55 protein-coding genes, 1 tRNA gene and 1 pseudogene (2 of these 57 running past the window's edge) are annotated in these 54,957 nt (G+C 65.2%); 32 read left to right on the top strand and 25 right to left on the bottom strand.

Annotated features, from left to right (window positions below):
* On the top strand, window positions 1–49 hold the 3' portion of the coding sequence (gene rnhA / locus QA649_RS40225) for a ribonuclease HI (protein WP_283021984.1). 416 nt of this gene lie to the left of the window's left edge; the window shows 49 of its 465 coding nt (coding positions 417–465); the start codon falls outside the window, past its left edge; it ends in the stop codon at window positions 47–49.
* 229 nt (window positions 50–278) lie between these two features.
* On the opposite strand, the gene QA649_RS40220 is transcribed toward rnhA, so the two are convergent.
* From QA649_RS40220 to QA649_RS40195, 6 genes are all read right to left on the bottom strand, one after another.
* Window positions 279–764 carry a peroxiredoxin gene (locus tag QA649_RS40220; protein WP_260386695.1) on the bottom strand — a complete coding sequence of 162 codons (486 nt, stop codon included), beginning with the start codon at window positions 762–764 and terminating at the stop codon, window positions 279–281.
* Between the two features lie 108 nt (window positions 765–872).
* Entirely contained in the window at window positions 873–1,427 is a 555-nt protein-coding gene (locus QA649_RS40215) for a DUF924 family protein (RefSeq protein WP_283021983.1), read from the bottom strand.
* Between the two features lie 16 nt (window positions 1,428–1,443).
* A complete protein-coding gene (locus tag QA649_RS40210; RefSeq protein WP_283021982.1) occupies window positions 1,444–3,129 on the bottom strand; it encodes a long-chain fatty acid--CoA ligase in 1,686 nt (561 codons plus the stop codon).
* Between the two features lie 194 nt (window positions 3,130–3,323).
* Window positions 3,324–4,781, bottom strand: coding sequence for a D-alanyl-D-alanine carboxypeptidase family protein (locus tag QA649_RS40205; protein ID WP_283021981.1), 1,458 nt, complete (start codon window positions 4,779–4,781; stop codon window positions 3,324–3,326).
* 190 nt (window positions 4,782–4,971) lie between these two features.
* Window positions 4,972–6,768 carry a glucan ABC transporter ATP-binding protein/ permease gene (locus QA649_RS40200; RefSeq protein ID WP_283021980.1) on the bottom strand — a complete coding sequence of 599 codons (1,797 nt, stop codon included), beginning with the start codon at window positions 6,766–6,768 and terminating at the stop codon, window positions 4,972–4,974.
* Between the two features lie 84 nt (window positions 6,769–6,852).
* The gene (locus QA649_RS40195) at window positions 6,853–7,902 is read right to left on the bottom strand and encodes an ABC transporter substrate-binding protein (protein ID WP_283021979.1); all 1,050 of its coding nucleotides are present in this window, start codon (window positions 7,900–7,902) and stop codon (window positions 6,853–6,855) included.
* A 226-nt stretch (window positions 7,903–8,128) separates the two neighbouring features.
* On the opposite strand from QA649_RS40195, the gene QA649_RS40190 reads away from it, so the two are divergent.
* The 7 genes from QA649_RS40190 (at window position 8,129) to QA649_RS40160 (ending at window position 13,734) form a co-directional block, all read left to right on the top strand.
* Window positions 8,129–8,497, top strand: a complete 369-nt coding sequence (locus tag QA649_RS40190; RefSeq protein ID WP_283021978.1) for a hypothetical protein — start codon at window positions 8,129–8,131, stop codon at window positions 8,495–8,497.
* Between the two features lie 130 nt (window positions 8,498–8,627).
* A complete protein-coding gene (gene hisE, locus QA649_RS40185; RefSeq protein ID WP_283021977.1) occupies window positions 8,628–9,032 on the top strand; it encodes a phosphoribosyl-ATP diphosphatase in 405 nt (134 codons plus the stop codon).
* A 35-nt stretch (window positions 9,033–9,067) separates the two neighbouring features.
* Window positions 9,068–9,670 carry a YqaA family protein gene (locus tag QA649_RS40180; protein WP_018646464.1) on the top strand — a complete coding sequence of 201 codons (603 nt, stop codon included), beginning with the start codon at window positions 9,068–9,070 and terminating at the stop codon, window positions 9,668–9,670.
* A 38-nt stretch (window positions 9,671–9,708) separates the two neighbouring features.
* Window positions 9,709–10,248 carry a hypothetical protein gene (locus QA649_RS40175; protein ID WP_283021976.1) on the top strand — a complete coding sequence of 180 codons (540 nt, stop codon included), beginning with the start codon at window positions 9,709–9,711 and terminating at the stop codon, window positions 10,246–10,248.
* 35 nt (window positions 10,249–10,283) lie between these two features.
* Window positions 10,284–11,684, top strand: a complete 1,401-nt coding sequence (locus QA649_RS40170; protein WP_283021975.1) for an aspartate ammonia-lyase — start codon at window positions 10,284–10,286, stop codon at window positions 11,682–11,684.
* 296 nt (window positions 11,685–11,980) lie between these two features.
* Complete coding sequence (locus QA649_RS40165; RefSeq protein WP_283021974.1) at window positions 11,981–12,949, top strand: nitronate monooxygenase family protein; 969 nt, start codon at window positions 11,981–11,983, stop codon at window positions 12,947–12,949.
* Between the two features lie 11 nt (window positions 12,950–12,960).
* Window positions 12,961–13,734: a thioesterase family protein gene (locus QA649_RS40160; protein ID WP_283021973.1), complete on the top strand. Its 774-nt coding sequence runs from the start codon at window positions 12,961–12,963 to the stop codon at window positions 13,732–13,734.
* Between the two features lie 263 nt (window positions 13,735–13,997).
* Here QA649_RS40160 and QA649_RS43030 read toward each other — a convergent pair.
* A pseudogene (locus QA649_RS43030) lies at window positions 13,998–14,263 on the bottom strand (hypothetical protein); the annotation flags it as partial.
* A 91-nt stretch (window positions 14,264–14,354) separates the two neighbouring features.
* Between QA649_RS43030 and QA649_RS40155 the strand changes: the two are divergent.
* The 4 genes from QA649_RS40155 (at window position 14,355) to QA649_RS40140 (ending at window position 17,476) form a co-directional block, all read left to right on the top strand.
* Entirely contained in the window at window positions 14,355–15,320 is a 966-nt protein-coding gene (locus QA649_RS40155; protein ID WP_283021972.1) for a nitronate monooxygenase, read from the top strand.
* Between the two features lie 296 nt (window positions 15,321–15,616).
* Complete coding sequence (locus tag QA649_RS40150) at window positions 15,617–15,865, top strand: hypothetical protein (RefSeq protein WP_018646471.1); 249 nt, start codon at window positions 15,617–15,619, stop codon at window positions 15,863–15,865.
* 133 nt (window positions 15,866–15,998) lie between these two features.
* Complete coding sequence (locus QA649_RS40145) at window positions 15,999–16,712, top strand: hypothetical protein (RefSeq protein ID WP_283021971.1); 714 nt, start codon at window positions 15,999–16,001, stop codon at window positions 16,710–16,712.
* Between the two features lie 89 nt (window positions 16,713–16,801).
* Window positions 16,802–17,476 carry a hypothetical protein gene (locus QA649_RS40140; RefSeq protein ID WP_283021970.1) on the top strand — a complete coding sequence of 225 codons (675 nt, stop codon included), beginning with the start codon at window positions 16,802–16,804 and terminating at the stop codon, window positions 17,474–17,476.
* Here QA649_RS40140 and QA649_RS40135 read toward each other — a convergent pair.
* Both QA649_RS40135 and QA649_RS40130 read right to left on the bottom strand, forming a co-directional pair.
* Window positions 17,473–19,053 (bottom strand): GMC family oxidoreductase N-terminal domain-containing protein, encoded by a 1,581-nt coding sequence (locus QA649_RS40135; RefSeq protein ID WP_283021969.1) that lies wholly within the window; start codon window positions 19,051–19,053, stop codon window positions 17,473–17,475. The two genes, QA649_RS40140 and QA649_RS40135, sit on opposite strands and share 4 nt — an antisense overlap.
* Before the next feature lie 180 nt (window positions 19,054–19,233).
* On the bottom strand, window positions 19,234–19,458 hold the full coding sequence (locus QA649_RS40130; protein WP_283021968.1) for a cysteine rich repeat-containing protein: 225 nt from the start codon (window positions 19,456–19,458) through the stop codon (window positions 19,234–19,236).
* Window positions 19,459–19,691: 233 nt separating this feature from the next.
* Here QA649_RS40130 and QA649_RS40125 point away from each other — a divergent pair, with 233 nt between their 5' ends.
* The gene (locus QA649_RS40125) at window positions 19,692–19,982 is read left to right on the top strand and encodes a hypothetical protein (RefSeq protein WP_026312537.1); all 291 of its coding nucleotides are present in this window, start codon (window positions 19,692–19,694) and stop codon (window positions 19,980–19,982) included.
* A 137-nt stretch (window positions 19,983–20,119) separates the two neighbouring features.
* Here QA649_RS40125 and QA649_RS40120 read toward each other — a convergent pair whose 3' ends face one another.
* The 4 genes from QA649_RS40120 to QA649_RS40105 all read right to left on the bottom strand — a co-directional run bounded on the left by QA649_RS40120 (window position 20,120) and on the right by QA649_RS40105 (window position 26,036).
* Window positions 20,120–22,042: an ATP-binding protein gene (locus tag QA649_RS40120; RefSeq protein ID WP_283021967.1), complete on the bottom strand. Its 1,923-nt coding sequence runs from the start codon at window positions 22,040–22,042 to the stop codon at window positions 20,120–20,122.
* Window positions 22,039–22,722: a response regulator transcription factor gene (locus QA649_RS40115; RefSeq protein WP_283026206.1), complete on the bottom strand. Its 684-nt coding sequence runs from the start codon at window positions 22,720–22,722 to the stop codon at window positions 22,039–22,041. Before QA649_RS40115 ends, QA649_RS40120 begins: the two co-directional genes overlap by 4 nt.
* 120 nt (window positions 22,723–22,842) lie before the next feature.
* The gene (locus tag QA649_RS40110; protein ID WP_283021966.1) at window positions 22,843–25,566 is read right to left on the bottom strand and encodes a DUF2235 domain-containing protein; all 2,724 of its coding nucleotides are present in this window, start codon (window positions 25,564–25,566) and stop codon (window positions 22,843–22,845) included.
* A gap of 236 nt (window positions 25,567–25,802) precedes the next feature.
* Window positions 25,803–26,036, bottom strand: coding sequence for a hypothetical protein (locus QA649_RS40105; RefSeq protein ID WP_283021965.1), 234 nt, complete (start codon window positions 26,034–26,036; stop codon window positions 25,803–25,805).
* A 146-nt stretch (window positions 26,037–26,182) separates the two neighbouring features.
* Here QA649_RS40105 and QA649_RS40100 point away from each other — a divergent pair, with 146 nt between their 5' ends.
* Window positions 26,183–26,641: an SRPBCC domain-containing protein gene (locus QA649_RS40100; protein WP_283021964.1), complete on the top strand. Its 459-nt coding sequence runs from the start codon at window positions 26,183–26,185 to the stop codon at window positions 26,639–26,641.
* A 16-nt stretch (window positions 26,642–26,657) separates the two neighbouring features.
* Here QA649_RS40100 and QA649_RS40095 read toward each other — a convergent pair whose 3' ends face one another.
* Together QA649_RS40095 and QA649_RS40090 are read right to left on the bottom strand one after the other, a co-directional pair.
* A complete protein-coding gene (locus tag QA649_RS40095) occupies window positions 26,658–26,960 on the bottom strand; it encodes a hypothetical protein (RefSeq protein ID WP_283021963.1) in 303 nt (100 codons plus the stop codon).
* A gap of 191 nt (window positions 26,961–27,151) precedes the next feature.
* Window positions 27,152–27,236, bottom strand: a tRNA-Leu gene (locus QA649_RS40090).
* A 159-nt stretch (window positions 27,237–27,395) separates the two neighbouring features.
* Here QA649_RS40090 and QA649_RS40085 point away from each other — a divergent pair.
* Entirely contained in the window at window positions 27,396–27,938 is a 543-nt protein-coding gene (locus tag QA649_RS40085; RefSeq protein WP_283021962.1) for a disulfide bond formation protein B, read from the top strand.
* 133 nt (window positions 27,939–28,071) lie between these two features.
* On the opposite strand, the gene QA649_RS40080 is transcribed toward QA649_RS40085, so the two are convergent.
* The gene (locus QA649_RS40080) at window positions 28,072–29,157 is read right to left on the bottom strand and encodes an AbrB family transcriptional regulator (RefSeq protein ID WP_283021961.1); all 1,086 of its coding nucleotides are present in this window, start codon (window positions 29,155–29,157) and stop codon (window positions 28,072–28,074) included.
* 102 nt (window positions 29,158–29,259) lie between these two features.
* Entirely contained in the window at window positions 29,260–29,535 is a 276-nt protein-coding gene (locus QA649_RS40075; protein WP_283021960.1) for a PsiF family protein, read from the bottom strand.
* Between the two features lie 213 nt (window positions 29,536–29,748).
* Here QA649_RS40075 and QA649_RS40070 point away from each other — a divergent pair, with 213 nt between their 5' ends.
* Window positions 29,749–30,240, top strand: coding sequence for a hypothetical protein (locus QA649_RS40070; protein ID WP_283021959.1), 492 nt, complete (start codon window positions 29,749–29,751; stop codon window positions 30,238–30,240).
* 65 nt (window positions 30,241–30,305) lie between these two features.
* On the opposite strand, the gene QA649_RS40065 is transcribed toward QA649_RS40070, so the two are convergent.
* The gene (locus QA649_RS40065) at window positions 30,306–30,854 is read right to left on the bottom strand and encodes a TetR/AcrR family transcriptional regulator (protein WP_283021958.1); all 549 of its coding nucleotides are present in this window, start codon (window positions 30,852–30,854) and stop codon (window positions 30,306–30,308) included.
* 111 nt (window positions 30,855–30,965) lie between these two features.
* Between QA649_RS40065 and QA649_RS40060 the strand changes: the two genes are divergently transcribed.
* From QA649_RS40060 to QA649_RS40040, 5 genes are all read left to right on the top strand, one after another.
* Window positions 30,966–31,394, top strand: a complete 429-nt coding sequence (locus tag QA649_RS40060) for an acyl-CoA thioesterase (RefSeq protein ID WP_283021957.1) — start codon at window positions 30,966–30,968, stop codon at window positions 31,392–31,394.
* A 3-nt stretch (window positions 31,395–31,397) separates the two neighbouring features.
* Window positions 31,398–31,874 (top strand): PaaI family thioesterase, encoded by a 477-nt coding sequence (locus QA649_RS40055; RefSeq protein WP_283021956.1) that lies wholly within the window; start codon window positions 31,398–31,400, stop codon window positions 31,872–31,874.
* A 44-nt stretch (window positions 31,875–31,918) separates the two neighbouring features.
* Window positions 31,919–32,302: a CidA/LrgA family protein gene (locus QA649_RS40050; protein WP_283021955.1), complete on the top strand. Its 384-nt coding sequence runs from the start codon at window positions 31,919–31,921 to the stop codon at window positions 32,300–32,302.
* Window positions 32,299–33,021, top strand: a complete 723-nt coding sequence (locus QA649_RS40045; protein ID WP_283021954.1) for an LrgB family protein — start codon at window positions 32,299–32,301, stop codon at window positions 33,019–33,021. The genes QA649_RS40050 and QA649_RS40045 overlap by 4 nt, the downstream gene beginning before the upstream one ends.
* A gap of 88 nt (window positions 33,022–33,109) precedes the next feature.
* Window positions 33,110–33,772, top strand: a complete 663-nt coding sequence (locus tag QA649_RS40040) for a DsbA family protein (protein ID WP_283021953.1) — start codon at window positions 33,110–33,112, stop codon at window positions 33,770–33,772.
* A gap of 79 nt (window positions 33,773–33,851) precedes the next feature.
* Here QA649_RS40040 and QA649_RS40035 read toward each other — a convergent pair whose 3' ends face one another.
* The 3 genes from QA649_RS40035 to QA649_RS40025 form a co-directional block, all read right to left on the bottom strand.
* Complete coding sequence (locus QA649_RS40035; RefSeq protein WP_026312539.1) at window positions 33,852–34,058, bottom strand: hypothetical protein; 207 nt, start codon at window positions 34,056–34,058, stop codon at window positions 33,852–33,854.
* Window positions 34,059–34,141: 83 nt separating this feature from the next.
* Window positions 34,142–35,212, bottom strand: a complete 1,071-nt coding sequence (locus QA649_RS40030) for a phospholipase (RefSeq protein WP_283021952.1) — start codon at window positions 35,210–35,212, stop codon at window positions 34,142–34,144.
* Window positions 35,213–35,233: 21 nt separating this feature from the next.
* Window positions 35,234–36,205: a S1C family serine protease gene (locus tag QA649_RS40025; protein WP_283021951.1), complete on the bottom strand. Its 972-nt coding sequence runs from the start codon at window positions 36,203–36,205 to the stop codon at window positions 35,234–35,236.
* A gap of 288 nt (window positions 36,206–36,493) precedes the next feature.
* Between QA649_RS40025 and QA649_RS40020 the strand changes: the two genes are divergently transcribed.
* From QA649_RS40020 to QA649_RS39980, 9 genes are all read left to right on the top strand, one after another.
* Window positions 36,494–37,912, top strand: coding sequence for a M20 family metallopeptidase (locus QA649_RS40020; RefSeq protein ID WP_283021950.1), 1,419 nt, complete (start codon window positions 36,494–36,496; stop codon window positions 37,910–37,912).
* Window positions 37,913–38,174: 262 nt separating this feature from the next.
* A complete protein-coding gene (locus QA649_RS40015; protein ID WP_283021949.1) occupies window positions 38,175–39,965 on the top strand; it encodes a peptide ABC transporter substrate-binding protein in 1,791 nt (596 codons plus the stop codon).
* Window positions 39,966–39,995: 30 nt separating this feature from the next.
* On the top strand, window positions 39,996–40,955 hold the full coding sequence (locus QA649_RS40010) for an ABC transporter permease (protein ID WP_018646498.1): 960 nt from the start codon (window positions 39,996–39,998) through the stop codon (window positions 40,953–40,955).
* The gene (locus QA649_RS40005; RefSeq protein ID WP_018646499.1) at window positions 40,921–41,838 is read left to right on the top strand and encodes an ABC transporter permease; all 918 of its coding nucleotides are present in this window, start codon (window positions 40,921–40,923) and stop codon (window positions 41,836–41,838) included. Before QA649_RS40010 ends, QA649_RS40005 begins: the two co-directional genes overlap by 35 nt.
* Entirely contained in the window at window positions 41,838–42,833 is a 996-nt protein-coding gene (locus tag QA649_RS40000) for an ABC transporter ATP-binding protein (protein ID WP_018646500.1), read from the top strand. Before QA649_RS40005 ends, QA649_RS40000 begins: the two co-directional genes overlap by 1 nt.
* Entirely contained in the window at window positions 42,830–43,798 is a 969-nt protein-coding gene (locus QA649_RS39995; protein ID WP_018646501.1) for a dipeptide ABC transporter ATP-binding protein, read from the top strand. The genes QA649_RS40000 and QA649_RS39995 overlap by 4 nt, the downstream gene beginning before the upstream one ends.
* Window positions 43,799–44,019: 221 nt before the next feature.
* Window positions 44,020–45,156 carry a C4-dicarboxylate ABC transporter gene (locus QA649_RS39990; protein ID WP_283021948.1) on the top strand — a complete coding sequence of 379 codons (1,137 nt, stop codon included), beginning with the start codon at window positions 44,020–44,022 and terminating at the stop codon, window positions 45,154–45,156.
* Between the two features lie 204 nt (window positions 45,157–45,360).
* Complete coding sequence (locus QA649_RS39985) at window positions 45,361–46,029, top strand: TRAP transporter small permease subunit (protein WP_283021947.1); 669 nt, start codon at window positions 45,361–45,363, stop codon at window positions 46,027–46,029.
* Complete coding sequence (locus tag QA649_RS39980; protein WP_283026205.1) at window positions 46,029–47,927, top strand: TRAP transporter large permease subunit; 1,899 nt, start codon at window positions 46,029–46,031, stop codon at window positions 47,925–47,927. The genes QA649_RS39985 and QA649_RS39980 overlap by 1 nt, the downstream gene beginning before the upstream one ends.
* Before the next feature lie 466 nt (window positions 47,928–48,393).
* Here QA649_RS39980 and QA649_RS39975 read toward each other — a convergent pair whose 3' ends face one another.
* The 3 genes from QA649_RS39975 to QA649_RS39965 form a co-directional block, all read right to left on the bottom strand.
* On the bottom strand, window positions 48,394–48,981 hold the full coding sequence (locus tag QA649_RS39975) for an HAD family phosphatase (RefSeq protein ID WP_349254090.1): 588 nt from the start codon (window positions 48,979–48,981) through the stop codon (window positions 48,394–48,396).
* Between the two features lie 153 nt (window positions 48,982–49,134).
* Window positions 49,135–51,039 carry a diguanylate cyclase gene (locus QA649_RS39970; protein WP_283021945.1) on the bottom strand — a complete coding sequence of 635 codons (1,905 nt, stop codon included), beginning with the start codon at window positions 51,037–51,039 and terminating at the stop codon, window positions 49,135–49,137.
* Between the two features lie 181 nt (window positions 51,040–51,220).
* The gene (locus QA649_RS39965) at window positions 51,221–51,442 is read right to left on the bottom strand and encodes a dodecin (RefSeq protein ID WP_283021944.1); all 222 of its coding nucleotides are present in this window, start codon (window positions 51,440–51,442) and stop codon (window positions 51,221–51,223) included.
* Between the two features lie 172 nt (window positions 51,443–51,614).
* Between QA649_RS39965 and QA649_RS39960 the strand changes: the two genes are divergently transcribed.
* Entirely contained in the window at window positions 51,615–52,496 is an 882-nt protein-coding gene (locus QA649_RS39960; RefSeq protein WP_283021943.1) for a DMT family transporter, read from the top strand.
* On the opposite strand, the gene QA649_RS39955 is transcribed toward QA649_RS39960, so the two are convergent.
* Window positions 52,493–53,809 (bottom strand): glycosyltransferase family 87 protein, encoded by a 1,317-nt coding sequence (locus tag QA649_RS39955; protein ID WP_283021942.1) that lies wholly within the window; start codon window positions 53,807–53,809, stop codon window positions 52,493–52,495. The genes QA649_RS39960 and QA649_RS39955 overlap by 4 nt on opposite strands.
* Before the next feature lie 242 nt (window positions 53,810–54,051).
* Here QA649_RS39955 and QA649_RS39950 point away from each other — a divergent pair, with 242 nt between their 5' ends.
* Window positions 54,052–54,957, top strand: the 5' portion of a protein-coding gene (locus QA649_RS39950) for a glycoside hydrolase family 16 protein (RefSeq protein WP_283021941.1). 96 nt of this gene lie beyond the right edge of the window; the window shows 906 of its 1,002 coding nt (coding positions 1–906); its start codon is at window positions 54,052–54,054; its stop codon lies beyond the right edge, outside the window.

Genomic DNA, 54,957 nt, shown 5'->3' with positions numbered 1-54,957 from the left:
GCGCGACGGGATCGTGAAGGCCAGGCTGCAGCAGCGGGTGGCGGAGTAGGGGGCGGTCGGCTCCACTCTCAACTGTCATCGCCCGCGAAGGCGGGCGATCCAGTACGCTGCGGCGGCTGTGATAAATCTCGACGTCACTGGATGCCCCGCTTTCGCGGGGCATGACAGTTTCGTAGGGTGGGCAAAGCGAAGCGTGCCCACCGCTGCTTCTCAATCGAGGAAAGATGGTGGGCACGGCGCTGGCGCCTTTGCCCACCCTACGGCACTTCCGCCGTGGCTCAGAGCTGTCCCAGCAGCGTATCGCCGCCGGACACCTCGACCTTGCCGGGCATCGCCTCGAGGTTCAACTTCTTCACAACGCCGTCCTCGACCAGCATCGAATAGCGCTTGGAGCGGATGCCGAGGCCGTTGGCGGAGGCATCCAGCTCCATGCCGATCGCCTTGGCGAACTCGGCATTGCCGTCGGCGAGGAAGATCGCCTCGTCACGCTGGTCGGTGTCGCGCTTCCAGGCATTCATGACGAAGGCGTCGTTGACCGAGACGATGGCGATGGTGTCGACGCCCTTGTCCTTCATGGCATAGGCGTTGAGGAAAATGCTCGGCAGATGCATCTTGTGGCAGGTGCCGGTGTAGGCACCGGGCACGGCGAACAGCGCCACCTTCTTGCCCTTGAAGATATCGTCGGTGGTCTTCACCTGCGGGCCGTCCGCCGTCATCACGCGGAATTTCGCCTCGGGCAGCTTGTCGCCAGTCTGGATCGCCATCGTCAGTCTCCCTGAAAATCGGTCCCGCTTTTTAGACCGGGCGGCGGGCCTGCACAATATTGCCGGCGGGGAAAGCGGCGTGGGCCGCGTCCCTTCACCGTGATGTCATCAGCCCGCAAATCCGCCGCCGTCGAGGAAGGCCTGTTCTTCCTCGGTGGTGTCGCGGCCAAGGATGCGGTTGCGGTGGGGGAAGCGGCCGAACCGCTCGATGATGTCGGCGTGCTCCCGGGCGTATTTCTGGTTCTCGGTATTGTCGGTGTTCGCAAACAGCGCGACGCAGTGCAACTGGTCGGGCAGGTGCTCCGAATGCATGAAGGGCATGTAGAGGAATTCGAGCAGGATGGGATCGATCCTGCGGTCGACGCCCCGCGCGATGGCGCGGCGGGCGACATCGCGTGCCAAGGCGTCGCTGGCAAAGGCTTGCCGAGTGCCGCGAAACATGTTGCGGGGAAACTGGTCGAGCAAGATGACGAGCGCGAGCGCGCCGTCGTCGCTGTCTTCCCATGACGAGAGTTCGCCGGCGACGGCCTTCTGCCAGAGCGCGGCAAAACGGTGTCGCACGTCCGCGTCGAAGGCGTCACTGCGCTCGTACCAGCGTTCGTGGCCGGCCTCTCGCCAGAAGGCGAGAACGCCTGCCGGCGTGATGTCGCGGGCGTCGGTCATGAACGGGAGGCGCGCCTTACGCCGCCTCCGCCTTCTTCTCGTCCCGAAGCTGCCGGCGCAGGATCTTGCCGACATTGGTCTTCGGCAGGTCGGTGCGGAATTCGATGTGCTTGGGCACCTTGTAGCCGGTGAGCTGCTCGTGACAGAACTTGATCACGGCTTCGGCGGTGAGGTTCGGGTCCTTCTTCACGACGAACGCCTTCACCGCCTCGCCGGACTTGGAATCGGGGATGCCGATCACGGCGCATTCGAGCACGCCCGGATGGCTCGCGATCACTTCCTCGATCTCGTTCGGATAGACGTTGAAGCCGGAGACCAGGATCATGTCCTTCTTGCGATCGACGATCTTGGTGTAGCCCTTCTCGTCCATCACGCCGATGTCGCCGGTGCGGAAATAGCCGTCCGCGGTCATTACCTTGGCGGTCTCTTCCGGCCTGTTCCAGTAGCCCGACATCACCTGCGGGCCCTTGGCGCAGATCTCGCCGGGCTGGCCGAGCGGGACTTCGTTGCCATCGTCGTCGCGGATCGAGATGTAAGTCGACGGCACGGGAATGCCGATCGATCCCGTGAACTCCGTTGCCGTCGCCGGGTTGCAGGTCAGCGTCGGCGAGGTCTCCGACAGGCCGTAGCCTTCGGCAATGAAGCAGCCGGTGATCGCCTTCCATTGATCGGCCACGGGGCGCTGCACCGCCATGCCGCCGCCGTTGGAGATCTTCAGCTTGGAGAAGTCCAGCTTCTTGAAATCAGGATGGTGCATCAAGCCGTTGTAGAGCGTGTTCACTGCCGGGAAGCTGTTGACCTGGTACTTCGCCAATTCCTTGACGAAGCCCGCGATGTCGCGCGGGTTGGGGATCAGGAGATTGCAGCCGCCGGCGCGCACCGCGAGCAGGTAGCAGGCCGTCAGTGCGAAGATGTGATAGAGCGGCAGCGCGCAGACGATCATCAACTGCTCGACATGCGGCGGCGCGGCTATTGCCGGCTGGAGCCAGGCGTCGTTCTGCAGCACGTTGGCGACGATGTTGCGGTGGACCAGGGTCGCGCCCTTGGAGACGCCGGTCGTGCCGCCGGTATATTGCAGGAAGGCGACGTCGCCCGGCGACAGTTTTGGCTTGTTGAAGGCCAGAGAGCGGCCGGACGACAGCGCGTCGTTGAACGACACCGCGCCCGGCAGCGACCAGGCCGGCACCATCTTCTTGACGCGGCGGACGACGAGATTGACGATCACGCCCTTGAAGCCGAGCAGGTCGCCCATGCTGGCGACGATGACGTGCTTCACTGGCGTCTTCGCGATCACCTGCTCGACGGTGTGAGCAAAATTCTCCAGCACGATGATGGCTTCGGCGCCGGAATCCTTGAGCTGATGTTCGAGCTCACGCGGGGTGTAGAGCGGGTTGACGTTGACGACAGCGAAGCCTGCGCGCAGCACCGCGGCGGTGGCGACCGGATATTGCAGCACGTTCGGCATCATGATGGCGACGCGGGCACCGCGCTGCAGCCCGCGGCCTTGCAAGTAAGCGGCGAGCGCGACCGACATCTGATCGAGGTCGCGATAGCTGATCGACTTGTCCATGCAGATGAACGCCTTGCGGTCGGCGAACTTGGTGAAGCTCTCCTCCAGCAGGTCGACCAGCGATGCGTATTGCGTCGGCTCGATATCAGCAGGCACGCCGGGCGGATATTGCTTGAGCCAGATGCGCTCCATGGAAAACTCCCCTCAATTTACCAGAGCCCGTTGTGTCTCGGGCTTGCCTCGTTGCCGCCAGTATCGAGCCTGCCGGAACGGGTGGCAAGCCGTCGTGGCTTAGGGCAAAGGTCGGAGAGTGGCTACTGGAATCGTCGCAAACCGCTTTGCCGCAGGTGCGAAGCGCGGGCCGCGGTTTTAGCCTCGCGGGGGCGTTAACTGTTGTTGGCCGGCTTGGCCGGAGGCTTGGTTGCGGCCTTGGGCTTGGCGGGCTTCACGGCCTGGTCGCCGCTCGCCGCGGGCTTTGCCGCCGCATCGGGCTTGGCCGCGGCATGCTTGATCCCAGCCGGCTTGGCTGCGGTCTTGCCGTCGCTCTTGGCGTCTTTCTTGGCGTCAGCCGGCTTTGCCGCTGCCGTCTTGGTATCCTTCGGCTTATCGGCGGGCTTGTCGGTTGCGTCAGGCTTCTTGGCGACGCGCGACTTCTTGCCACGCGGCTTTGGCGTGGCCTGCTGGTCGGCATCGGCCGCGACCGCCGCGATCAGGGCGGTGCCAGTGCGGGTCGGACCGGTATAGACCAGCACGGGCTCGGTCGCCGCCGGCGCCGAGGCCATCAGTTCGGAGGCCTTCATCAAAGGCGGCTGGAGGCCGGCCGTAAAGAACGTCACCTGGGCTTCGCCGCCGGTCGCGGAGGCCGATCCTGATGTGCCGCCATTGGCTGCGATCAGCGCGTCGTCGTCGTCGCTTGCCGGCCGCTTGCGATGACCGCCGCACATCTCGTCGCGCAGGTTCGGCGGCGAGGCGTCGACCGGCACCAGCTTGTCGACGGTGCCGAGCGAGGGGCGGAGCCAGGTAAGACCGTCCTGGCTGAAGCCGCGCTCGAGCAGCTGCGCCGCCTTCACCGCGCGGGCGGTGCCGGAGTTCGCACCCAGCACCACCGCGATCAACCGGCGGCCGTTGCGCGTCGCTGACGCCACGAGATTATAGCCGGAGGCGCAGATGAAGCCGGTCTTGAAACCGTCGGCGCCGGGATAGCGGCCGATCAGCTTGTTGAAATTGCCGGTGGTGCGCTTGCCGAAACGGATCGCCGGAATGTGCACGAAATATTCGTATTCCGGCAGATCGCGCAGGAACGAGCGGGCGAGAATGCCGAGGTCGCGGGCCGAGGTGATCTGGCCGTCGGCGGGCAGGCCGTTCGGATTGACGTAGCTCGTCTGCGTCATGCCGAGCCTCTGCGCAGTGTCGTTCATCATCGCGGAGAAGCCGTCGATCGAACCGCCGACGCCTTCGGCGAGCACCACGGCCATGTCGTTCGCCGACTTCACCATCATCATCTTCAGCGCGTTGTCGACGGTGAGCTGTGTTCCCGGACGGAACCCCATCTTCGACGGCGACTGCGAGGCGGCCGTCGGCGACACCGTGAGCAGCGTGTCGAGCGTGAGCCTGCCGTCCTTCACCGCCTTCAGCGTCACATAGGCTGTCATGATCTTGGTGACGGAGGCCGGATACCAGGGAATGGTCGCGTTGTCCGCCTGCAGCACCTTGCCGCTATCGGCCTCGATCAGCAGCAGCGCTTCGGCGCTCGCCGCGCGCGGCGCAAGCAGCGCGGCACATGCGAAGGCCGCAGCGAACAGGTTGAACAGGGACTTGCGAAGCAGCGGGCGAAGGGCGTGCACTATCCGATTCCGGTCCTTGGAGATCCGCCTGATACGGGCGGTTCTCGTGATCTGAGTTTCGGGTTCTGAAATCCGGCGCCGCCGCTTGCGGCGTCGCAAACCTATACCGGCTGGTGCGTCGAGAATAGGGGCTTCGGGTGGGTATTCCGCAAGGAAGTAGGCCGAATTTCGACGGTCCTCTCGGGACTTGCTAGGGGGATTTGGCAGCTGTCGCGGCAGCCTCGGCGGCCGTCACGCTGGCCCGTGCGTTCTCCTGGACCATGAACTGGGCCTTGGCCATCTCGGCAAAATGGCCGCCTTTGGCCACGAGTTCATCGAAAGTTCCGGTTTCGATCACGCGTCCATTCTCGAACACCAGGATCCGCGTGGCGTTGCGGATGGTGGAGAGGCGATGGGCGATCACGAAGGTGGTACGGCCCTTCATCACTTCGTCGAGAGCAGCGTTCACCTTGACCTCGGTGACGGCGTCGAGCGCGGAGGTGGCCTCGTCCAGGATCAGGATCGGCGGATCCTTCAGCAGCGCGCGGGCGATCGAGAGGCGCTGGCGCTCGCCGCCCGAGAGCATGCGGCCGCGCTCGCCGGCATTGGTCGCAAAGCCGCCGCTGCGCTCGATGAAATCGAGCGCCTGCGCGCGCTCGGCGGCCTTGCGCATTTCGGCCTCGGTCGCATCCGGCTTGCCGACGCGCAAATTCTCCTCGATCGAGCGGTTGAACAGCAGTGCTTCCTGGAACACGACGCCGATGTTTCGCCGCAGCGAGGTCAGCGTCACGCCGCGGACGTCCATGCCGTCGATCTTGATGAAGCCGGATTGCGGATCGAAGGCGCGGTGCAAGAGCGCGATCGCGGTGGATTTGCCGGCGCCGGTCGGGCCGACCAGCGCGATCGTCTGCCCGGGCAGTGCGGTGAAGGTGAGGTCCTCGATCGCCGGCCGCTTGCCGTCATAGGAGAAGGTGACGTCGTTGAACTCGACGAGGCCGGACAGCCGGCCGGCATCGATCGCGTCGGGCCGGTCGTGGACGGCGGGCACGGCGTCGAGCACGTTGAAGAACTCACGCAGGCGCGGCGCCTCCATGAAGACGTTGTTGATGAAGCTCACGACCTGCTCGAGCTTCTGGATCAGCATCGTCGCGAAGCTCACGAACATCACGATCTCGCCGACCGAGGTCAGCCCCTGGTCGTGCAGCGCGATGCCGAGGGTGAAGATCGCGAGCACCGTGATGGTGGTCGAGGCGCGCGTGATGACGGTGACGAGCGCCCACCAGGACAGCACCGGCATCTGCGCCGCCAGCAGATCGTCGGCGACGGAGCGCAGCCCCTTCACCTCGGATTCGACACGGACGAAGCTCTGCACCAGCGCGACGTTGCCGAGCGCGTCGGAGGCGCGGGCAGAGAGCTCGCTGTAGTGCTCCTCGACTTCCATCTGCATGCCGAAGGTCTTGCGCACCACGAAGGTCGTCAGCGCGGTGAAGACGATGCAGAGCACGAACAGCAGGATCGCGAGCCGCCAGTTCAGGTACAGCGACAGCGGCAGCAGCACCACGACCGAGAGGATCGCGGCGAAATGCTCGCGGAAGAAGCCGAGCCACAGCCGCCACAGCGCATCGGTGCCGTTGAGCATCACCTTCATCAGCCGGCCCGAATGGGTGCCGGAGTGGAAGGTCAGCGGCAGCTGCAGGATGTGCTCGAAATAGTCGGTCAGCACCGCCTGGCGCTGGCGGTGCGAGAGCCGGTCGGCCTGCAGGGCGACGAGCGCGCTGCAGGCGATGGTGAACAGCCCGAACGCCACCCAGGCGGCCAGGAACGGCCAGGCCGAGCTTGAGCCGGCAACGGTCTTGCCTGAGAGCACGTCGACGATCCGGCCGAACAGCACGGGTTCCGCGAATTGCGAGGCGGCGAGCAGGAGGTTGGCGACCGCGAGCAGCCAGCCCAGCCGTGCCTCCTTGCCGAGTAGCTCGAGAACGCGGGAGTAGAGACGGAGAATGGACATGCGGACTGGCAACTTGGCAGCTAATGGAGTCCGTATTCTAAGCCGGGATCACCCGCGAGATACAGCGGAAGCTTTTGGTTTTGCTCAATTGATGAGCCGGCTCTCGACCGGCGGCAGGAACCGGTCATCGAAGATATCGCCCGCTGCCGGCCGCTTGCGGAATTTGAAGTCCTGGGCGATCTGGTCGATCGAGCGCTGCAGGCGCGCCGGATCGATGCCGCCGAGGCCGTTGCGCTTGACCTCGTCGGTCAGGATGTTGTCGACGAGCACGGTGCGCAGGCGCTCCAGCTCGAGCTCGCGGTCGCCATCCTCGATGCGGCTTGCGGCCTCGTCCGCCGCGCGCGCCGGCTCTTTGACCGTTGCATTGATGCCGCCGATCAGGGCGCGGACGAAACCCTTCACGACGTCCGGCTTCGCCGCGGCGAAGGCGGGATTGGCCACCACGGCAAAGCCATAGGCTTCGCAACCATAGTCGGCATAACGCAGCACGACGAGATCGCCGCCGGGCACGCCGCGGTCGCGCAGGTTCACCGCCGAGAGATGGCTGAAGCCGGCGACGGCATCGACCTGTCCTGCGGACAGGATCGGCTCGCGCACCGCGGCGCTGATCTTGTGAAATTTCACGCGCGAAGCGTTGATGTTGTTCTGCAGCGCCAGCGCCGGCCACAGCCGCATCGACAGATCGCCGTCGGCGACGCCGACGGTCTTGCCGTCGAGGTCGGGCAGGATGTGGATGCCGCGGCTCCTGCGCGCGACGATCGCGTAGGGTGCGCGGTTGAACAGCACGAACACCGCCTTGATCGGCGCCGCATCCTCCTTGTCGCGAAAGCGGATCAGCTCGTTGATGTCGACCAATGCGAGCTCGCTGTCGCCCTTGGCGACACGCGCAAGCGCCTCCGGCGATCCGGGCGCGGTGTTGAACGACACATTGAGATGCTCGGCGCCGAACTTGCCGTCTTTCGCGGCAAGGAAGAATGGCGCCATGCTGGCATCGACGGGACGGTCGAAGGTGAAGTGGATCGCCGTGGAGGGAGCGGCGCTCTCGGCCGCTGTGACCTCGCGCGCAGTCAGCGCGGCGAGCGAGATAGCAAGGGCCAGCAGGCCGCGAAGGACGATCGTCTTGAATCCTGACATCAACTGCGCCGGTCCCGCATTGTTGTGGTTTGTGACGCTCGCAGCGCCGGCCGGCGACGACGGTGCGCGCGCCAACATGAACGGCGGATGAGCAGCGGTTGCGTCACGATCACGCAACCCCGTTCAGCTTGTGTTGGGGTTGGGGAACCCAACATGGGATGCGGGTGTTTGAGAGACATGAGCCTGTCTCAAGGCACCATTCAAGGTCCCAAGGAGGGTCCAGGACATGTTTGACAGATTTTCGAGCCTTACCGGCCGTAAAGCCGTCCTCGCGACGGCTGCCGTGCTGGCGCTGACCGCGGTCGCTCCGACGGCCTCCTACGCAGGCGGCCGCCACTGGCATGGCGGTGGTGGCGGCGCTGCGGCCGCCGCGGCTTTCGCAGCCATTGGCACCGGTCTCGCCATCGCTGCGACCCGCGACGCGTATGCCTATGACTACGGTCCGGGCTACGGCTATTACGGCGGTCCCGCCTATTACAGTGCCCCGGCCTACGGCCCCTATTACGGCCCGGGCCCGAACTACCAGTATCAGCGCTACGGCGGCACCGCGCCCTCGGAGCTCTGTGGCCAAGGCTACTTCACGAACTGCTACTAGGCTTGCCGGCCCCCTTGGCTACCAACGGTTGACCAAAACAGGCCATCGCGCTTGTCGCGCCGGCCTGTTTTTTGCTTTTATCGCCGGGCGTTAACGCGCTCGCCATTGGTTTAGAGTAGTTTTGAGTACCATGAGTGATTCGCTTGAGCGGCTATATCTGGCTGTGCTCGCGGCCAGGGATCTTGATCCGGCAACATCGCGTACAGCCCGGCTGTTTCAGCGCGGCCCCTCCAAAATGGCGAAGAAGCTGGCCGAAGAGGCCATCGAAGTCGTGATCGATGCGGTCAACGGCGACAGCGAGGCCGTGATCCGGGAAAGCGCCGACCTGCTCTACAATCTGACCGTGCTGTGGGCCTCGGCCGGCGTGCGCCCCGAGGACGTCTGGCGCGAGATGACGCGGCGGGAAGACATGCTCGGCATTGCCGAGAAGCTACCGAAATCACCAATGAAACTGCCCAAAGTCGCCTCACCGCGCGTGGCCGCCAGGCGGCCAATTGTCGCGCTCGAGAGCCGCACTGCGCGCAAGCGCCACTAAAACCTTCATAAACTCGCGATGGACAAATCCGTCCCATGGTGCTTCATCGCGGCGCCATGCTGAAACGTATCTACGACTGGTGCATCGACGCCGCCCACAAGCCCTACGCGCTCTGGATCATGGGAGCCGTGGCTTTCGCAGAAAGCTCCTTCTTTCCGGTTCCGCCGGATGTGATGCTGATCCCGATGTCACTGGCGCGCCCGCAGCGCGCCTGGGTCTATGCCGCGGTCTGCACGATCACATCGGTGCTCGGCGGCCTCCTCGGCTACGCCATCGGCGCGCTGCTGTTCGACTCTGTCGGTCACTGGCTGATCCAGGTCTACGGCCTCGGCGACAAGGTCGAGGCCTTCCGCGCCTCCTATGCCGAGTGGGGCGCGGTGATCATCCTGCTCAAGGGGCTGACGCCGATCCCCTACAAGCTCGTCACCATCACCTCGGGCTTTGCCGGCTATAATCTCGTTCTCTTCACCCTGTGCTCGATCGTCGCGCGCGGCGGACGCTTCTTCATCGTGGCGATCCTGCTCAACCGCTATGGCGACTGGATCCGGCACAAGCTCGAGGAGCATCTCGGATTGTGGGTGGCGATCGGCGCCATCGTGCTGGTGCTCGGCTTCGTGGTGGCGGTCAAGCTGATCTAACCTTTGCCGCCGCGCCGGCTTCGGCTACGGTTGCCGTCATGATGGTTCGATCCGGCAATCCGGCCGTTCGGCTCGGGACGCTGATATCAGCAGTGGCGCTGATCCTGCTCAATGCCGGCGAGGCGGGATGGCCGCAATCCCGGCCGCCGTCGCTCGGCCTCCAGGAGCCGGGGCCGCAGGCCGCGCCGCCGCCGTCGACGCCCGCTTCATCGGCGCCGTCGGCGGGCGAGGAGAATCCCGGGCTGATCAACGAAATGGGCAAGCTGTTCGACAAGCTGCCCTCGATCCTGCCGCCGATCAAAAGTCCGGGCGAAACCATGAATGACCTGTCGCGGCTGACCAAGCCCTCGACCATGGTGTCGGGACGCGTGGTCTGCCCGGTCTCGTCGAACGGCGCGCCCGACTGCAAGCAGGCGGCCGACCAGCTCTGCCAGGGCAAGGGTTACAAGGAAGGCAAGAGCCTGAATGCCGACTCCGCCGAGAAATGCTCGGCCAAGGTCCTCATCCCAGGCAGGCAGCGTAAACCGGACGACTGCCGCACCGATACTTTCGTGACCAGCGCGCTGTGCCAGAACTGACGTGATGGCCCGCGCGCGTGCAACAAGGAGCGCCCATGAGCCGTACGGAGCAGGATTTCCTCGGACAGCGTGAGATCGCCGACGACATCTACTACGGCGTCCAGACCATCCGGGGGAAGGAGAACTTCCACATTACCGGCATTCCAATGAACCAGGAGCCTTACTTCGTGAAGGCGCTTGGTTATGTGAAGAAGGCCGCCGCGATGGCCAACCGCGATCTTGGCGCGATCGACGCCAGGGTGGCCGATGCGATCATCCTCGGCTGCGACCGCGTCACCGCCGGCGACATGATGGACCAGTTCGTCACCGACTTCATCCAGGGCGGCGCCGGCACATCGACCAACATGAACGCCAACGAGGTGATCGCCAACCTCGCGCTGGAATCGCTCGGCTTTGCCAAGGGCGACTATCAGCACGTCAGCCCCAACGATCACGTCAATTACGGCCAGTCGACCAACGACACTTATCCGACCGCCTTCCGCCTCGCGCTGATCCTGCGGCTCGAGAGCTACATGACGGCATTGCGGCAGCTCCAGGAAGCCTTCTTCGCCAAGGGCCGCGAGTTCGACCGCGTGCTGAAGATGGGCCGCACGCATTTGCAGGACGCGGTGCCGATGTCGCTCGGCGCCGAATTCCGGGGCTGGGGCACCACGATCGGCGAGGAGGTCGATCGCATCTCCGAGGCGCGGACGCTGCTGCGCGAGATCAATCTCGGCGCCACCGCGATCGGCACCTCCGTGACCGCCGCGGTCGGCTATCCCAAGCTCGCGGTCCGACACCTGAGCGCGCTCACCGGCGTCGACTTCATCCTCGCCGGCGACCTCGTCGAGGCGACCTCGGATACCGGCGCTTATGTGCAATTGTCCGGTGTGCTGAAGCGCACGGCGAGCAAGCTGACCAAGATCTGCAACGACATCCGCCTGCTCGCTTCAGGCCCGCGCGCCGGCTTCAACGAGATCAACCTGCCGCAGCTGCAGCCGGGCTCCTCGATCATGCCGGGCAAGGTCAATCCGGTCATTCCCGAGGTCGTCAACCAGACCAGCTTCCTCGTCATCGGCCTCGACACCACGGTGACGCTGGCGGCAAGCGCCGGCCAGCTCCAGCTCAACGTGATGGAGCCGGTGATCTCGTTCGCGCTGTTCTTCTCGATCCGCACCATGGAGCGCGCGGTCAACAGCCTGCGCGAGAACTGCGTCGTCGGCATCACCGCCAACGAGGAGCACACCCGCAACATGGTGCTGAACTCGCTCGGCATCGTCACGGTGCTGAAGCCGCTGCTCGGCTACAAGCAGTGCGCCGAGATCGCGCGCGAGGGCTACAAGAGCGGCAAGTCGCTGCACCAGATCGTCGTGGTCGAGCGCAAGCTGCTGACGCAGGAGAAGTGGGACGAGATGTTCTCGTTCGAGCGGCTGATCAACCCGGATTTGATCGGGTAGGGCTGTCATCCGCAGCTCTCGCCTCGTCATTGCGAGGAGCTCGCGACAAAATTGCGTAGCAATTTTGCGCTGATGCGACGAAGCAATCCAGACTGTCTCCGCGGATACATTTCTGGATTGCTTCGCTTCGCTCGCAATGACGGACGGATAGACCTAGGAGGCTCGAATTCCGCTGCTTGGAATTGCGGTAACGGCATCCGCCGCGGCGCCAAAACGCAATACTTGACAGTGGAAAGATTGCCTTGTTGGTATGGCTCCCAACTTCAGTTTGACCGCCAGAAGAGGATCGTTCCGCAATGTCCATGCCTGCCTTGTTCAAGGGACGCCTGTCGATCCCCGTGATCGGCTCGCCGCTCTTCATCATCTCGGTGCCCGATCTCGTGATCGCGCAGTGCAAGGCGGGTGTGGTCGGCTCGTTTCCGGCGCTGAACGCGCGGCCGCCGGAGCTGCTCGACGAATGGCTGGCGCGGATCACCGAAGAGCTCGCCGCCCATGACCGCGCGCATCCCGACAAGCCGTCGGCGCCGTTCGCGGTCAATCAGATCGTGCACAAGTCGAACAACCGGCTCGATCACGACATGCAGCTCTGCGCCAAGTACAAGGTGCCGATGATCATCTCTTCGCTCGGTGCGCGCGAGGAGCTGAACCAGGCCGTGCACGGCTGGGGCGGCATCGTCTTCCACGACGTGATCAACCAGAAATTCGCGCACAAGGCGATCGAGAAGGGCGCCGACGGCCTGATCCTGGTCGCGGCCGGCGCCGGCGGTCATGCGGGCACGATCTCGCCGCTGGCTTTCGTTGCAGAGACGCGCAAGTGGTTCGACGGTCCGATCGCGCTGTCGGGCGCCATCGGCAACGGCAAGGCGATCCGCGCCGCGCGCATCTTGGGGGCCGACTTCGCCTATATCGGCTCGGCCTTCATCGCGACCAAGGAGGCCAACGCGGTCGAGAAGTACAAGGAGATGATCGCGGGCTCGACGGCCGACGACATCGTCTATTCCAACCTCTTCACCGGCGTGCACGGCAATTATCTGAAGCCCTCGATCCTCGCCGCCGGCATGGATCCGGAAAACCTGCCGACGTCAGATCCCTCCAAGATGAACTTCGGCACCGACGCCTCCGGCGAGCGCGCCAAGCCGAAGGCGTGGAAAGAGATCTGGGGCTCGGGCCAGGGCATCGGCAGCGTCGAGGGCATCGTGCCCGCCGCCGAGATGATCGCGCGCTTCAAGAAGGAATATGACGAAGCGATCGATCCGCCGTTGTGAGGGCTGTCGCAATGCCCCCCATCTACCGCGTCGACGGCAACAGCGTCGTCACCAGCCCGGACGCTGCCGGTCCCTGGGACCGGCGCATGCAGCACGGCTCGGCGCCGGCGTCGCTGGTGACATGGGCGGCTGAGCGCATCCCGACGCCTGTTGCGATGGACATCGCGCGCGTCACCATCGATCTGATGCGGCCGGTCCCGGTGGCGCCGCTCACGATTGCGACCGAAGTGCTGCGCGAGGGCCGCAAGATCCAGCTCTGCGAGATCAAGCTGCTCGCCGACGGCGTGCAGGTGGTCGGCGCTACCGTGCTCAAGATCAGGCGCCAGGCGCAGGCGCTGCCCGACGATGTCAAGGATCTGCCGGTCACGCTGCCGTCTCCGGAGGACTCGCTCATCGAAGACGGTCACGCCGCCACCAGTCCGTTCGTGCGGTCGGTCTCGATGCGCGCCGCGCGCGGCCGCTTCGGCCAGGCCGGTGCCGGCGCGATCTGGTTTCGTGTCGACCATCCCCTGATCGAGGGCGAGGCCATCTCGCAGGCCATGCGCGCCGTGGTCGCCGCCGACTTCTCCAACGGCACCGCCTCGACGCTCGATTTCCGCGCCTGGACCTACATCAACGCCGATCTCACCGTGAGCTTTGCGCGCCAGCCGGTCGGCGAATGGATCCTGCTCGACGGCGACTCCTGGATCGGCCCTGACGGCGCGGGTCTTGCGATGTCGCGGCTTGCCGACCGGCAGGGCTATTTCGGCCGCGCTGTGCAAAGTCTGGTGATCGAGAAGCGGTAAGGGTGACGGCTTTCGCCGTGCTCAGGCCGGGAGCCAATTGAATGGCAGCTTCCGCCGCCGCGGAAGGGATGCCCTGGTCGCGAACCTCTTCTTGTCCGGAGGCCTCTTGTTCGACGCCAGCGTCCTGCCAGTTCAAATGCCGTAGAAGATCTTGATCTCCCACAGCACCACGATGATAGCCGTGATCAACGTGACCGCGGCGACTGCACTTTCCAAGGAAGCGACTCTCATTTGATACTCCGCTTCCCAGCCCCGTCAGCGGTCTAGGTGATTCCCTGATTCGTGGGCAATCGGGCGGCAACCATGGACACACACTCCGTCGCGCATTGTGGTGCCGGAGCCACAACGACACCGTAAAACCCCGGGGATTTACCCGCCATCCGGTCCCGTCCGCTCCAGAACCCCGCACGCAGTACCTTCTTGTCGACCCTTGCCGAGGCCGGTCCTTGCGCGCGATATGGCCGGTGTGGACCGAGCCGTTCGTCAGCGTCTCGGCGGTGATCTCCGGTCGCTTCCAGTGCTCCGCCATTTCTCATCAGCTTCTAACGTGCCAATGTTTGCCGCAACGCTAGCACAGGGTTGCGGGAGGAAACGACAAAGCCCGCGCGAGGGAGGCATGCGTGACGTCAGACCGACTGCAACGTTTCGGCGATCGTCTCAGCCTGCCGCTGATCGCAGCGCCGATGTTTCTGGTGTCGGGCGTCGAGCTCATGGTCGCAGCCTGCCGCAGCGGCGTGATCGGCAGCTTCCCCACTGCGAATTGCCGCAGCACGGAACAGCTCGACGCATGGCTCACTGAGATCGAAGCGCAACTGCTGCAGCACGAACGACAGACCGGCCGCAAGGCCGCGCCGCTCTGCCCGAACCTGATCGTGCACCGCTCCAACGTTCGGCTGGAGCAGGATCTCGCGGTCCTGCTGCGGCACAAGCCGGAGATCGTCATCACCTCGGTCGGCTCGCCGTCGCCGGTCTTGAAGCCGCTGCACGACGCCGGGGCGCTGGTGTTCGCGGACGTCGCCTCGATCCGCCATGCCGAACGCGCGGCGGAAGCGGGGGCGGACGGGCTCGTGCTGCTCACCGCGGGCGCGGGCGGACAGACCGGCTGGCTCAATCCGTTCGCCTTCGTCCGCGCGGTGCGCGCGTTCTACGCCGGCATCATCGTGCTCGCGGGCGGCATCAGCGATGGCCGCGCGCTGCACGCCGCGGAGGTGCTCGGCTGCGATCTCGGCTACATGGGCACGAAGTTCATCGCGACGCGCGAGAGCATGGCGGATGACCGTCACAAGCGGATGCTGGTCGAGAGTAGTGCAGACGACATCCTGCTCACCACCGCGTTCACGGGGCTTCAGACCAGCATGTTGAAGCCGTCGATCGTCGCTGCGGGTCTCGACCCCGACGATTTGCCGGCGCGCGGCGCGATCGACATCGCAGAGGATATCGACGTCGCCGCGCGCGAGAGCCGGCCCAAGCGCTGGCGCGACATCTGGAGCGGCGGGCACTCCACGTCGGGAGTCACCGATGTGCTCGGGGTCGATGATCTCGTCGCGCGGACGATCGCGGAATACCGCGAGGCAGGCGGGCGGTAAGCTCTTCGCCTCTCCCAGCGTGCGGGGAGCGGCCGACGCGCTCGGCAGCGCAATTGCGCGCCAGAGCGCGGCGGGTGAGGGGGAGCCTCCGCAAGGGCAGCTGTTACCGTGAATGTGGAGACAGCCCCTCACCCCGACCCTCTCCCCGTAAAAACGGGTAGAGGGAGAGAGGGCGCGATCGCATCGGTCACAGTTAATCCCGCATGCCTCAAAACCCCCTCATTTAACGGCGGATTAACCAAGCCCCGCCAAGAATCCCTCTCAAGGCCGCCAATCAGGACCGAGAGGGACAGGCGATGGACTTCGATTTTCTCAACACCAAGACGGCGGCGTCGCTGGACGAGATCCGCGTCCGCGTCGCCCACGCGTTGGCCCGCCACCCGCTGTGCCGCAATGTGCGCTTCGACATCGTCAGCGTCCCCCGCACCCGCCGGGGCGGCAACTGGACGGTCACGCTGCAATCGGTCGAGCCGCGCGCAGTGTGGGAGGCCTCCGAGATCGTCGCCGACATCCAGGACGCCTACGATCTGGCGGCAGCTGCCTGATTTTCTTGAGGTTTTCGGCGATGTCGCCGCAGTCCGCGCGATTGCCGCCGCGATGGCACGGTTAAGCCTTAATTACCGCCCAGTTTCCGGGCACTGATCACGTGGACTTGAAGTTGTGGGCGCGGAGGGACGTTTGTCCAAAGCCATCACCATCGTCGTGCTGACCTGTTTCCTCGTCCTTGGCGCCGCCACCACCGCCATCCTCGGCCGTGACAGTGTGCCCAGCGTCAGCGCCGAGATGATCACCGAAGCCCCGCCAGCCAAGCCGCTTGCCACCAATCGCGCCGCCAAGGCCGATCGCCTGGTTCCGACGTTGGCGCTGGCCTCGGCCGCGATCGAGCCGGTCCAGGTGCCCGCCGACAAGCTCGCGCAGGCGCCGGTTCTGACCGAGCCGCTGCGCCAGGCCTTTGCCGCTGCGACGCCGTCCGATTTCCCGATGCCAAAAGCAAATGCGCATGAGGCGCCCGCGGCGGCTGAAGTTCCAGCCGTCGAGGTCCCGGTCAAGCCGAAAGTCGCCGCCAAGCCGCAGCCGCAGAAATCCTATTCGCTGCTCTCCGACGTTCAGATTTCGGGAATCAAGGATCGCCTGAAGCTGTCGTCGTCGCAGGAATATTACTGGCCTTCGGTGGAGACCGCGCTGCGCAACGTCGCGCGCAGGATCCAGGCGAACAAATTGTCGAATCCGAACGCGCCGCCCAGTGCACAGATCGATCCGAATTGCGACGAGGTGCAGCAGTTGAAGTCGGCCGCGATGCCGCTGCTGTTCCAGCTGCGCGACGACCAGAAGGAAGAAGTGCGCAAGCTCGCCCGCCTCATCGGGCTCGAGAAGGTCGCGCAGCAGATCTGACACTCGGGGTTTCCTTTCAGGAACCCGCGGGTATCAGGAACATCTGGCAATCCCCACGCGTTGCCCGCCCCAAGAGAGGGAGTGGATCAATGCGCGCCTCGACAGCCTATTTCGTCGGTGCCGGAACGATCATCGTGGCCATTGCCATTGGTCTCGGCGGCGGCATCGTTGCCGGCAACATCATGAATCCGATCGCGCCCAAGCAGGGCGCGGACGCCAGCAAGATGGCGCAGCGCGCGGAGGCCGCCGGCGCGTCGGCCCAGACCAGCGCGCCGTCCGAGCGCGTGCAATATCTCACGGGGTCGCAGGCTTTCGGCACGATCATCGCTGCGCCGGCGCAGGCCGAAGCAAAGCCTGAAGCCGCAAGACCCGACACGCCGACCACTCAGGCGAACGCCGAACCGCCAGCGCCTTCGCAGGCGGCTGCAGTCGAGCCACCCAAAACGGCACCGGCTTCGCGCGCAGCAAAACCCGTCGAGCAGCAGGCTTCGACTGAGCCGTCCTCCCCACCTGATAACGCCTATGCCAAGGCCAGGGATTCCGACCTGAAGCGTGCCGCGTCCGAACGGCGCCGAGCCGAACGCCGCGAGCGCTGGGCGGAACGTCACCGCTACGACTCCCGCGAGCCGCGCATGCGCGATCGCACCGATTGGGACGACGTGGCACGCAATATCCGCGAAGATTCCGATGCGCGCGACTATGCAAGCCGGCCACGCAGCGGTGTTCCGCAGATCAGGCTGTTCGGGCCTGACGACGACGACTAGCCGAGAATCGCGGCCGCTGCACATTCGGCAATCAGGATCGTCGGCGTCTGGATATTACCTGAGATCATGATCGGGATCACCGAGGCGTCGGCGACATGAAGGCCGTCGAGGCCGCGCACCTGCAACCGCTGCGGATCGACGACGGCCAGATCATCCGTGCCCATGCGGCAGGTCGAGGCGGCATGATAGAGCGTTGTGCAATGACCGCGGATGTAGTCGGCGATCTCGGCGTCGCTGACAGCTTCCGCGCTGGGCGTGATCTCCCCCTCGATCATCTCCTTCAGCGGCGATTGCGCGGCGATGCGGCGGTTGATGCGCACGCCTTCGATCATGGTCGCGATGTCGCTGCCGCTCGCATCTGATGCGAAGTAGCCGGGGTCGATCGCGGGATGTTCGATCGGATCGGCCGAGCGCAGCGTGATCCGGCCGCGGCTGTTCGGCCGCTGCAACGTCGCATGCAGGGTGATGCCCGGCCTGGACGACAGGAAGCGGACGTAGTCGCGGTGCGGGCTGATCGCGCCGTAGAGCTGCAGGTCCGGCTCGACGTCGGGGCGGCTTTGCACATGCGCGCCGGCGGCGACCCAGGGCGAGGTGCGCGGACCGCTGCGGCTGGTTTCCCACTCGGCAAGGTTTGCGGCCAGGCTCTGCTCCGTCCAGGCGCCGACGCCGATCTTCTCCTTCGTGTAGAAGGTGACGGGAATGTTGATGTGATCCTGGAGATCGCGGCCGACGCCCGGCAGATCGTGCACGACATCCACGCCGACCGCCTTCAATTCGTCGGCCGGGCCGACGCCTGACAGCAGGAGTTGCTGTGCCGATCCGATGGCGCCGGAGGCGAGCACCACTTCGGTGGTGGCGAAGGCGCTCTTCGGCTGCCCATTCTCGAGATATTCGACGCCGATCGCGCGGGAGCGCTCGATGATGATGCGGATGACACGCACGCCCGTCTTCAGCGTGAGATTGGTGCGCGCCAGCGCCGGGCGCAAATAGGCCTTGCCGGTGCCGAAACGCTCGCCGTCCTTGATGACGAACTGGAAGAAGCCTGCCCCTTCCTGGGTCGCGCCATTGAAGTCGGGATTGTGCGGCAGCCCCGCACCTAGCGCTGCCTCCAGCCATTTCAGCTCGTTCGGGTCGACATAGGGAACGTCCGCCACGTGCAGGGGACCGCGCGTGCCATGGAAGGGACTGTCGGTGAAGCGTGCATTGCTCTCGAAGGCGATGAACTTTGGCAGCACGTCGCGCCAGGCCCAGCCTGCGCAGCCCGCCCGCGCCCAGCCGTCGTAATCGGACGGCAGGCCGCGGATATAGATCATCGCGTTCATCGCGCCGGAGCCGCCGATCATTTTTCCACGCGGCCAGAAGATGCGCCGGCCGCGGCAGCCCGGTTGCGGTTCGGTGTAATAGCCCCAGTCGACCGCCGTGTTGAACATCGTCGGCCAGTCCGAGGGAATGTCGGACGCGCGCGGCGCAGCCCGGCCGGCCTCCAGCACCAGCACCTTGCGGTGCGGATCGGCCGACAGCCGGTTGGCCAATACGCAGCCGGCCGAGCCGGCGCCTACGATGATGGTGTCGTACATTGAAGAGCACTCCGCAGACATTCACGTCGCGGAGTGCTTGCAAGATTTGTGCTTTGGTCACAGCTCGTCATTCCGGGATGCGTGCGCAGCACGCAGGCCCGGAATCCATTTATCCGCAGCGACCGTAGCGAGATGGATTCCGGGTTCGCGCCGTTGGCGCGCCCCGGAATGACCGCTAGTTCAGCCCCCGTGTGCTTCCACCACCTTGCGGCAGCCGTCCGAAAGCTTCGGCTTGTTCTCGCGCAGGCAGGCGTTCATCTGCGGCGGTTTGCCGATGTGCTCGGCGCAGAACTTGCTGGCATCGCTGCGGCAGGCCATCTGCTCCTGTGGCGTCGGACCGGATTGCGCTGCGGCGGGCAGGATGGTGGCGGCAAGCAGCAGTGCGGCAAGAGCTGAAATCTTCATAAAGCACCTCTTTGGGATTGTCGGTGGTCCCGTTGGGATCAAGCGGGCCGGACCATCCCGCGAAGGCCTGGTGCCGGTCCATGCCATGTTCATGGCATCGGCGTGTCGCCTCGGCCGCGCACCCCCATCTTCATGGCATGTATCCGCGCGCCGTCTTTTGCCATTCAGACTGCACGTCGGCTGCGAGACCCGGTGAATTGCATCGGGCGCCGAACGGGAAGCAGGAGAGCAAGATGTCGAAAAGAGCGGGAGCGCTGAGCGCCGGGCTGACGGTCATGGTGCTGGCGGGTGCGGCGATGGTGTCGCTGGGCACGAGCCCGGCGCAGGCCGTGGTCTATTGCAAGACCGTCGGCGTGCCCAAGGGCTGCGTGGTGCGGCCGACGGCGGCGGTGGTGGTTGCACCGGGAGCCCCGGTTGCGGCGGCTGCGGTCGCGACACCCGGTGTCGGTGCGCCCGGCGTTGGCGTCCGTGCCGGCACGCCGATGAATCGCGGCGGTCCGGTCAATCGCGTGGGCGTGCGCTGACGATCTCGTTCCATTGAGTTGATTGCATCGTTTCGGGCGAAGGAGCCTCAGCGGACGAACCCCCCGTCCTCCGCAGACAAAACACTCCGGCCCGTTCCCTCTCTCCGTGCGTCCCACACGTTCGGGGAGGGGGTTTTTCAGCCGCCGGCGGCGTCGCTGTCGGGAAAGACCTGCGGCAATTGCAGCCGCACCCGCGTGCCCGCGGTGTCCGAGCTCAGATCGAGCACCGCACCACAGCGCGCGGCGCGACTTCTCATATTGCGCAAGCCCCGTGCGGTCTGGCTCGCGCCGGCGGTCTCGCCATTGCCCGAGAGCGTAAAACCACAACCGTCGTCGGTCACGCTGATCACGCCATAAGGTTCCTGGCCTCCGTCGAGCGTCTCGATGGTGACCGCGATGTTGCGGGCCTGCGCGTGCTTGACGGCATTGGTCACGGCTTCGTCGAGGATGCGCACGATCTGGATCACGTGCCATGGTCGCAGCTCCGGGTGCAGCGGCAGGCCCTGCGGCGTCGCCACGCGCCAGTCGAGCGCGATGTCGTGCGGCCGCAACTGCGCCGTCGCGCGCTCGCGCCAGGAGCCGAGCGCGAGCATGAGGTCGCCGCCGATGTCGTCCATGGAGTCGATGACGAGGCGCAGATCCTTCAGTGCCGCGCGGGCGGCGTCCGTGATGGTCGCGCCCTCATGGCCGCGCTCGGAGAGCGCGACGATGCTGACGAGCTGGCCGCCGAGGCCGTCATGGAGGTCGCGCATCAGCCTTGTGCGCTCATTGGCGAGCGCGGCCGCGCGGGCGCGCTCCTCCTCGCGGGCGAAGCTCGCCTTCAGCCGTTCCTCGGCCTCGCGTACGCGCGTCACGAGCTGGCCGGCAAAGCTGTCGACCTGGTTCAGCGCGCGGGCGAAGCGCCAGGTCAGCCCGGCGCCGATCGCGACCAGCATCGCCGAATAGGACAGGCGCGAGACGAAGATGCGCTCGTTGGTCACGATCTCGAACACCGACAGCATGTCGTGGACCCAGCAGGTCAGCACGATGGACACCGCGCAGCCGATCGTGAAGCTCGCCGCGTCCTGCCGCCGCATCACGGCGGTCGCGGTGACGCAGGCCATCAGGAACAGGCAGATCCCGACCGTGGGGATGCCGAGCGTGAGAAACAGAATGCGCGGCAGCGGCGGGCCGGCGATCAGCCCGACCACGAACACAATGAGGCCCGGAGCGAACAGCAGCGCGCCGTAACGCGGCCAGCGCCAACCGAAGAACAGCACGCCGAACATGACGATCAGCGCGCTCTCGGTCGGCGCCGATGCCAGCAGGACCGCGGCAAGCCGCGACGTGGTGATCGGCGGCACCGGCGGTGGGACGAAGGCCTGCACGACACCGAGCACCATCGCCACCGCCAGCACGCCGTAAACCGGCTCGCGCCGCCGCATCAGCCACATGATGGCGAGGATGACGGCGAGGATCGACTGCCATGCGGAGAACACCACCTGCAGCGTCACGAACAGCAGCGTGCGGGTTTCAAAGGCCGGCCGCAGGGCCGCGTCGGGACCGACATAGACGGTGTCGAGAAAGCCCTTCAACGGCCCCCATACGAACAGCCGCACCGTGATCTCATTGCTGCCGTCGCGCAGCAGGGAAGCCGGGATCAGCGCGATCTGCGGTGTGTTGCGGTCGGGCCGGTTGGCGTTGGCGTCGCGGCGGGAGTCGAGCACGACGACGCCGTTGACGGCGATCTCCACCGCGTTGCTGAAGCGCGGCAGGAACACCGACCATCCCGATGCGGCTTGGTCGCGCTGGAACGTGAAGGCGCCGGTATAGAGCGGCGGATCGGCCAGCGAATAGCGCGACGAGGTGAAGTGCGGCAAGGTGACCGGGCGCGTCGCGCCGTCCTCGCGCAGGGAAAATCCACTCACCGCGAAATCGTCGGGGTCGCTGGGCTGGAGCAGCCGTAGCCCGAGGATGGTCGCGATCACGATCAGCGCCTGGAGCAGCAGATACGGCATGAGGCGCGACACGATCAGCCGGTGCCGCGGGCGTGTCGGTGCCTTCACCGCGATCTCGCTCACAGCTTGATCAGGCCCTGCTGCACCGCCTCGAACACCGCTTCACTGCGCGTGTGCACCTCGAGCTTGCGATAGATGTTCTTGATGTGCCCGGGCACGGTCTGCCTGGACAGGCCGAGATGGCTCGCGATCTCGGCGTAGCTGAACCCTTTCGCGATGCCCCAGAGGATGTCGATCTCGCGCGGCGTCAGCTTTGCCGTGTTGAGCACGGGCCCCCGCGACGGCTCGGCCGAGCTTTGCGCGACGCCTTGCGTCCGGCGCACGATGAAACGGGCGATCGAGGCCGAGATCGGGGAATGGCCGGCGACCAGATCGCGCACGGTGGTGGCGATGTCGGTGGGGAAGGCGTCCTTGAGCAGGTAGCCGGTGGCGCCGACCGTGATCGCCGAGATCACGCTCTCCTCGTCGCCGAGCGCCGAGATCACCATGATCTCGGTGTCGGGAAAGCGCTGCCGGATCTCGCGGATCAGCTCGACGCCATGGCCGTCGGGAAGCCTGAGATCTGTGAGCAGCACGCGCGGTGCCGCCGCGGCCAGCGCGGAGCGGGCCTCCGCCAGCGTGCCGGCGCTGCGCACCTCGTAGCCGGCCTTGAGCAGCGCGTCCTGCAGCCGCCAGCAGGTCGGCGCGTCGTCCTCGACGAGGAGGATGGTGATCGCTTCACCCGTCTCGCCCTGTTCGCCCATGTTCATGGCCCCGCACCACGTGTCCCCCGCGGCGCGAGGCCAAGCTTAGCCGCAGCGTGGGGGGCGCGACACCCATAATCATGGGGGCGCGACCAGAGGATCTGGCGTCCGGGTGGGCGCCTACTGCTTCGCCAGAGCTGGTTCATCGGTTGGCGTGGGCGGCCCTGGCAGTCGCTGCACGACGATTCGCGCGGTACCGGCATTGTTCTTGTAGAATTGATCGTATGGCCCCTGGATTGCGTCGAGCTTCGCCGGGCGCAATCCGGCCGGCAGCAGAGTCGGATAAATCTGGACGGCGTCGTTGACGTAGAAGAACAGATCGCCGGCGTCAGGCGCAACGAATTCCGCGACTAGCCGTCCCGACAGATGCTGCCCCTCCCAGATCGTGCGCGCCGCAGGGTCTTTCGGCACCGGCTCGAAATCGGCGAGCTTGCCCACCGCGAGCTTGAGCGGATTGTCGTTCGGAAGCGCCTTGTATTCCTCGGTATCGTCGAGCCGGATCGGATATCGGCCCTTGCTCTTGTCGGCATCGTCCTCAGCTGGAACGGTCGGATTCATGCGTCGTGGCAATTCGTCGGCCGGCATGACGTTGACGGCCTCAAGCGGGATATCGCTCATTCCCTTCGCGCCGATGCGAACGACGGGCTGGAACCAGTCGGCGCCGAACAGACGGAGGGTCGGCAAGGCGAGGTAATGACGCACGAAATAGGTCTTGAAGCCGTTTGTCCCGCTCATGATGGTGCGGTCGAACCAGGGATCTTCGATCTGAATCCAGACGCGATATTTGCGCCCCTTCTCGACCGCAAGGCCGCTCCACCAGCAGAATTCGCTCGTTGCGAACCGGCCGCGCGCATCGGTCGGCTCGTCGGACACCGGCTTTCCTGGGTCACGTCCGGACGCTGCACAAATATTTCCGGTCGCGGTGCGGGCCGTGAACACGCTGGTCGATCCGATGAGCAGCGCAGAGTAAAAAATGATGAACAGGAAGATCGCGGGCAGCACGAGCCTGGCGAACAGCCAGCGGGCCGGCCCGGCATTCAGCCGCATCCATCGGGCAAAGCCCAGCAACAGACCCGGATCGTCGACGTGCTGCTGCCGGCTTGCCATGCGGCGTGGCTCGCTCCAGGCCAGCCGCGCACGCTCCTGGATGGCGTCGCGCAGCACCGTGTTCCTGCGCCAGATCACATAGGTGAGGATCAGGACGAGCGAGGTGGCGAACGGGTAGTACAGCGCGATGTCCAGCCACGGTGCGGCATAGGATGGCAGCACGTTCCTGACCAGATTGGCGAGCGGACCAAGGACGCCGCCGACGAGCCAGTCGATGGTGGCGGCGATGCGTAGAAAGAGGGTACCTTGCAGGCCATGGTCCTTCGACACCACGATCAGACTGCGCGCCGCCCACGGCCAGACAGCGATCACGCCGACCATGAACAGCAGCGAGAAATAGGCGACGCGCCGCCACCACACGGTGTCGCGCGTGAGCCTCGCCATTTCGGGGCTGGGCACGTTCATCAGCGTGAAGGCTTCGGCCTCCGTCTCGCGCCGCGGACCCTGGGCCTTCGCGAGATAGGCCTGCTTCATGTCCTCGCGCGTGGCGTCCGCCATCAGGTTCAGCTTGCGGCCATCAGGCATCAGCACGAGTGAGTCCGCCGGAAGCATGATCGGCGCATAGGCGTCGCAGCCGAACAGCATGCGTTCGATGACGGCGAAGTGCACGACCGGCAGCCCGCCATTGACCTCGCCGGCGAGAACCGGGCGCGGCCCATAGCGGTAGAGCACCGCGGCGCCGCTGCGCGAATCGTGCATCGGTCCGATCGCCGATTGATAATCCTCGAAGTGCTCGATCTCGCCGTGCTGAAACCGGAGCCTGCCGCTGAGCCGATCAGCCATCCAGACCAGCGGCACGAACGACAGCGTGGATTCCGGATAGCCACCGCCGACGTCGGAATGGACGCCGGCGAACCACACCTCCTCGACCGTCTGGCCGGCCGCCAGATGGCTCTGGTCGATCCGCAACGGATGGAATGTGGTCCGCTCGTCGTCCAGCGCCAGTGCATGACAGATGTGCTTCACCTTGCGCGAGGGTCGGTGATTGCGGAACGAGATCGGCCAGATCGCCCAGTCGATCGCGACGCGCAGTTCCTCGACCGGAACGCCGAAGGCCTCGACCGTGTCGAACAGCCCGAGGAATTCGATGTCGATGTCCTCGCGACCGTACATCGCCGCGCGGACGTCGGCATAGGAGCGGTGCCCGCAGATCGAATGATAGAGATAGAGCAGCGCATCGCGGATCAGGCGCGTGATCCAGATCGTCGGCAGGCTCTTTTTCCACGGCACCGTGTCGCGGCGGTATTCCCGCCACGCGGCCATCGCGTTGCGCTCCATCTCCTCGTGCGACACGGGGATGCCCTTGATCTCCGCGGGCACGAGGCCCTGGCTCGCGATCATGGACGCCAGCGTGCGCGCGGTGAAGGCGCCGCGGCTGAAGCCGAAGATGTAGATCTCGTCGCCGGGACGCCAATTCCAGCACAGGAAGCGGTAGAGCTTGCGGACGTTGGAGGGCACGCCGAAACCGGTGGCGCCGTCGAGGGCTGCGAGCGGCGCCCAGCCGGCGGTGCCCACGCCCTTGATGTAGTGGGAGATCTGGTCCGGCTGGGTGTGGTCGAGCGCCTCATAGAGACGCCAGACGCTGGATTCCTGGGTCGTGAATGCATTGCCCGTACCGTCGGCGAACAGCACCAGCTTGCGTTTTGCCGGGGCGGCATCGGTCGTCCCACCGGCATTCCTGTCGCGATGAGGGTGTTCCGGTCGGGCACTATCAATGTTCGGCGCGCCATGTGACATGGGGCTTCTCCGGCAATTCCGTGGGAAAGCGCTTCAGGCCCGAGGCGGACTGCATTCCCTTGATTCAATCAATGGTTGCGTCATGAAATAAGATGTATTCTGTACACAATCCCGCTGAGGTAGCAAGCGGGAACGTGTCGACACGCCGCGGTCGGGCCTATGGAACGTCGGTCGCGGCCAGCTCTTCAGTTTCAGCGAATAGGGAACGGGTAGGTGACGGCTGCGCCAAGCTTGTCCTAGAGAACGTCCACCCGCGGCGGCGGATAACGCCGCGCCAGCGCCGACAGCGGCAGGTGCCGTTCGCCTTCCGGCAGCTCCAAATACGCCAGCACCTGCGGCCGCTTCCAGTCGCCGATGCCGAAATCCATCGCCATCCATTTCTGCGGCTCGGGGCCTTCGAGGCCCCGGACCCAGACGAAATAGCGGGGGAGGTCGCCGGCCTCCGCTTCCGTCGTGCGTCGTCTGGCCATCAAAGCTGCTCACTGCATCGATATGCGTCACGGCAGGATATAGGTACTGGCGCGCCGAAGTCGAACGCCTTGCGGCGGGTCCAGGTCGGGACGTTTCGATACGGTGACCCGCGCAACGATATCGCAAGCCCGAAAGCCCCTCCTATATGACCTTCAAGACGGTGACTGAATCGATCCGGATCGCGGCGGAGCCGGGACGCGTATGGGACGCGCTCACCGATCCCCAGGCCGGGGACAGATGGCGCAACGCCCATTTCAAGACGGGGTGGCGCGTCGGAGATCCGTTCGAGATCGAGGCCGTAATCGGGACAAAGCGCTACCGCGACAAGGGCCGCCTCATTGCGGTCGAGCCGCCCGCATTGCTTCGCTACGCCTATTGGTCGCGCGTCTCCGGCCTGCCGGATCACCCTGAATCCTGGTCGACGATCACCATGACGCTCCGCACCGACGGCGAGGTGACGATCCTGACGGTCGACCAGCAGGTGCCGCCCTCGCCTCCGCGCTCCGGACCGGGCTGGGAGACCGGCGAGGACACGGGCTGGAAGCACGCCGCCTTCTACTGGCGCAGCGCGCTCGCAATGCTGAAGCGCACCGTCGAGAAATAGCGCGGGAGCCTTTGCGTCACTGCCAGAGCTGGCTCTCCGCCACGCGGTTGATGTCGGCGATCCTGCGGTCGGCATCGGCATGCAGATCGATGCTCGCGACCAGCGCTAGCAGGCGCTGATAGGCGCTGTCGGCGACCTCGACCGGCAGCGGCGCCTCGTCATAGGCCTCGACATAGCTGCCGACGAGGCTGCTCAGCAGGCGGCATAGGCCGCGCTGGGCGGGATCGTCCCGGCCGAGCGTCTCGAGCTTTTGCTGGAATGTCCGGAAGGTGCGCAGGCCGTGGTGCTGTTCGGAAAGCCACGCGTGCAGGTCGTTCATGTGAGCTCCTTCGAGTGAGAAGAAGCTACCGGCTTATACAGTGGGGATGTGACGATTGCTAGTGGAGGGGGAGGATCAGCTTTGCTGAGACAGCCCGCCTTCGCCAAGGTTTCGGCGGGACAGCCCTCGCTGCTTCGCTGCGATGGTGCGGAGCTCGGCTCGCCCAGCCGCAGCTGCGAAGCAGCGAAGGCTGGTGCCCCTGGCCGGAATCGAACCAGCACTCCTTGCGGAACTCGATTTTGAGTCGAGCGCGTCTACCAGTTCCGCCACAGGGGCCCTCGGTCGGCCCCTCCAGGGAGGGCGTCACGAAGCCGGCGGACTATAGCCATGGACAAGGCGGGGTCAACCCGCGCCAAAGTGATCCCGGCCGTTCTCGACAGCCGCTTGGGCCGGGGCTAGAGGCATGGGAACGCGACCGATCGGAAAGAGGCTGCCGTGACGACCCAGAGTGCCGCAATACCCGCGTTCAAGCTGGCGGCCACGAGCCCCGCGCTGGCCGCCTCGCTTGCGGTCACCGTGATCGCGGCGGCCACGATCGCAGGCGCCTGGTTCTTCCAGCTCGTGCTGGAAATCGTGCCCTGTCCGCTGTGCCTGGAGCAGCGCTACGCTTACTATCTGGCGATCCCGGTCGGCGCTCTCACGGCGCTTGCGGCACGCGCCGGCGCGCCGCGGTCGCTGTTGCTCGCAGGACTTGCGATCCTCGCGCTGGCGACCCTCGCCAATGCCGGCCTCGGCACCTATCACTCCGGCGTCGAATGGGGTTTCTGGAAGGGCCCGACCGATTGCTCCGGTCCCGTCGTCAATCTCGGCAGCGCCGCTGATCTGCTGTCGAAGCTCGACACGGTGAAGGTGGTCCGCTGCGACGAGGTGCAGTGGCGCTTCCTCGGTCTCTCGCTCGCCGGCTACAACGTGCTGATCTCGCTCCTGATGGCCGCGATCGCCGCGTGGGGATTTGTGCGGACGGCGAAGCGGGCATAACTGCCGTAGGGTGGGCAAAGCGTAGCGTGCCCACCATCTCCTAGCGATACTGCCTTAAGAATGGTGGGCACGGCGCTAGCGCGCCTTTGCCCACCCTACGGCAGTTGGGCTCCGCTCTAGCAGCTGCGGCCCGTCAATCATCCACGTCGTCCTGCGTGCGCCCGAACAGGTGCACGATGCCCGGCGTTGCGATCGTCACGAACACGAAACGCGACAGGTGATGGGCGCCGACGAAGATCGGGTCGATGTGCAGTGTCAGCGCCAGCGCCAGCATCGCGTCCATGGCCCCCGGCGCGAAGGCGACGACGACGTCGGAGAACTTCACCTGCGTGGTGAGCGCGACGATGCCGACGAAGATCGCGGAGACGGCGATGGCTACGGTGAACGAGCCCAGCGCCGCGTTGATGTGGCCGGCCAGCGTCTTGATCCGCATCCGCGCAAAGCGGCTGCCGATCAGCGCGCCGATGCCGACCAGGGCCACGCCGCGCCCCCAATCCGGCAGGCCGCCCTCGACCCAGCCCGCGCCATGCAGCACGCTGGAGCCGATCATCGCGCCGAACATCCAGCTCGCCGGAAACTTGACCAGCCGCAGCAGGAGCGCCGCAGCCAGGGAGGCCGCGACCAGCTCCAGGAGGCCGAGCGGCGAGGCGATCGTCGTCGTCAGCGACGGCGCGGCCGAAGGCGCCACGCCCGCGAATGCCAGCACCATCGGGAGCGCGGCGGTGAGGATGATGACGCGCATGGTCTGCACCACCGCGATGCCCGGCAGGTCGGCGCCCCGCTCGACGGCCAAGATCGTGATCTGCGACAGCGCGCCGGGACTGCCGGCGAGGAAGGCGGAGGTGCGGTCCCAGCCGTGGATGCGCTGCAGGTAATAGCTCGAGCCGAAGGTCGAGCAGAAGGTGGCGAGCGCGAGCAGCCCGATCGTGAGGGGATAGGCGCTGACCTGCTGGATCAGATGGCGCGAGACCACGGAGCCCAGCGAGATGCCGAGCAGCACCAGCACGGTCTGGGTCAGGATCGGCGGCAGCGTCAGCTGGCGGCCGGCGATCGCGGCGATGCCGACCGCGATCATCGAGCCCGAGATCATGCCGCCGGGAAGATTGGCGAAGAGAAATACGAGACCGCCGGCGGTGCCGATGGCGAGCGTCTCCACCGTGCTCAGGATCTTGGCACGGCTCGGCCATTCGAACGGCAGGGAGGCGGTGATTTGCTTCACACCACCTTATTGCAAATCACCGAGGGGCGCACAATTGCGGCTACGTCATGCCGCAATGCGCGACGCCTCTCCTTGATGCTCGCGAACCGTATCGTGACGGATCTACTTCTTGTCGGCGGCAGGGGCGGCGGTGCCGGCCTTCGCTTCCTTCATGCACTCGCGGCGGAATTTCTTGCGCTCCTTGCCCTTCAGGGCCTTGGCATCCGCCTGCTTGGAGCATTCGAGCGACTCGGCCGAGCGCTCCTTGGGAGCCGCCTTCTTGTCGGCGGTGGCAGCGGCATCGGTCTTGGCGGCCGGCGCGGCGGTCTGCGCGAACGCGGCGCCCGAGGCGAGCAGGGAGACGAGGACGGTGGCGGCGAGGCGAGAGGCGAGGGTCATGATGTTGCACTCTTCTTGCGAGAATTGCGAAGGGCTGGAACGTCGGCTTGCGATGCTGAACGCGACATGAATGATTTGAACGGTGCGATCACTATATTTTTGCGGCGAAAGCCATCGCTTCCTTGTCGCGAGCCGGCGGCACGCTAGGATAGCAATCCTCGTTTCACTTCCCCCCAAGGGAAGATCAAGGGAAGACCAAGGAGGAGATCAGGGATGACCAATCAGACAAAATTGCTGTGTGCGATTGTGGCGTCAGGTGTCGTGGCATTGATGGCCGCCGCGCCGGCGCAGGCGCTGACCTCGCAGGAGTGCAGCGCGAAATATCAGGCCGCCAAGAAGGACGGCTCGCTCGGCACCATGAAGTGGAACGACTTCCGCAAGGCCCAGTGCGGGGCCGATGCGACGCCGGCCGCTGCGCCGACCGCGGCTGCTCCGGCCGCGCCTGCCGCTCCGGCCGAACCGAAGCAGGCCAAGAAGGAGGCGGCTCCCGCTGCCGCGCCGACGCTGCCGGCCGGCCCCGCGATCTATCCAAACGCGGTCGATCCGAAATACGCCAAGGAGCCCGCCGGCAAGGCGCGCCTGCACACCTGCGTCGACCAGTACAATGCCAACAAGACCACCAACGGCAATGGCGGCTTGAAGTGGATCCAGAAAGGCGGCGGCTATTATAGCGAATGCACCAAGAAGCTGAAGGGCGCCGCCTGAGCTTCAACGGAACGGGATGCGATGGCCGGAGCAAAGCTCCGGCCATTTTCGTTTGATCCGATCGTCTAGTCCAACAGCTTCTCGGCCGACTTCGCCACGAGCTGCGAACGCTTGCGCGGGCCGCGCTCGACGAACAGCAGGCTCTGGCCGAAGATGAAGCAATAGAACAGGAAGGCCTGCGCCTCGGCTTCCTCGGCCTCTAAGCCGGTCGCGCGATAGAGCTCGGCAACGTGCTTGAGCCGCGCGGCATCCACGCTCGCGACCGCGGCCGCGGCGTTCTCGTCCGAGCGGGCCCATTGCCGGATCGCGAGCTCGATCGCCATGCCTTCCGGATTGAGCCGCTCCGAATAGAGCTGGATCACCGCCTTCAGCCGTTCGCGGGGCGCCTCGCCGTCGAGGCTCGTCTGCTGCGCGATCGACGCCGCGCGCCCCTCGCGCCAGCGTCCCAGCATGGTCTCGAGCAGCGCGGCGCGGTCGGCGAAACGGCGGTAGAAGCCACCCTTGGTGACGCCGAGATTCTTGGCGAGCACCTCGACCCTGACACCCTCGACCCCCGAGCGGGCGAGCTCGGCGAACCCCGCCTCGACCCAGACATCGCCCTTGCCGTCACTCATGAAGGAAGCCTCACCGGTTCTTGATACGGTGCCGTATTGCTAACGCGCCGGAGCCCTGATACGCTACCGTATCAACAAATAAAGAGCGGAACGGGCAGGGAGAAAATTGCGATGGAGCGGGAGGCGACCTATCGCGGCACGGTTTATCCGTGGCAATGCGACCATGTCGGCCACATGAACATCATGTGGTATGTCGGCAAATTCGACGAGGCCAATTGGAATCTGTTCGCCCGTCTCGGGCTGACGCCGAGTTACCTGCGCAGCTCCGGGCGCGGCATGGCCGCGGTCCAGCAGAACATCGCCTACAAGCGCGAGCTGCTCGCCGGCGACATCGTCGAGATCCACAGCCACCTGCTCGAGGTTCGCGACAAGTCGATCCGCTTCCGGCACGACATGCGCAATGCCGAGACCCGGGAAATCGCCGCGACCTGCGAGATCACCGGCGTGCATATGGACCGTCAGCTCCGCAAGTCCGCGCCGTTCGCCGATGCCATCCGCGAAGCTGCCTCGAGGCATCTCGTCGAACCGGCCGAGGTGTGAGCCATGACCGCGTTCGAGCCGAAAAACCCGGGCTATCGTGCTGCGGCCATCGCCATGTTCGACGGCCAGCCGGCAATGCGCACGCTCGGCATCGTGATCGTCCGTCTCGCGCCGGGCGAGGTCGAGCTGGCGATGCTGCATGCGCCGGCCTTCACACAGCAGAACGGCTTTATCCATGCCGGCATCATCACGGCCGGGCTCGACAACGCCTGCGGCGTTGCCGCCTTCACCCTGATGCCGCCGGAGGCCGATATCCTCACCGTCGAATTCAAGACCACGCTGCTCGCACCCGCCCGGGGCGAGCGTTTCGTCTTCAAGGCCGAGGTGGTCAAGCCCGGCCGTACGCTCACCTTCTGCGAGGCAAAGGCCTTCGCCGAGCATGAGGGCAAGACCACGCTGATCGCCACGATGACCGGGACGCTGATGGCGATGCTGCCTCGCCCTGCGAGTTCGCATGAGGTGCGCGCGTCGCGCGCATAGCGGCGATTGACAAGCTTGGCGGCGCATCCCTTGATGCGAACGCCATGCTCGCAAGTCTCGGCCTCATCCTGCTCTGCCAGTTGATCGGCGAAGCCGTCGTGCGCGGCCTCGGCCTGCCATTGCCGGGACCCGTGCTCGGACTTCTTCTGCTCCTGATCGTGCTGCTCGCCCGCGACCGCTTTGCGCTGCTTGCGCGCGGGCCGCTGCGTGACAACGGCATCGAGACGGCGAGCAAGGGCCTTCTGGCCCATCTCTCGCTGCTCTTCGTGCCGGCCGGCGTCGGTGTCGTGCAGGAGCTCGATCTCCTCGCGTCTCACGGCATCGCCATCGTCGTCGTGCTCGCACTGTCCGTGGTCGTCACGCTGCTCGCGACTGTGCTGACCTTCCGCCTCGTCAGCCGATTGTTGCGGCAACAGGACGCGCGATGAAGGACAACCCGTTCTCGCTCTGGGTCTATCTCTCGCAGTCCCCGCTGCTGTGGCTGACCGTGACCCTGCTGGTCTATGCAAGCACGGATGCGGTGTCGCTGGCGACGCGGCGCCATCCGCTCGCCAATCCCGTGCTGCATGCGACGTGGATCATCGGCGCGTTCCTGCTCCTGACCGGCACCTCCTACACCACCTATTTCGCCGGCGCGCAATTCGTGCACTTCCTGCTGGGGCCCGCGACCGTCGCGCTCGCCGTGCCGCTCTACGAGAACCGCAAGCGCGTGGTTTCATCCATCGTGCCGATGCTGGTGGCGCTGATCGCGGGCTCGGTCACGGCGGTCGTGTCGGTGGTGCTGCTGGCCGAACTTGCCGGACTGCCGCGCGATGTCGTGCTGTCGCTGGCGCCGAAATCCGTCACCGCCGGCGTCGCCATGGGCATCGCCGAGTCCCTGCATGCCGATCCTTCGCTGGCGGCGGTCGCGGTGATCCTCACCGGCATCATGGGCGCGATCATCGTGACGCCGCTGATGAACCGCACCGGCATCACCGATTACCGGGCTCGCGGCTTTGCCGCGGGCCTGGCCGCGCACGGCATCGGCACGGCGCGCGCGTTCCAGGTCGACGAGATCGCCGGCGTCTTCTCCGGCATCGCCATGAGCCTGAACGCTTTGGTGACCTCGTTCCTGGTCCCCTTGGCGGTCACGCTGCTGGTGCGATGACATCGCTGCCGCGACACTCTATATGGTCGGTAACAATTCCCGGTCCCAAGCCGTATTTGCCGAAGATGGGACCGAAACGGGACGAGATATGACTGGATCTGGAAATAAGAACCGCCTGGTGCCGACCCGGCGCGCGGCACTGACGCTGATCGGGGCGGGCACCCTCGCGGCGGGCGGCATCACCTCGGCATTGGCAGCCGCCGGCGACGACGAGGTGCTCACCGAATCCAAGGTGCTGCGCGATCCCGACACGCCGGTCGCCGGCAATCCCGACGGCAACATCACCATCGTCGAATGGTCCGACTACAATTGTCCCTATTGCCGCAAGCTCGAACCCGAGCTGCGCCAGGTCGTCCAGGATGACGGCAAGGTGAGGCTGGTGATGAAGGACTGGCCGATCCTCGGGCCGGTCTCGGTCACGGCGGCACGGATCGCGCTCGCGGCCAAATTCCAGGACAAGTACCACCAGGCCCACGACGCCATGATGGGCGTCTCTTCGCGCCTGACCGAGCCGCGCATCAACGAGCTGCTCGCGGCCGCCGGCGTCGACATGGACCGGCTGAAGCGCGATCTCACCGAACACGCCAAGGACATCGACGCCATCCTCAAGCGCAACAACGAGCAGGCTGAGGCTTTTGGTTTCCGCGGCACCCCGTCCTTCATCGTCGGCAAGTACCGCGTGCCCGGCGTGCTCAGCATGACCGAGTTCGAGCAGGTGATCGCCGACGCCCGCAAAGCCAAGATGAACTGACGCGCGCAACCTTGATCGTAGCCAACACAAAGGCGCCGCCGCGGACCCGCGACGGCGCCTTGTTCATGATACCGCGACGTTACTTCGACGAGATGCGGACCCAGTCCTTGTGCGCGCGATCGCGCAGCGCATCCCAATCGGCCTTCGCGACATCCCAGTTCACGATGGTGCGATTGGTGGTTGCGACCTCGCCATTGGCGACCGACGAGGTCTGCATGGAGTCATAGACATAGACGCCGCCCGCAAGCAGCAGCGCGCCCAAAATCATTCCGAAAAAAGTCCTCATAGCGAGCCTCCGGTGTCGCGCCGATAACGTCGGCACGGCCACGATGGTTCCGCGGCCATGCGGCGCATCTAAGGAGAGGTTGTTCATTCTCCGTTCAGCCACGCCAGCAGCTTCGCGTTGATCTCGCGCGGATAGGTGTGGCTGAGGTCGTCGATCTCGCGGTAGCTGACGTCGGCGCCGGCGGCGGAGAGCGCAGCCTGCGTCTGCCGCGCGGTCTGCACCGGAAACATCCAGTCGAGCTTGCCATGGGTGATGAAGATGGGCAGGCCCCGCATGCGCTCGGCGTCCGCCATCTCCGCCATCAGCGGATGGAAGGTCGCCGCGACCGGCGCGAGATGCGTGAAGGGCGAAGCGCCGTCGAGGCCGGTGACGTAGCAGAAGGTGCCGCCGTCGCTCATGCCGGTCAGCAGCATGCGCGAGGCGTCGATGGTCCAGCGGCTGCGGACGGTCTCGAGGATGCGCATCAGGTTCGGCGTGTCGGCGTCATCGCCCATCAGGGCCCAGGTCGGTCCGGTTGCAGTCGGTGCCACCAGGATTGCGCCAAGACTGCGTGCATCGCGCAGCCAGCTCCAAAGAAAGCCGCGGCCGTTGCCGCTGCCGCCATGCAGCGCCATCACCAGCGGCATGGCGCGATCGGGCCTGTAATATTCGGGGACATAGACCGAGAAGCCGCCGCGGCTGCCGGGCTCGTTGTGCTCGTGGAAGATGCCGGTGTGCTCATTCGCGCTGACCTCCAGTCGCGAGAGCAGATCCTCATTCTCGCGATTTGCGGCGTTGAGGAAGAAGTTACTCACTGGCGGAAACTGTACCGCCAGTGGATAGAGCGCCTCCAGCGCGCGCGGCGCGTGGCGCAGTGCGCGAAACACGGCGACTAGATCGCCATTGCCGCGCTCGACATCGCGGATACCGGTAAAGGCGGCGAGTGTCTCGTTGCAGGCGCGGTCGAGTCGTTCGCGCAGTCCGGCGAATTGCTCCGGCCATTCTCCAATCGCAGCGTGCGATGCCTGCAGCGCCTCGTCCGGCGCGCCGATCGCGTTCATCACCGAGGCAAAGGCCGGCGGGTGCAAATGCCGCTGGAAGAAGCCGAGCGCTTCAAGCGCATTGAGCAGCGGCGGCAGCACGGCCACGATGTCGTCGATCACGGCCTCGCTCATCGCGGCGTTCCTGGCTTGGGGTCAGTGCAGCTTCGGCGCCTTCAACAGCCTGAAGCGATCGGTCGAGGTCACCGTGACGTCGAAGGTGACGCCCTCGTGATGGATGGTCAGCGGCACGTCGACGCCGGCGGCGCCGAGAGCCCACATCTTCCTGTAGAAGGCGGTCTGGCTCGTGACCTTGTCGCCGTCCACGGCGAGGATGACGTCGCCGGTCTTGAGTTCGGCGCGTGCGGCCGGGCCGTTGGCGGAGATCCCGATCACCACCACGCGGTTGTCGATCTCGGTCGAGTAGAGCCCGAGCCAGGGCCGCGACGGCTTGTTGACGCGGCCGAATTTGCGCAAGTCCTCCAGGACCGGCTTCAAGAGGTCGATCGGCACGATCATGTTGACGTGCTCGGCCTTGCCGTCGCGTTCTCGCTCGAGCTGGAGCGAGCCGATGCCGATCAACTCGCCGCGCTCGTTGAGCAGGCCGGTGCCGCCCCAGTTCGGATGCGCGGGATAGGTGAAGACGGCTTCATCCAGCAGATATTCCCAGTAGCCGGCGAATTCCTGCTTGGCCACGATCTGGCTTGCAACCGACCGCGTGCGGCCGCCGGCGCCGCCGACCACGACGCGGTCGCCGATGCGGGTATCGGCCGAGTTGCCGAGCGGCAAGGGTTCGACGTCGAGCTGACCGAGTGCTTGCACGAGGCCGAAGCCGGTGACGGAATCGAAACCGAGGGCGTGCCCCTCGACGACACGTCCGTCGGCAAGGTGCAGCCACACCGATTCCGCTTCGGTGATGAGATAGCCGATGGTGAGCACCAGCCCGTCGTCGATCACGACTCCGTTGCCGGCGCGTTCGGTGCCCAGCGTCTCGGCGCTGAATGCGTCCGGCGGGACGATGGCGTGCAGGCCGACGATGGAAGCGAGAGCGCGGTCGAGATCGAAACCGTAATCGCTCGCACGCGGCTGATTGGCCGGCGGCACTCTCCATTCGGTCAGGGCGGGCATGGAGTTCTCCTGGCTGAGTGCATCGCGCCGCCATTCATGCCGGACGACGCGCGAAGCACAGATAATTTAGGCCGGAGAGGGCCGTCTTGAAAGCCTCGTTGCTCAACAATTCCGGAGAACGCCGCATGAAATCTTCGAAACGCACGGAAACGCCTCGTGCACAGCGGGCGGGCAACGGCGCGATCCGGCACCGGCCGCATGGCTGCTGTCCGGCGAGGTGCTAGGCGGGCTGCAATGAAGCTGCTAACCATTGCCGCTTCGTTTGACCAAGGGATCACGGACCGAAGCATGGATAACCGCAGCGACATCTGGCGTGGCGTCGACACGATCAAGGCGCGTTTCATCGACCTCAGCGACAAGGTCTGGGGCACGCCCGAGGTGTGCTACACCGAGGCGCGGTCCGCCGCCGAACATCTCGCCGAGCTGCGTCATCAGGGCTTCCGCATCACCGAGAACGTCGCCGGCATCCCGACGGCGCTGATGGGCGAATGGGGCGAGGGCGGACCGGTCATCGCCTTCATGGGTGAATATGATGCGCTGCCGGGCCTCAGCCAGGAGGCGGGCGTTGCGGAACACCGTCCGGTCGAGACCGGCGGCCATGGCCATGGCTGCGGCCACAACCTGCTTGGCTCTGCCGCGCTGCTCGCTGCGACCGCCGTGAAGGACTGGCTTGCCGAGAACAAGGTGCCCGGCCGCGTGCGCTATTACGGCTGCCCGGCCGAAGAAGGCGGCGCGGCAAAGGCCTTCATGGTGCGCGTCGGCGCGTTCGAGGACGCCGACATCGCCATCACCTGGCATCCGCACAGCTTCTGGGAAGTGGCGGTGACGCCGTCGCTCGCGAACACCCGCGCCGACTTCATCTTCACCGGCCGCACCTCGCATGCGGCGGCCTCGCCGCATCTCGGCCGTTCCGCGCTCGATGCCGTGGAACTGATGAATGTCGGCGTGAACTACATGCGCGAGCACATGCCGAGCGATGCCCGCGTGCATTATGCGCTGCTCGACACCGGCGGCATCGCGCCCAACGTGGTGCAGGCGCATGCGCGCGTGCGCTACTCGATCCGCGCCCGCGATCTTCCCGGCATGAACGAGCTGGTCGAACGCGTGTCCAAGATCGCGCAGGGTGCTGCGCTGATGACCGAGACCAAGGTCGAGATGAAGATCATCTCCGCGGTCTCCAACATCCTGCCGAACGCGCCGCTGGAGCAGGCGCTGCATCGGGTCATGGAAGAGCTCGGACCGCCGCATTTCGACGATGCGGACAAGAGCTTCGCCACAGAGATCCGCGCGACGCTGAGCGACAAGGACATCTCCTCGGTCTACTACGCGATCGGCATGGAGCCGACCGATCGGCCGCTGGCCGACTTCCTGGTGCCGCTCGATGCCAAGCGCAATCCGCTTGTCGGCTCGACCGACGTGGGCGACGTCAGCTGGGTGGTGCCGACCGTGCAGGTTCACGCACCCACGGTTGCAATCGGCACGCCCTTCCACACCTGGCAGGTGGTGGCGCAGGGCAAGAGCCCGCACGCGCACAAGGCCATGGTGCAGGCGGCCAAGGCGATGGCCGGGCTCGGCATCAAGGCGCTGACGGATCCGGAGCTGATCAAGGCCGCCAAGGCCGACCTTCAGAAGCGCACGGCGAAAACGCCTTACGTTTGTCCGCTGCCGGACCACGTCGCGCCCCCGCTCGATATGTCCGTGGCGTAGAATTCCGTCTCGATACTTCGTCTGATCCGGCGAACAAATTTTCCGCAGTGCAGCGCGGTTTCCGGCGCATTTTGGCGCCGGATTGCCGAACGCTTGGGCTGCGGAACAGGGTTTTGCCCAACGGACAGCCAGAAGACCGTTTGCATACACACGGTCCTAGTTGACGTGCCCCCTAATCGGTGTGCCATCTACCGCCAGCCAAGCCCGGCGGTCGCGTCTTGCGGCCGCCTGCATCCATACGGGAACCAGACGGGGGACAACCATGCTGGATAAAGAACTGCGTTCGATGATCGGCCAGGTGAAGGACGGGCGGATGGATCGCCGCGCCTTCATCAAGCGCATGGCCGCTGTCGGTCTCACCGCCCCTCTGGCCAACCAGATCCTCGCGCTTGGCGGTGTCGCCATGGCGGAGGGCCCCTCGACCTACAAGCCGACCAAGCGTGGCGGCGGTGGCGCGCTGAAGCTGCTGTGGTGGCAGGGCCCGACCCTGCTCAATCCGCACTTCGCCACCGGCACCAAGGATCAGGACGGCTCGCGCCTGTTCTACGAGCCGCTCGCCTGCTGGGATCCGGACGGCAACATGAAGCTGGTTCTGGCATCCGAAATTCCGTCGATCCAGAACGGTCTGCTCGCTGCCGACGGCAAGTCGGTGACGTGGAAGCTGAAGCCCGGCGTGAAGTGGCATGACGGCAAGCCGTTCACCGCCGACGACGTCGTCTTCACCTGGGAATACATCATCGATCCCGCGACGGCGGCCATTACCGTGGCCACCTACCGCGACATCACGGTCGAGAAAGTGGACGACCTGACGGTTCGCATTACGTTCAAGAAGCCAACGCCGTTCTGGGCAGACGCCTTTGTTGGCGCGCCCAACACCATCATCCCCAAGCATCTGTTCGCCGACTACAAGGGGTCCAAATCGCGGGAAGCGCCGACCAATCTGTCGCCGGTCGGAACCGGCCCGTACAAGTTCGTCGAATTCAAGCCCGGCGATCTCGTCCGTGGCCAGCTCAATCCCGATTACCACATGCCGAACCGGCCTTATTTCGACACGGTCGAGATGAAGGGTGGTGGTGACGCGGTTTCGGCTGCGCGCGCCGTGATCCAGACCGGCGAATATGATTTCGGCTGGAACATCCAGGTCGAGGACGACGTCCTCCTGCGCCTGGAGAAGGGCGGCAAGGGCAAGACGATCTATGCCGTCGGCGGCGACACCGAGTTCATCGCGCTCAACTTCACCGACCCCTACACCGAGGTCGACGGCGAGAAGTCGTCGATGAAGACCAAGCATCCGCTGTTCTCCGACCCTGCGGTCCGCAAGGCGCTATCGCTGCTGATCGATCGCGAGTCGGTGAAGAAGGCGATCTACGGCCGTGCCGGCCGCACCACGGCCAATTTCCTCAACGGCCCGGAAAAATTCGTCTCCAAGAACACTTCCTGGGAATTCAGCATCGAGAAGGCTTCGAAGATCCTGGACGATGCCGGCTGGAAGCCGGGCGCGGACGGTATCCGCGAGAAGGACGGCAAGAAGCTGAAGCTCTTGTACCAGACCTCGATCAACGGTCCGCGCCAGAAGACGCAGGCTATCGTCAAGCAGGCCTGTCAGAAGGCCGGCATCGACGTCGAATTGAAGTCGGTCGTGGCCTCGGTGTTCTTCTCGTCGGACGTCGCCAATCCCGACACCTACGCGAAATTCTATGCCGACATCGAGATGTTCCAGATCCCGCTGAGCCAGCCCGATCCGTCGCAGCATATGCGCCGCTTTCTGTCGACCAACGTCGCCACCAAGGAGAACAAGTGGCAGGGCACGAATTTCCCGCGCTGGATCAACAAGGACTACGACGCAGCGATCGAAGCCGCCGAAAGCGAGATGGATCCGCTCAAGCGAGCGGAGCACTACATCAAGGCCAACGACCTCATGTATCAGGACACCGTGTTCATCCCGGTGCAGCATCGGTTGAAGGTGGAAGCGGCGGCCAACAATCTGCGGCCGATCATCAGCGGCTGGGCCAACGAAACCGACAATCTGCACGATTGGTACCGCGAGGAATGATCCCCCAACTCTAGACGGGGCCCTTCCCTCATGAGTCAATACGTCCTGCGTCGCCTGCTGATCGCGATTCCGAGCCTGCTCGGAATCTCGGTCGTGCTGTTCGTCGTGCTTGCGCTCGCCCCCGGCGATCCGTTCTCTGAACTGGCGACGAACCCGAACGTGCCGCCCGAAGTGCAAGCCGCGCTTCGGGCCAAGTTCGGCCTCGACGATCCGATCCACCTTCGTTACCTGCATTGGCTCAACGCCATGCTGCACGGCGACTGGGGCTTTTCCTTCGTCAGCCGGATGAACGTCGACACGCTGATCCTCCAGCGCCTGCCGGCCACGCTCTACGTGATCGGCTCGGCGCAGATCCTGGCGCTGTTGATCGCGATTCCGGTCGGGGTCTATGCCGCGACGAAGCCCTATTCGTTGTTCGACCAGATCGCCAACACGCTCGCCTTCGTCGGCTTCTCGCTGCCGACTTTCTTCACCGGCATCCTGTTCATCCTGATCTTCTCGGTCACGCTGGACTGGCTGCCCTTCGTCTACACCACCGACATCAAGGCCACCGGCATCCACTGGGTGCTGGAGATGATCCGTCAGGCCATCATGCCGGTGGCTGTGCTCGGCCTGTTCCAGGCGGCGTCGATGACGCGCTTCGTGCGCTCGGCGATGCTCGACGTCATCAGGCTCGACTACGTCACCACGGCGCGGGCCAAGGGCCTCGGCCAGGCCACGGTGATCGTCAAGCACGTGATGCGCAACGCCATGATCCCCGTGGTCACGCTGATCGCGTTGCAGATGCCTGCGGTGTTCGGCGGCGCCATCGTCACCGAGCAGATCTTCCGTATCCCCGGCATCGGCTCGCTGCTGATCTCCTCCATCCTTTCCAACGACACGCCGGTGGTGATGGCCGTCACCTTCGTCTTCGCGTGCCTCGTGGTGCTGTTCAACCTCATCGCGGACGTCCTTTATGGCTGGCTTGACCCTCGCATCTCCCTCCGCTGAGCGGGGCGTCTACTCGCCCTGGCGCGAGACGTGGCGGCGCTACAGCCGCCACCGGCTCGCCGTCGTCAGCGCCTTCCTGCTCCTCATCCTGGTGCTCGCCGTCGTGCTCGGGCCCTTCGTGTGGCGTGTGAAGATCAACGAGATCGACATCGTCGCGGGCATGCAGGGGCCGTCGTTCGCCCATCCCTTCGGCACCGACGATCTCGGCCAGGACATTCTGGCGCGCATGATCTATGGCGGCCGCATCTCGCTCGCGGTGGGGCTCGCCGCGATGCTGGTCTCGGTCTTCATCGGCACGCTGATCGGCGCGCTCGCCGGCATGTCGCGTGGTGCGCTCGGGCACGGATTGATGTGGCTCACCGATCTCTTCCTGTCGTTGCCGCAACTGCCGCTGCTGCTCCTGCTCATCTATCTGTTCCGCGACGGGCTGAAGCAGGTGTTTGGTCCCGAAGGCGGCATCTTCATCCTGATCGTGCTCGTGATCGGGGGCTTGCGCTGGATGCCGGTGGCGCGGCTCGTGCGCGCGCAGTTCCTGTCGATCCGCGAGAAGGAGTTCGTCGAGGCGGCCCGCGCGCTCGGCGCCAGCCCGGTGCGGCAGGTGGTGCGCCACATCCTGCCCAATGCGGTCGGCCCGGTGATCATTGCCGGCACCATCGACGTCGCCGCCGCCATCATCGCGGAATCGACGCTGTCCTTCCTCGGTCTCGGCTTTCCGCCCGATACTCCGACCTGGGGACGACTGCTGTATGACGCCAAGGACTTTCTCGACATCGGTCCGCACTGGGCGCTGTTCCCGGGCGGCGCGATCTTCATCGCGGTGGTCGCCATCAACTTCATCGGCGACGGCCTGCGGGACGCGCTCGATGCGCGACGGGTGATCTGATGGCGCCGCTGCTCGAGATCAAGGGCCTGAAAACCCACTTCTCCACCGACGACGGCATCCTCCAGGCCGTCGACGGCGTCGACATCTCCATCAACAAGGGCGAGACGCTCTGCGTCGTCGGCGAATCCGGCTGCGGCAAGACCGTGACCGCGATGTCGATCCTGAAGCTGATTGCGATGCCGCCAGGCCGCATCGCGGCCGGCCAGATCATTTTCGAAGGCCGCGATCTCGTCCCGCTGACCAGCAATCAGCTCGACGAGATCAGGGCCAAGGAGATCGGCTTCATCTTCCAGGAGCCGATGACCTCGCTCAATCCGGTGCTCACGATCGGCGAGCAGATCGCCGAGAGCCTGCGCCGGCACGAAGCGGTGACCAAGAAGCAGGCGCTCGAGCGCACCATCGAGATGCTGAAGCTGGTGCAGATCCCCAATGCCGAAGGCCGCGTGCACAACTATCCGCACCAGTTCTCCGGCGGCATGCGCCAGCGCGTGATGATCGCGATGGCGCTCGCCTGCAAGCCGAAGCTGATCATCGCCGACGAGCCCACCACGGCGCTCGACGTCACCATCCAGGCGCAGATCCTCGACCTCCTGCAGGACATGAAGGAGCGCTTCGGCATGGCGGTGATGCTGATCACCCATGCCATGGGCGTCGTCGCCGAGACGGCGCAGCGCGTCGTCGTGATGTATGCCGGCAAGGTGGTCGAGGAGGCGCCCGTCGACGATCTCTTCGGCGATCCCCGTCACCCCTATACGCAAGGCCTGATCCGCTCGATCCCGCGCATCGACCTCGACAGCGAGCACAAGACACGGCTCGAGGCGATCGGCGGCTCGGTGCCGATCCTGATCAATCCGCCGGTCGGCTGCCGCTTCGCGCCGCGCTGCAAGTTTGCCATGAACGTCTGCATCGAGAAGGAGCCGCTGCTGCGCGAGGTCTCACCCGGCCATCGCATGGCCTGTCACCTCGGCGATACACAGTTGGGAGGCGCGGCATGAGCGAGCCCTTGCTCCGCGTCAGCGGCCTGAAGAAACATTTCCCCGTGCTCGGCGGCCTGCTGTCGCGCCAGGTCGGCAGCGTCTATGCGGTCGACGGCGTGTCGTTCTCGGTCAATCGCGGCGAGACGCTCGGCCTCGTCGGCGAATCCGGCTGCGGCAAGTCCACCACGGGGCGCTGCGTGCTGCGCCTGATCGAGCCGACCGACGGCGAGGTCACCTTCGACGGCCAGGATGTGCGCAAGCTCGGCGGTACCGATCTGCGCGCGATGCGGCGGAACATGCAGCTGGTGTTCCAGGACCCGTTCGCCTCGCTCAATCCGCGCATGACGGTCGGTGCCATCCTCGGCGAGGCCTTCACCATCCACAATCTGGCCTCGTCCGCCAAGGAGCGCGAGGAGCGCGTCGCGGGCCTCTTGGTCAAGGTCGGGCTGAAGGCCGAGCACATGCGGCGCTATCCGCACGAATTCTCCGGCGGCCAGCGCCAGCGCATCGTGATCGCGCGCGCGCTCGCGGTCGAGCCGAAGCTGATCGTCTGCGACGAGCCGGTCTCGGCGCTCGACGTGTCGATCCAGGCACAGGTCATCAACCTGCTGGAAGATCTCCAGGCCGAGCTGAATCTGACCTATCTCTTCGTCGCCCACGACCTCTCGGTGGTCGAGCACATCTCCGACCGCGTGGCGGTGATGTATCTCGGCCGCATCGTCGAGCTCGCCAAGGCCAGCGACCTCTACCGCAATCCGCAGCATCCCTACACCAAGGCGCTGCTATCGGCGGTGCCGGTGCCCGATCCCAAACTCAAGCGCGAGCGCATCCGCCTCAAGGGCGACGTGCCGAGCCCGATGAAGCCGCCGTCGGGCTGCCACTTCCACACCCGCTGTCCGATCGCTCAGCCGCGCTGTGCCGAAAGCGCCCCCGAGCTGAAGGAAGGAGCGGGCGGGCATTTCGTGGCGTGTCATCTGGCGTAATGGTGCAGTGCGTCATGCGCAGCGGGCGCCCTTACACCGCCGCTTAATTTGATCCGACGGGCGGGGAATAATTCGAACGGGCAGTTGGTGTCGTCCCGCACGCCCTCCGCGTCGTAGCGTCGCATCGTCGGGAACTTTCTTGCCAAAGTCCGGCGCAAGTCCTTGTCTTCTCCTTACAAAAAAGGGGCGATCCGTCGCGGATCGCGCTGAGGGAGGACATCATGACGAAGACGAGCAAGGACGGCGCGTCGACGCGCCGCCGTTTTCTCAGGACGGCCGCAACCGGGGCGGCCGCCACTGTCGCCGCACCAACCATCGTCCTGGCGCAGGGGCCGATCAGCATGCGCTGGCAGAGCACCTGGCCGGCCAAGGACATCTTCCACGAATACGCGCTCGACTATGCCAAGAAGGTCAACGACATGACCGGCGGCGACCTCAAGATCGAGGTGCTTCCCGCCGGCGCTGTGGTGCCGGCCTTCGGCCTGCTGGATGCGGTGTCGAAGGGCACGCTCGACGGCGGGCACGGCGTGCTCGCCTATCACTATGGCAAGCAGAACGCGCTGGCGCTGTGGGGCTCGGGTCCGGGCTATGCCATGGATGCCAACATGCTGCTCGCCTGGCACCGCTATGGCGGCGGCAAGGAGCTCCTCGAGAAGCTCTACGCCTCGATCGGAGCCAACGTCGTCTCCTTCCCGTACGGGCCGATGCCGACCCAGCCGCTCGGCTGGTACAAGAAGCCGATGACCAAGGTGGAGGATTTCCAGGGTCTGAAATTCCGCACCGTCGGCATCTCCATCGACGTGTTCACCGGCCTCGGCGCAGCGGTCAACGCGTTGCCGGGTGGTGAGATCGTTTCGGCGATGGACCGTGGCCTGCTGGATGCGGCCGAATTCAACAACGCCACATCCGATCGCGTCCTCGGCTTCCCGGATGTTTCCAAGATCTGCATGCTCCAGAGCTACCACCAGAACGCCGAGCAGTTCGAGATCTTGTTCAACAAGACCAAGTTCGACGCGCTGCCGGAGAAGATGAGGGCGATCATCGCCAATGCTGTCGACGCGGCCGGCCAGGACATGGCCTGGAAGGCGATCGACCGCTACTCCAGGGACTACGAGGAGCTGCAGACCAAGGACAAGGTCAAGTTCTACAAGACGCCGGACTCGATCCTCCAGAAGCAGTTGGATGTGTTCGACCAGGTGGCCGAGAAGAAGTCGGCAGAGAACCCGCTGTTCAAGGAGATCGTCGAATCGCAATTGGCCTTCGCCAAGCGGGCGACGCAGTGGGAGCAGGATACGGTGGTCAGCCGCCGCATGGCCTACACCCACTATTTTGGTCCCAACGCCAAGAAGAAGAGCTAACAGGCCCTTCGCATGGTCGAAGCGTCATCCGGGACCACAACCCGGATGGTGCTTGTCTTGTCGCTAAAGCATGATCCGGAAAAGTGCGTAGCGGTTTTCCGAAAAGGTCATGCTCAAACAATAACCTAAAGCGCGATGAGGACTGATCCTAATCTCATCGCGCTTTAGGCAGCAGTGACGCCAGGATTGGCGGTGGCAACGCACATGAATTCGCAGCGCCTTCTGTACACCATTGACGCGATCAGCACGTGGACCGGCAAGGTCGCGGCCTGGCTGGTCGTGGGCCTGATGGCGCTGGTCTGCGCCGAGGTCTTCAAGCGTTATATGCTCAACATGCCGACCGCCTGGATCTTCGACGCCTCGAACATGCTGTATGGCACCCTGTTCATGATCGCGGGCGCCTATACGCTGGCCCAGAACGCGCATGTTCGCGGCGACTTCCTCTACTCCTCGATGCGGCCGCGCACCCAGGCGAGCCTCGATCTCGTGCTGTACTTCGCATTCTTCCTGCCCGGCATCGCCGCGCTGGTCTACGCGGGATGGGACTATGCGCTGGATTCCTGGCGCATCAACGAGCATTCCAACGTCACCGCCGAAGGACCGCCGGTCTACCACTTCAAGTTCATGATTCCGCTCGCAGGCGCTCTGGTGCTGCTGCAGGGTGTAGCCGAAATCGCCCGCTGCGTGCTCTGTCTCAAGACGGGGACCTGGCCGAGCCGGCTCGCCGATGTCTCCGAAATCGACGTCATCGAGGAGCAGCTTGCGCACAGCGAGCATGTCGACGAAGAGGCGCGGACGGCCGCGATCGCACGCGCGCAGGACATTGAGGAAAGCGCGCGGCAGCGCGGCATGGGCGGAGACCTGCAGGGATGATCAGCGATCCGGCACTCGGACTCTTGATGCTCCTCCTCATCGTGGTCGTGATCATGATGGGCTTTCCGACCGCCTTCACCCTGATGGGGCTCGGCATGTTCTTCGGCTTCTTCGCCTATCACCGGGCGGGCGAAGCCTGGGGAGACAATCACATCTTCGACCTGATGGTTCAGCGCACCTATGGTGCGATGACCAACGACGTCCTGATCTCGATCCCTTTGTTCGTGCTGATGGGCTACGTCATGGAGCGCGGCGCGCTGGTCGACAAGATGTTCTACTCGATCCAGCTCGCCTTCCGCCGCGTGCCTGCCTCGCTCGCGGTGGCGACGCTGATTGTCTGCACGTTCTGGGGCATCGCAAGCGGGCTCGTCGGCGCGGTCGTGGTATTGATGGGCGTCATCGCCTTCAATCCGATGCTGAAGGCCGGCTATGACGTCAAGCTCGCCTCCGGCGTCATCACCGCCGGCGGCACGCTCGGCATCCTGATTCCGCCCTCGGTGATGATCATCGTCTACGCGGCCGTGGCCGGACAGTCGGTGGTGAAGCTCTACGCGGCGGCGATGTTTCCGGGCTTCTTCCTGGCCTTCCTCTATCTCGTCTACATCGTCGGCTGGGCGCTGCTCAATCCGAAGATTGCGCCGAAGCTTCCCGAAAGCGAAATCAAGGTTCCGGTCCGTCCGTGGCTCGCCACGCTGCAGCAAGCCTATTCGCGCAAAGTTCTGCCGGCGCTCGTTGCGGCGCTGCTGGCGCCTGCCAGGATCGTCAATGCCGGGGTCGATGGCGCCCGCGTCACCTACCCGACGCTGGTGAGGAGCCTCGGCTACGCGCTGGTGCCGCTGCTGCTCACGCTCGCAACGCTCTGGGTCACCTGGTGGTATGTCGTGATCCACCAGCAGGCTGACATTCAAGCGCCGGTCGCGGCCGCGACGCAGCAACAGCCGCGCGCGGAGGAGACGCTCCAGCCGCTCGGCGCGGGCGCCCAGCAGCAGGAGAGCGCCGAAGAAAAGCTCGAGGAGCTCGGCGGCGCCGCCAGCCGGTCGGAGAGGTCCACCACGAACGAGCCCGAGGTGCTCCAGCAGATGGGCAGTGCCGAACTGCGGGGCAAGACCACGGCCGCGCCCGCGGAGTCCGGACCGCCGCCCGAGTTCTATACTTATTTTGCGGTCGTCGCCGGCATCTGCGCGCTCATGCTGCTCTATTATTACTGGACCATGGAGGCCGAGCAGTTCGAGGTGCTGCGGCTCCTGGTCATGTCGGTGATGCCCCTCGGCATCCTGACCGTGGTCGTGCTCGCCGTGATCCTGTTCGGCATCACCACCGCGACGGAATCGGCGGCAGTGGGCGCGGCCGGCGCCTTCCTGCTCGCATTCCAGGCCCGGACGCTGGACTGGAAGCGCACCAAGGAGGCGGTGTTCCTGACCGCCAAGACCACCTCGATGGTGTGCTGGCTGTTCGTGGGCTCGGCGCTGTTCTCGGCGGTGTTCGCGATCCTCGGCGGCCAGGCGCTCCTCGAGAGCTGGGTGCTCTCGCTCAACATGTCGCCGGTCCAGTTCATGATCCTGTCGCAGGCGATCATCTTCCTGCTCGGCTGGCCGCTGGAATGGACCGAGATCATCGTGATCTTCGTGCCGATCTTCCTGCCGATGCTGAAGCACTTCAACATCGATCCGGTCCTGTGGGGCGTGCTGGTCTTCGTCAACCTCCAAGCCGCATTCCTGTCGCCGCCCGTGGCGATGTCGGCGTTCTATCTGAAGGGCGTGGCGCCAAAGCACGTCACGCTCAACCAGATCTTCTCCGGCATGATGCCCTACATGCTGATCGTGATCGTCTGCATGGTATTCATGTACATCTGGCCCGGCCTGACGCTATGGCTGCCGAACTATCTGTACGGAAGTTGAGCATCGGACGTCTTGGTGCTTCGCCGGCATGGAAAACGGCCCCTCGAAACGAAGGCCGTCGCCCCCGCGTTCGACGCTTCCACGGGCGGCATGGGTCCCCCGGCCGCTTCTTGGGCGAAGGGGTAAGCGGAAAAAAACATTTCGGACTGTGAAGCATCCTACACCACATGCCCCCGATGGTGCTAGAATGGCCGCGCTTCTTAGGAGGCCCCGATGCTGACGCCCTTCAACAGGCCGTACTGGGAACAGAGCGCCCGTGACTGGACGATGAGGCTTGGCGCGCTCATGCCCCAACCGCGGAACAAGCCCGCCGAGCCCAAACCACAGCAGCCCCCGTGGCGGCACTTCGACGATACCCATCATTGGGACTCGACCGCGGAGGAATGGGTCCCCAATCACGACAGGTGATCGCGCCGGGGGCCGAGCCTGCCTGGAGCCTTCACCGGCGTTACGATGTTACGCATATTCATCCATGAAGCAGGCCATATTGCGAAAGGGCCTGCCTGAACGCCTCCATCGACGTGTGCTGATGCGCGAACAGCCCCGCCTCGCGCGCGCCGGCAACATTGGCCGTGAGATCGTCGACGAACAGCACGGTCTGCGGCAGCGCGTTGAGCTCGGACAGGCAGCGGCGATAGCAGCGCGGGTCCGGTTTCGCGGTCTTGAACCGGGCCGAGGCGTAGATCCTCGAGCCGAACAGCGGACGCAGATCGGGCAGCAGCGCGTCGATATGGTCGGCGACCAGCGTGGTGTTGTTGGTGAGGATGGCAACATCGACGGTCTTGCGCAGGCGGCGGACGATCTCCAGCATCGCGGAATTCGCCTGCATCGAACGGCGCCGCGCCTCCACCCACTCGTCGAGCGACAGTGGATAGCGCATGCGTTCGCCGAAGCCTCGCAGGTAATCCGCAGCATCGAGCGCGCCGGAATCGCCGAGCGCCTCGAAGCCGCTGTCCCAGATCGCCTCGTGGATGAATTCGCTGGTCGTCCCCGCCAGCTCCGCCAGACAGGCGACGCGCTTGGCCCTGTCATAGTCGCAGAGCACGTTGTCCATGTCGAATAGGACGAGCTTGATTCCGTCGGTCACAACAGCACTCTTGGATTGGCCGACATCCGGCCGCGACTGCAGTCATATCGCGCCAGAGTACTGAGGACAAACCCGGGACTGTCTCTTGCGTTCGCTGCGCCTGGTGAGAGGTCGATCCCGTCACGCGGTCTTCGCCGGCCAGGCGACGACCTGTCCCGACATCACCAGCCGGTCACGGCCGCTGTCCTTGGCGGCGTAGAGCGCGCGGTCGGCGGCAGCGACCAGCGTGCTGGAGTCCGCAGTGGTTTCCGATGGGAGGCTTGCCGCGGCGCCTACGCTGACGGTCACCAGGCGAGAGGGCGGGTTTTGCGCATGCAGCATGGCGAGATCGCGCAGCGCGTGGCGAATCGCTTCGCCGACCTCGGCGCAGCCGTCCGGGCCGGTGTCCGGCAACAGCACGGCGAACTCCTCGCCGCCGTAGCGGGCGGCGAGATCGGCGGGGCGCCTGGCGTGAGCGGATAGAATCCGGCTCAGCGCGCGAAGGCACCCGTCGCCCGCTAGATGCCCGTAATGGTCGTTGAACTTCTTGAAATGATCGACATCGATCAGCAGGAGCGAAAGCTGGGTGCCGTCGCGCCGCGCGCGCGCCCATTCATCGGTGAGGCGTTCGTCGAACGTGCGCCGGTTGGCAAGGCCGGTGAGGCCGTCGGTCGTTGCAAGCGCGGCGAGCTTGTCCTGAAGGTCCTTCTGCTCGGTCATGTCGCGCACGACCGCAACGACGCCGTCGATCTCGCCGCTGTCGGAAGCCCGTGTCACGTGCAGGGCCGCTTCGACCCAGATATCGCCGTTCTGGCGATGGCGTTGGCGGTAGACGAACCTCGCCTCCTCGGCCTCGCCGTTCTTCAGCGCGGTGACGGCCTGCTCGACCCGTTCCATGTCCTCCTCGTGGATGCCGGCCACGGCCGACTTGCCGAGAAGCTCGTCGGGCGACCAGCCTATCATGCGCTGGCATGATGGAGAGACGTAGAGCAGGCGGTTATCCAGCCCGATCCGGGTCACCATATCGCTGGATTGCTCGGCAAGCAGGCGGAAATGGGCTTCGTTGGCGGCCAGCGCCTGTGCCATGCGCTGGCGCTGCGACAGCTGCCGGACCAGATAGTAGCCGATCACCGCGATCAACAGGACGAGTCCGAGGACGAAGGTCACGCGCGTGACCGCCGCGCGTCGCCAGGGCGTCAGCACATCGTCTTGCGACTTGCTCGCCAGCACCATCAGCGGATAGCGGCTGCTGCGCTGGTAGTAGCTCAGCCGCTGCACGCTATCGAGCGGCGACTTGAAATAGTAGACGGCCGCGGTCGGCCGGTTTTTCCACTCTCTGAACAGCGGCGCATTCGACAGGTCGCGCCCGACGAAGGCGCCGCTCTCGTCCCGACTGCGCGCCAGCATGATGCCGTCATTGTTCAGCAGCGATGCCGAGCCGTTCGGCCCGACGTCGAAGCGCTCGTAGAATTTGACGAAATAGGCGACGTCGATCGTGAGCAGGGCGACGCCGGCGAAGCTGCCGTCGGGGCGGTCGATCCGGCGCGACGCAGTGATGATCCACTGACCGCCGGCGCGGCTCTTGATGGGCCGCCCGATCAACGTGCCCTTTTCCGCGGAGTCGCGGTGCCGCTGGAAATATTCGCGGTCGCTGTTGTTGAGTCTGGAGAAATCGATTTGCTCGGTGGTGGCGAGCCAGCGGCCGGTCTCGTCATAGACGAAGATGCCGCGGATGCGGTCCGATGATTTGCGGGTCGGCAGATAGGTCTGGAGCTTCTCGATCGTGTCGGGACCCATCCCGTCGAGTTCGAGACGATGAACCAGCCCGACCAGGATCGTATCGGCGAGCTCGAACGTGTCGTCCGCGTGCTGAATCAGCGAATGCGCGAGATTTGCCATGTCGATCTCGGCGTTCCTGAGATCGGCATTCCGCGTCTCCCATTCGCGCCAGGCGCTCAAGCCGAGGATCGTCACGCAGATCAGCACGACGAAACCCGCCGCCCAGAGCGGAAGGCGCGTCTTGCCGAGTTCGCGGCTCGTGACCATCAGGCTTGCTCCAAATCGGAGCAAACCTCGCACTTTGGACTTAACGGCCTGTTGCAATATCCGCGATGATTGTGCGCGGTCCGTATTCAACCGGGTCGGGTCGATAGATCTTGATCGTCTCTCGTCGGCAGATGTTAACCACGCTGCCGCGGCGTGACGGTTTTGCCCGGCATCGGCCGCGTCATCCCTCCAGCGTAAATCCGACCCGCAGCGTCACCTGGTAGTGGCGCACGGAATTGTTCTCGATGTGACCGCGCGTCTGCACCACCTCGAACCATTTCATCTCGCGGACGGTCTTGGCGGCGCGACCGATCGCGTTGTTGATCGCATCCTCGATCGAGGTCTCGGATGATCCGACCAGCTCCAGGATCTTGTAGACGTGGTCCTTCTCGGCGGTGGGCATGAGGCGTCTCCCCTTGTGCTGTGGCGGGCCCGGATACCGCTCCCGCGGTGTATCCGAAAGCGTCGGGCCTCCCCTGTGAACGGGCGGCCTGGCTTCGGGTTCCCTGCTTTGCGATGGCCTGGATGCGCCAGCCGAGGTGGAGCGGCCAGCGTCCGCCTGCTAAGCGCTAGACATGGATTCGGCGCGGCGCGACAGGACGATCGGCTCTCTCTGCCTCTGCGTGACGGCGTTCGGCTGGGCGCTGAACTGGCCGCTGATGAAGCTGTTGCTCCAGCAATGGCCGCCCTTGTTCGCCCGCGGGCTCGCCGGTGTCTGCGCCGCGGTCATTCTCGGGATGCTGGCGCTGAGCCGGAAGGAGGCGTTTGCCGTGCCGCGGGAGACGATCCCGCGGCTGCTGTTTGCGACCCTCACCAATGTCTTTGCCTGGATGGGGCTCGGCACGGTCGCGATGAAATACGTGACCGTGAGCGAAGGGGCACTGCTCGCCTACACCATGCCGATCTGGGCCATGCTGTTCGCCTGGCCCGTGCTGCACACCCGGCCGACCGTGCGCGATGGTTTCGGGCTCGCCCTCGGCGTCGCCGGCGTTGCGTTGCTGCTGAGCCGCCACGGCTTGGCCTTCGGCGCCGACAAGCTCTTGGGCATCGTCCTGGCGCTGCTCTGCGCCATCCTGTTCGCGCTCGGCAACGTGCTCAATCGCAAGCCGCTGCCGATGCCGCCGCTGGTCGTCGTCGCCTGGCAGGTCGGGCTCGGCTGCGCCACCATGCTGCTTCTCGGCGTGCTGTTCGAGCACCCGGACGTCTCGGCGATCACCCCGCTGGGCCTCGGCTGCTTCGTCTACATGACGCTGGTGCCGATGGGCCTCTGCTACGTCACCTGGTTCGAGACGCTGCGCCGGCTGCCGCCGACCGCGGCCTCGACCGGCATGCTGATTGTCCCCGTGATCGGCGTGATCTCCGCCGCAATCATCCTCGGCGAGCCGCTGGGCCTGCGCGAATGGGCGGCGATGGCACTCACGCTCGGCGGCGTGACGCTGGCATTGCAGCGCGCCTAGACGTGATGTTGCGCGGCCTGCGGCGAGGCCGGTGCAGGCTGTGTCCGTCTCCACAGCAGTCCGAGCAGGAAAAGCAGTAGTGCCATCAACGCGAAGCCGCCAATGGCGGGTGTGAAATGCCGACTGGGATCGGCTGTCTGATCGACTTGCAGCCGCGCCGACTGTAGCAGTCCATAGGCGCCGGCGAGCAGGATCAATCCGTACATCCAGCTGCGCTCGCGCGGGCCCGTGAGCCCGGTGAGATCGGGCAGGATCAGAGCAAGACCGATGCCCAGCATCGGCAAGTCGTAATCATAGGCATAAGGGCTGATCATCACCGACACCATCACCGCAATGCCAAGCGCGAATCTGGACGACGTGCCCCGTGCCGTGCCGATGAGGACGGCGAGCAAGGCCAGCCCTGCAACGGTCACCTGGCCCCAAAAGGCGATATTTGCCGGAAGGCCGGCTTCGTAGAGCGCGGCATAGGCCGAGACCATGCGATAGAGCGGATAGGAGCCCTGCTCGAGATAGCTCGCCGATTCCCTGATCGCGCCCAGCCAGGCCGTCCAGATCTGCCAGCCGAACAGGAGCGTGCAGAGCAGCGAGCTCGCCAGCACAACGGCTGCGGCGGTCGCGAGCGCGACCCAGCGCCGCGTCGCCAGCAGATAGACGCCGACGGCGATGGCAAGGTGCGGCTTGATCACCATGGCGCCGAGGGCAAGGCCGGCGAGAAGCGGCCGCCGTTCGACGTTGAGGCAGACCAGCGCGATCAGCGCGCCGGTGAGAAAGCCGTTCTGTCCGGCGCCGATGGTGATCGCCAGCGCCGGAAACAGGATCACCAGCACCGGCGCGAAATTTACGTCCGCTATCTTGCGCAGCACCGCGAGGTAGAGCGCGAGTGTTGCGGCCGTGAACAGCAGATAGGCGAGGCCGACCGGCAGCAATGCGAACGGCGCAAGCAGGAGATCGTATTGCGGCGGATAGGTCCAGGGCATGAAGCCGGTCGCGCCCCCGGCGGCCTCCATCTGCATCTTCAGCAGGGCCTCGAAGTGATAGACTTGGTCGAGGTCGCCGCGCCAGATGCGCTGTGCGACAATATGGAAGGCGTCGAAATCGGCGAGCTTGCGGTCAGTCCAGCCGCCCCAGCGGGCGAACCAGAAGGTCTTGAAGGCGACGATCGCCGTCAGCGCGGCCAGCACGAGACGCACATAGGTCGCCCGTTTCGACGGCGAGAACCGAACTCCTTCCAGTGTTTCGGCGAGCATGGCGGCGGCAACCTCATACCTGACGGACCGGCCGGGCAGGTCCGCAGATCCCTGCAAGGCTGCCATTGGAGGCTTAAGGGACGGTAAGGAATCCGGAAGGATTTCGGCGGCGGAGCGGTCCCTGGCGCGAGAATCTGCCCGGATTCGTCATCAGGCTTGAGCCGGATGACACGCTTCCCGGCCGATTGGTGTGAGCGGTCGAGATGTCTTTGCGAAATCGCCCGCGGGCGTCGGATGGGTGCGCTTGCCCGTTCAGGGACAGGCAAGCTAATTTCACTGAGGTTTCCTGGCATGTTCGATGTGCGGTGATGATCGACCGTTGGACGAAGGGCGCTCTGGTTGCGATCGGTCTGTCGGCCGTGCCTGCGCCTGTCGTCGCGCAGGACGATCTCGGTGACGCGCCCGGCACGATGTCGCTGCAGGTGACGACCGATCCATCCACGATCGAGTGCCGCAGGCTGGAGACGGTCAATCCCACGTCGCTCGCGTTCCTGACGCTGCGCCGGACATTCAACGACGATTTCAACGAGCATCCGCTCGCGACAGGTCGCTGGGTGCCGCACTATGCCGGCGGCGCGGCATGGCCGGAGGCGCGCTACTGGGGCGGCGACGGCTCCGACTTCAAGCGCAAGACCAGTGCCAACGGCGAGCAGCAGATCTATGTCGATCCGCGTTACGCCGGCCGCGGGGCGGCGCCGCTCGGGCTCGATCCGTTCAAGGTCAAGGACGGCGTGCTCTCCATCGTCGCCAGCCGCACGCCGCAGGAATTGAAATCCGTTCTGTTCAATAACGAGTACATCTCGGGGATCCTGACGACGCAGGGATCGTTCGCGCAGAAGCACGGCTATTTCGAGATCCGCGCAAAAGTCCCGGTCGGCCATGCGGTGTGGCCTGCCTTCTGGATGCTGGCGGACGACGGCGGCTGGCCGCCGGAGGTCGACGTGCTGGAGGGCCGCGGCGAGCGGCCTGGGGACCTCGTGATGACCACGCACTGGCGGGTCCCGTCGACCCAGAAGATCCAGTCCTGCGGCTTCGATTTCGCAGTCGGCGATGCTTCGAACACCTTCCACAATTTCGGTGTGCTGTGGGAGGAGGATCGCCTGGTCTATTTCATCGACCGTCGGCCGGTATCCGACATCAAGGTGCCGATCGGCTTCGACGATCCCATGTACATGATCGTCAACCTGGCGATCGGATCGAAGTTCTTTGTTGGC

Source organism: Bradyrhizobium sp. CB1717 (assembly GCF_029714325.1).
Lineage (GTDB): Bacteria > Pseudomonadota > Alphaproteobacteria > Rhizobiales > Xanthobacteraceae > Bradyrhizobium.
The sequence above is the reverse complement of the archived record's forward strand: the minus strand, read 5'-3'. Positions and strand labels throughout refer to the sequence as shown.

Excerpts from the sequence above, each read along its gene's own strand:
- QA649_RS40115 (WP_283026206.1), bottom strand. The coding sequence starts at position 22,722 with ATGGGCGAACAGGGCGAGACGGGTGAAGCGATCACCATCCTCCTCGTC.
- QA649_RS39955 (WP_283021942.1), bottom strand. The coding sequence starts at position 53,809 with ATGGCAGCCTTGCAGGGATCTGCGGACCTGCCCGGCCGGTCCGTCAGG.
- QA649_RS40075 (WP_283021960.1), bottom strand. The coding sequence starts at position 29,535 with ATGACCCTCGCCTCTCGCCTCGCCGCCACCGTCCTCGTCTCCCTGCTC.
- QA649_RS40020 (WP_283021950.1), top strand. The coding sequence starts at position 36,494 with ATGGATAACCGCAGCGACATCTGGCGTGGCGTCGACACGATCAAGGCG.
- QA649_RS40200 (WP_283021980.1), bottom strand. The coding sequence starts at position 6,768 with ATGTCCATTCTCCGTCTCTACTCCCGCGTTCTCGAGCTACTCGGCAAG.
- QA649_RS40045 (WP_283021954.1), top strand. The coding sequence starts at position 32,299 with ATGAAGGACAACCCGTTCTCGCTCTGGGTCTATCTCTCGCAGTCCCCG.
- QA649_RS39965 (WP_283021944.1), bottom strand. The coding sequence starts at position 51,442 with ATGCCCACCGCCGAGAAGGACCACGTCTACAAGATCCTGGAGCTGGTC.
- QA649_RS40025 (WP_283021951.1), bottom strand. The coding sequence starts at position 36,205 with ATGCCCGCCCTGACCGAATGGAGAGTGCCGCCGGCCAATCAGCCGCGT.
- QA649_RS40165 (WP_283021974.1), top strand. The coding sequence starts at position 11,981 with ATGTCCATGCCTGCCTTGTTCAAGGGACGCCTGTCGATCCCCGTGATC.
- QA649_RS39990 (WP_283021948.1), top strand. The coding sequence starts at position 44,020 with ATGACGAAGACGAGCAAGGACGGCGCGTCGACGCGCCGCCGTTTTCTC.
- QA649_RS40170 (WP_283021975.1), top strand. The coding sequence starts at position 10,284 with ATGAGCCGTACGGAGCAGGATTTCCTCGGACAGCGTGAGATCGCCGAC.
- QA649_RS39995 (WP_018646501.1), top strand. The coding sequence starts at position 42,830 with ATGAGCGAGCCCTTGCTCCGCGTCAGCGGCCTGAAGAAACATTTCCCC.
- hisE (WP_283021977.1), top strand. The coding sequence starts at position 8,628 with ATGAGTGATTCGCTTGAGCGGCTATATCTGGCTGTGCTCGCGGCCAGG.
- QA649_RS40180 (WP_018646464.1), top strand. The coding sequence starts at position 9,068 with ATGGTGCTTCATCGCGGCGCCATGCTGAAACGTATCTACGACTGGTGC.
- QA649_RS40150 (WP_018646471.1), top strand. The coding sequence starts at position 15,617 with ATGGACTTCGATTTTCTCAACACCAAGACGGCGGCGTCGCTGGACGAG.
- QA649_RS40095 (WP_283021963.1), bottom strand. The coding sequence starts at position 26,960 with ATGAACGACCTGCACGCGTGGCTTTCCGAACAGCACCACGGCCTGCGC.
- QA649_RS40135 (WP_283021969.1), bottom strand. The coding sequence starts at position 19,053 with ATGTACGACACCATCATCGTAGGCGCCGGCTCGGCCGGCTGCGTATTG.
- QA649_RS40125 (WP_026312537.1), top strand. The coding sequence starts at position 19,692 with ATGTCGAAAAGAGCGGGAGCGCTGAGCGCCGGGCTGACGGTCATGGTG.
- QA649_RS40000 (WP_018646500.1), top strand. The coding sequence starts at position 41,838 with ATGGCGCCGCTGCTCGAGATCAAGGGCCTGAAAACCCACTTCTCCACC.
- QA649_RS40055 (WP_283021956.1), top strand. The coding sequence starts at position 31,398 with ATGACCGCGTTCGAGCCGAAAAACCCGGGCTATCGTGCTGCGGCCATC.
- QA649_RS40140 (WP_283021970.1), top strand. The coding sequence starts at position 16,802 with ATGCGCGCCTCGACAGCCTATTTCGTCGGTGCCGGAACGATCATCGTG.
- QA649_RS40050 (WP_283021955.1), top strand. The coding sequence starts at position 31,919 with ATGCTCGCAAGTCTCGGCCTCATCCTGCTCTGCCAGTTGATCGGCGAA.
- QA649_RS40190 (WP_283021978.1), top strand. The coding sequence starts at position 8,129 with ATGTTTGACAGATTTTCGAGCCTTACCGGCCGTAAAGCCGTCCTCGCG.
- QA649_RS39975 (WP_349254090.1), bottom strand. The coding sequence starts at position 48,981 with ATGGACAACGTGCTCTGCGACTATGACAGGGCCAAGCGCGTCGCCTGT.
- QA649_RS40040 (WP_283021953.1), top strand. The coding sequence starts at position 33,110 with ATGACTGGATCTGGAAATAAGAACCGCCTGGTGCCGACCCGGCGCGCG.
- QA649_RS40175 (WP_283021976.1), top strand. The coding sequence starts at position 9,709 with ATGATGGTTCGATCCGGCAATCCGGCCGTTCGGCTCGGGACGCTGATA.
- QA649_RS40065 (WP_283021958.1), bottom strand. The coding sequence starts at position 30,854 with ATGAGTGACGGCAAGGGCGATGTCTGGGTCGAGGCGGGGTTCGCCGAG.
- QA649_RS40110 (WP_283021966.1), bottom strand. The coding sequence starts at position 25,566 with ATGTCACATGGCGCGCCGAACATTGATAGTGCCCGACCGGAACACCCT.
- QA649_RS40030 (WP_283021952.1), bottom strand. The coding sequence starts at position 35,212 with ATGAGCGAGGCCGTGATCGACGACATCGTGGCCGTGCTGCCGCCGCTG.
- QA649_RS40220 (WP_260386695.1), bottom strand. The coding sequence starts at position 764 with ATGGCGATCCAGACTGGCGACAAGCTGCCCGAGGCGAAATTCCGCGTG.
- QA649_RS40215 (WP_283021983.1), bottom strand. The coding sequence starts at position 1,427 with ATGACCGACGCCCGCGACATCACGCCGGCAGGCGTTCTCGCCTTCTGG.
- QA649_RS40160 (WP_283021973.1), top strand. The coding sequence starts at position 12,961 with ATGCCCCCCATCTACCGCGTCGACGGCAACAGCGTCGTCACCAGCCCG.
- QA649_RS39985 (WP_283021947.1), top strand. The coding sequence starts at position 45,361 with ATGAATTCGCAGCGCCTTCTGTACACCATTGACGCGATCAGCACGTGG.
- QA649_RS40005 (WP_018646499.1), top strand. The coding sequence starts at position 40,921 with ATGGCTGGCTTGACCCTCGCATCTCCCTCCGCTGAGCGGGGCGTCTAC.
- QA649_RS40195 (WP_283021979.1), bottom strand. The coding sequence starts at position 7,902 with ATGTCAGGATTCAAGACGATCGTCCTTCGCGGCCTGCTGGCCCTTGCT.
- QA649_RS39960 (WP_283021943.1), top strand. The coding sequence starts at position 51,615 with ATGGATTCGGCGCGGCGCGACAGGACGATCGGCTCTCTCTGCCTCTGC.
- QA649_RS40060 (WP_283021957.1), top strand. The coding sequence starts at position 30,966 with ATGGAGCGGGAGGCGACCTATCGCGGCACGGTTTATCCGTGGCAATGC.
- QA649_RS40070 (WP_283021959.1), top strand. The coding sequence starts at position 29,749 with ATGACCAATCAGACAAAATTGCTGTGTGCGATTGTGGCGTCAGGTGTC.
- QA649_RS40130 (WP_283021968.1), bottom strand. The coding sequence starts at position 19,458 with ATGAAGATTTCAGCTCTTGCCGCACTGCTGCTTGCCGCCACCATCCTG.
- QA649_RS40015 (WP_283021949.1), top strand. The coding sequence starts at position 38,175 with ATGCTGGATAAAGAACTGCGTTCGATGATCGGCCAGGTGAAGGACGGG.
- QA649_RS40210 (WP_283021982.1), bottom strand. The coding sequence starts at position 3,129 with ATGGAGCGCATCTGGCTCAAGCAATATCCGCCCGGCGTGCCTGCTGAT.
- QA649_RS40105 (WP_283021965.1), bottom strand. The coding sequence starts at position 26,036 with ATGGCCAGACGACGCACGACGGAAGCGGAGGCCGGCGACCTCCCCCGC.
- QA649_RS40100 (WP_283021964.1), top strand. The coding sequence starts at position 26,183 with ATGACCTTCAAGACGGTGACTGAATCGATCCGGATCGCGGCGGAGCCG.
- QA649_RS39970 (WP_283021945.1), bottom strand. The coding sequence starts at position 51,039 with ATGGTCACGAGCCGCGAACTCGGCAAGACGCGCCTTCCGCTCTGGGCG.
- QA649_RS40035 (WP_026312539.1), bottom strand. The coding sequence starts at position 34,058 with ATGAGGACTTTTTTCGGAATGATTTTGGGCGCGCTGCTGCTTGCGGGC.
- QA649_RS40010 (WP_018646498.1), top strand. The coding sequence starts at position 39,996 with ATGAGTCAATACGTCCTGCGTCGCCTGCTGATCGCGATTCCGAGCCTG.